Annotated in this window: 44 protein-coding genes and 1 tRNA gene (1 of these 45 only partly in view); 12 read left to right on the top strand and 33 right to left on the bottom strand. The window is 52.5% G+C overall.

What is annotated here, in order from left to right; all coding sequences use genetic code 11:
• Nucleotides 1-290, bottom strand: partial view of a TonB-dependent receptor gene (locus JI741_RS27275; protein ID WP_202015051.1) — the 5' portion only. Its footprint begins 1951 nt before the window's first position; 290 of the gene's 2241 nt are visible here — the first part of the coding sequence; its start codon is at nt 288-290; the stop codon falls past the left edge of the window.
• A 630-nt stretch (nt 291-920) separates the two neighbouring features.
• Here JI741_RS27275 and JI741_RS27270 point away from each other — a divergent pair.
• Nucleotides 921-1943, top strand: a complete 1023-nt coding sequence (locus tag JI741_RS27270) for a hypothetical protein (RefSeq protein ID WP_202015049.1) — start codon at nt 921-923, stop codon at nt 1941-1943.
• 155 nt (nt 1944-2098) lie between these two features.
• Here JI741_RS27270 and JI741_RS27265 read toward each other — a convergent pair whose 3' ends face one another.
• The 10 genes from JI741_RS27265 to JI741_RS27220 all read right to left on the bottom strand — a co-directional run bounded on the left by JI741_RS27265 (nt 2099) and on the right by JI741_RS27220 (nt 20630).
• A complete protein-coding gene (locus JI741_RS27265; RefSeq protein ID WP_202015047.1) occupies nt 2099-2797 on the bottom strand; it encodes an SOS response-associated peptidase in 699 nt (232 codons plus the stop codon).
• A gap of 42 nt (nt 2798-2839) precedes the next feature.
• Complete coding sequence (locus JI741_RS27260) at nt 2840-3775, bottom strand: YheT family hydrolase (RefSeq protein ID WP_369411874.1); 936 nt, start codon at nt 3773-3775, stop codon at nt 2840-2842.
• Between the two features lie 18 nt (nt 3776-3793).
• Nucleotides 3794-4321 (bottom strand): YfiT family bacillithiol transferase, encoded by a 528-nt coding sequence (locus JI741_RS27255; RefSeq protein WP_202015045.1) that lies wholly within the window; start codon nt 4319-4321, stop codon nt 3794-3796.
• Nucleotides 4314-5072 (bottom strand): TerC family protein, encoded by a 759-nt coding sequence (locus tag JI741_RS27250; protein ID WP_202015043.1) that lies wholly within the window; start codon nt 5070-5072, stop codon nt 4314-4316. The genes JI741_RS27255 and JI741_RS27250 overlap by 8 nt, the downstream gene beginning before the upstream one ends.
• Nucleotides 5073-5238: 166 nt before the next feature.
• Nucleotides 5239-10452, bottom strand: coding sequence for an Ig-like domain-containing protein (locus tag JI741_RS27245; RefSeq protein ID WP_202015041.1), 5214 nt, complete (start codon nt 10450-10452; stop codon nt 5239-5241).
• A 61-nt stretch (nt 10453-10513) separates the two neighbouring features.
• Nucleotides 10514-11818: a hypothetical protein gene (locus JI741_RS27240; RefSeq protein ID WP_202015040.1), complete on the bottom strand. Its 1305-nt coding sequence runs from the start codon at nt 11816-11818 to the stop codon at nt 10514-10516.
• A gap of 9 nt (nt 11819-11827) precedes the next feature.
• Entirely contained in the window at nt 11828-12871 is a 1044-nt protein-coding gene (locus tag JI741_RS27235; RefSeq protein WP_202015038.1) for a porin family protein, read from the bottom strand.
• A 5-nt stretch (nt 12872-12876) separates the two neighbouring features.
• Nucleotides 12877-16032, bottom strand: coding sequence for an nSTAND1 domain-containing NTPase (locus tag JI741_RS27230; protein ID WP_202015036.1), 3156 nt, complete (start codon nt 16030-16032; stop codon nt 12877-12879).
• Between the two features lie 2 nt (nt 16033-16034).
• Nucleotides 16035-17471 (bottom strand): hypothetical protein, encoded by a 1437-nt coding sequence (locus tag JI741_RS27225; protein ID WP_202015034.1) that lies wholly within the window; start codon nt 17469-17471, stop codon nt 16035-16037.
• A gap of 9 nt (nt 17472-17480) precedes the next feature.
• Nucleotides 17481-20630, bottom strand: coding sequence for an MFS transporter (locus tag JI741_RS27220; protein WP_202015032.1), 3150 nt, complete (start codon nt 20628-20630; stop codon nt 17481-17483).
• Nucleotides 20631-20871: 241 nt separating this feature from the next.
• Here JI741_RS27220 and JI741_RS27215 point away from each other — a divergent pair, with 241 nt between their 5' ends.
• Nucleotides 20872-23205, top strand: coding sequence for an OmpA family protein (locus JI741_RS27215; RefSeq protein ID WP_202015030.1), 2334 nt, complete (start codon nt 20872-20874; stop codon nt 23203-23205).
• Between the two features lie 76 nt (nt 23206-23281).
• Here the strand turns inward: JI741_RS27215 and JI741_RS27210 are convergent, their stop codons facing one another.
• On the bottom strand, nt 23282-24466 hold the full coding sequence (locus JI741_RS27210; RefSeq protein ID WP_202015028.1) for an S-adenosylmethionine:tRNA ribosyltransferase-isomerase: 1185 nt from the start codon (nt 24464-24466) through the stop codon (nt 23282-23284).
• A 60-nt stretch (nt 24467-24526) separates the two neighbouring features.
• On the opposite strand from JI741_RS27210, the gene JI741_RS27205 reads away from it, so the two are divergent.
• Nucleotides 24527-25612 (top strand): o-succinylbenzoate synthase, encoded by a 1086-nt coding sequence (locus JI741_RS27205; protein WP_202015026.1) that lies wholly within the window; start codon nt 24527-24529, stop codon nt 25610-25612.
• Between the two features lie 85 nt (nt 25613-25697).
• On the opposite strand, the gene JI741_RS27200 is transcribed toward JI741_RS27205, so the two are convergent.
• On the bottom strand, nt 25698-27140 hold the full coding sequence (locus tag JI741_RS27200) for an APC family permease (protein WP_202015024.1): 1443 nt from the start codon (nt 27138-27140) through the stop codon (nt 25698-25700).
• A 7-nt stretch (nt 27141-27147) separates the two neighbouring features.
• Complete coding sequence (locus JI741_RS27195) at nt 27148-28230, bottom strand: aromatic ring-hydroxylating oxygenase subunit alpha (RefSeq protein ID WP_202015022.1); 1083 nt, start codon at nt 28228-28230, stop codon at nt 27148-27150.
• A 104-nt stretch (nt 28231-28334) separates the two neighbouring features.
• Here JI741_RS27195 and JI741_RS27190 point away from each other — a divergent pair, with 104 nt between their 5' ends.
• Entirely contained in the window at nt 28335-28733 is a 399-nt protein-coding gene (locus JI741_RS27190; RefSeq protein ID WP_202015020.1) for a DoxX family protein, read from the top strand.
• On the opposite strand, the gene JI741_RS27185 is transcribed toward JI741_RS27190, so the two are convergent.
• From JI741_RS27185 to JI741_RS27175, 3 genes are read right to left on the bottom strand one after another with little or no spacing between them, the layout of a single operon-like run.
• Nucleotides 28730-29506 carry a hypothetical protein gene (locus JI741_RS27185; RefSeq protein ID WP_202015018.1) on the bottom strand — a complete coding sequence of 259 codons (777 nt, stop codon included), beginning with the start codon at nt 29504-29506 and terminating at the stop codon, nt 28730-28732. The two genes, JI741_RS27190 and JI741_RS27185, sit on opposite strands and share 4 nt — an antisense overlap.
• 57 nt (nt 29507-29563) lie before the next feature.
• Entirely contained in the window at nt 29564-29731 is a 168-nt protein-coding gene (locus JI741_RS27180; RefSeq protein WP_202015016.1) for a type II toxin-antitoxin system antitoxin, read from the bottom strand.
• Nucleotides 29732-29765: 34 nt separating this feature from the next.
• Nucleotides 29766-30614 carry an SPFH domain-containing protein gene (locus JI741_RS27175; RefSeq protein WP_202015014.1) on the bottom strand — a complete coding sequence of 283 codons (849 nt, stop codon included), beginning with the start codon at nt 30612-30614 and terminating at the stop codon, nt 29766-29768.
• 191 nt (nt 30615-30805) lie between these two features.
• On the opposite strand from JI741_RS27175, the gene JI741_RS27170 reads away from it, so the two are divergent.
• Nucleotides 30806-31684 carry a bestrophin family protein gene (locus JI741_RS27170; RefSeq protein ID WP_202015012.1) on the top strand — a complete coding sequence of 293 codons (879 nt, stop codon included), beginning with the start codon at nt 30806-30808 and terminating at the stop codon, nt 31682-31684.
• A gap of 15 nt (nt 31685-31699) precedes the next feature.
• On the opposite strand, the gene JI741_RS27165 is transcribed toward JI741_RS27170, so the two are convergent.
• Genes JI741_RS27165 through JI741_RS27150 form a run of 4 tightly spaced genes read right to left on the bottom strand, consistent with a single transcriptional unit; the run spans nt 31700 to nt 34966 of the window.
• The gene (locus JI741_RS27165) at nt 31700-32767 is read right to left on the bottom strand and encodes an NAD(P)H-dependent glycerol-3-phosphate dehydrogenase (RefSeq protein WP_202015010.1); all 1068 of its coding nucleotides are present in this window, start codon (nt 32765-32767) and stop codon (nt 31700-31702) included.
• Nucleotides 32745-34439: a 1-acyl-sn-glycerol-3-phosphate acyltransferase gene (locus tag JI741_RS27160; RefSeq protein ID WP_202015008.1), complete on the bottom strand. Its 1695-nt coding sequence runs from the start codon at nt 34437-34439 to the stop codon at nt 32745-32747. Before JI741_RS27160 ends, JI741_RS27165 begins: the two co-directional genes overlap by 23 nt.
• A 52-nt stretch (nt 34440-34491) precedes the next feature.
• On the bottom strand, nt 34492-34731 hold the full coding sequence (locus JI741_RS27155) for a hypothetical protein (protein WP_202014998.1): 240 nt from the start codon (nt 34729-34731) through the stop codon (nt 34492-34494).
• 52 nt (nt 34732-34783) lie between these two features.
• Nucleotides 34784-34966, bottom strand: a complete 183-nt coding sequence (locus JI741_RS27150; RefSeq protein WP_202014996.1) for a hypothetical protein — start codon at nt 34964-34966, stop codon at nt 34784-34786.
• A gap of 1131 nt (nt 34967-36097) precedes the next feature.
• On the opposite strand from JI741_RS27150, the gene JI741_RS27145 reads away from it, so the two are divergent.
• The gene (locus JI741_RS27145; protein WP_202014994.1) at nt 36098-38977 is read left to right on the top strand and encodes a T9SS type B sorting domain-containing protein; all 2880 of its coding nucleotides are present in this window, start codon (nt 36098-36100) and stop codon (nt 38975-38977) included.
• A gap of 128 nt (nt 38978-39105) precedes the next feature.
• The gene (fabD, locus tag JI741_RS27140) at nt 39106-39978 is read left to right on the top strand and encodes an ACP S-malonyltransferase (RefSeq protein ID WP_202014992.1); all 873 of its coding nucleotides are present in this window, start codon (nt 39106-39108) and stop codon (nt 39976-39978) included.
• A 38-nt stretch (nt 39979-40016) separates the two neighbouring features.
• On the opposite strand, the gene folK is transcribed toward fabD, so the two are convergent.
• Complete coding sequence (gene folK, locus JI741_RS27135; protein WP_202014990.1) at nt 40017-40505, bottom strand: 2-amino-4-hydroxy-6-hydroxymethyldihydropteridine diphosphokinase; 489 nt, start codon at nt 40503-40505, stop codon at nt 40017-40019.
• 76 nt (nt 40506-40581) lie between these two features.
• Between folK and sppA the strand changes: the two genes are divergently transcribed.
• Nucleotides 40582-42351 (top strand): signal peptide peptidase SppA, encoded by a 1770-nt coding sequence (sppA, locus tag JI741_RS27130; RefSeq protein ID WP_202014988.1) that lies wholly within the window; start codon nt 40582-40584, stop codon nt 42349-42351.
• 34 nt (nt 42352-42385) lie between these two features.
• A complete protein-coding gene (bioB, locus tag JI741_RS27125) occupies nt 42386-43372 on the top strand; it encodes a biotin synthase BioB (RefSeq protein WP_202014986.1) in 987 nt (328 codons plus the stop codon).
• Nucleotides 43373-43810: 438 nt separating this feature from the next.
• Here bioB and JI741_RS27120 read toward each other — a convergent pair whose 3' ends face one another.
• The 4 genes from JI741_RS27120 to JI741_RS32900 all read right to left on the bottom strand — a co-directional run bounded on the left by JI741_RS27120 (nt 43811) and on the right by JI741_RS32900 (nt 44560).
• Nucleotides 43811-43972: a hypothetical protein gene (locus JI741_RS27120; protein ID WP_202014984.1), complete on the bottom strand. Its 162-nt coding sequence runs from the start codon at nt 43970-43972 to the stop codon at nt 43811-43813.
• 53 nt (nt 43973-44025) lie between these two features.
• Nucleotides 44026-44163: a hypothetical protein gene (locus tag JI741_RS27115; protein ID WP_202014981.1), complete on the bottom strand. Its 138-nt coding sequence runs from the start codon at nt 44161-44163 to the stop codon at nt 44026-44028.
• A 54-nt stretch (nt 44164-44217) separates the two neighbouring features.
• The gene (locus JI741_RS32905; RefSeq protein ID WP_255534596.1) at nt 44218-44352 is read right to left on the bottom strand and encodes a hypothetical protein; all 135 of its coding nucleotides are present in this window, start codon (nt 44350-44352) and stop codon (nt 44218-44220) included.
• Between the two features lie 76 nt (nt 44353-44428).
• Nucleotides 44429-44560 carry a hypothetical protein gene (locus JI741_RS32900; protein WP_255534595.1) on the bottom strand — a complete coding sequence of 44 codons (132 nt, stop codon included), beginning with the start codon at nt 44558-44560 and terminating at the stop codon, nt 44429-44431.
• A 205-nt stretch (nt 44561-44765) separates the two neighbouring features.
• Here JI741_RS32900 and JI741_RS27110 point away from each other — a divergent pair, with 205 nt between their 5' ends.
• Nucleotides 44766-46805, top strand: a complete 2040-nt coding sequence (locus tag JI741_RS27110; protein WP_202014979.1) for an ATP-binding protein — start codon at nt 44766-44768, stop codon at nt 46803-46805.
• Nucleotides 46806-46876: 71 nt separating this feature from the next.
• A complete protein-coding gene (gene metG / locus JI741_RS27105; RefSeq protein WP_202014978.1) occupies nt 46877-48979 on the top strand; it encodes a methionine--tRNA ligase in 2103 nt (700 codons plus the stop codon).
• Nucleotides 48980-49021: 42 nt separating this feature from the next.
• Here the strand turns inward: metG and JI741_RS27100 are convergent, their stop codons facing one another.
• The 7 genes from JI741_RS27100 to purL form a co-directional block, all read right to left on the bottom strand.
• The gene (locus JI741_RS27100; protein WP_202014969.1) at nt 49022-49318 is read right to left on the bottom strand and encodes a thiamine-binding protein; all 297 of its coding nucleotides are present in this window, start codon (nt 49316-49318) and stop codon (nt 49022-49024) included.
• A 24-nt stretch (nt 49319-49342) separates the two neighbouring features.
• Nucleotides 49343-49903: an aminoacyl-tRNA hydrolase gene (gene pth, locus JI741_RS27095; RefSeq protein WP_202014967.1), complete on the bottom strand. Its 561-nt coding sequence runs from the start codon at nt 49901-49903 to the stop codon at nt 49343-49345.
• A 121-nt stretch (nt 49904-50024) separates the two neighbouring features.
• Nucleotides 50025-50672 (bottom strand): 50S ribosomal protein L25/general stress protein Ctc, encoded by a 648-nt coding sequence (locus JI741_RS27090; protein WP_202014965.1) that lies wholly within the window; start codon nt 50670-50672, stop codon nt 50025-50027.
• A gap of 41 nt (nt 50673-50713) precedes the next feature.
• On the bottom strand, nt 50714-51643 hold the full coding sequence (locus JI741_RS27085) for a ribose-phosphate pyrophosphokinase (RefSeq protein WP_202014964.1): 930 nt from the start codon (nt 51641-51643) through the stop codon (nt 50714-50716).
• Nucleotides 51644-51752: 109 nt separating this feature from the next.
• Nucleotides 51753-51825 (bottom strand) — tRNA-Gln (locus tag JI741_RS27080).
• Between the two features lie 86 nt (nt 51826-51911).
• Entirely contained in the window at nt 51912-52493 is a 582-nt protein-coding gene (locus JI741_RS27075; protein ID WP_202014962.1) for a DUF4136 domain-containing protein, read from the bottom strand.
• 83 nt (nt 52494-52576) lie between these two features.
• On the bottom strand, nt 52577-56263 hold the full coding sequence (gene purL, locus JI741_RS27070; RefSeq protein ID WP_202014960.1) for a phosphoribosylformylglycinamidine synthase: 3687 nt from the start codon (nt 56261-56263) through the stop codon (nt 52577-52579).
• Nucleotides 56264-56453: 190 nt separating this feature from the next.
• Here purL and JI741_RS27065 point away from each other — a divergent pair, with 190 nt between their 5' ends.
• Nucleotides 56454-57659, top strand: coding sequence for a THUMP domain-containing class I SAM-dependent RNA methyltransferase (locus JI741_RS27065; RefSeq protein WP_202014958.1), 1206 nt, complete (start codon nt 56454-56456; stop codon nt 57657-57659).
• Nucleotides 57660-57671: the final 12 nt, after the last annotated feature.

Below are 57671 nucleotides of genomic sequence, written 5' to 3'. Positions count from 1 at the left end.
AAGTCCACGTTCAGGGTGGTCGGGGCGTTTGCGGCCACCGTCACTTCCTTCTTTTGTGTGATGTAGCCCACGCCTGAGAATTGCAGGGTGTAGGTGCCGGGGCTGAGTTGTTGAAAATGAAAGCGGCCCAGGGAATCGGTCCGGGTGCCGAGGTGAGTATGCAGCACGGCCACGCTCACAAAGGGAACTTCTCCGCCATTGGCCGTTACCGTGCCGTGCAAAGCGGGTTGTCCCTGCCCATAGAGGTGGTTGCCTATCAAAATCAATAATCCGAAGAGAGCGAAACGCATGCGAAGGGTTTTTAGATGAGCAAACTTAATAAATTAGATTGTAATAAATAATAATTTAGGGTAATCTAAATTTAAGACAACTAAGCCACCCGTAAAGGATGAGATAATCCAGAGATAACCCACAGCATGCCCACAGATAACCCAGAGATAATCCAGTGCTTTAAAGGTGTGGATTATCTCTGGGTTATGTCTGGGGAGTATCTTCCATATGGCCAGGGAGAAAGGCTATAGAATATGGACTCCAAGGTTGATTTTCTTGAGAAGGGATGAAGCCTTCAATGCAAATGAAGCCTTTCTAACTCCTGAGCAGGGATCTGATTTTTTTAGGCTAAACTAAATTATGGGGCAGAACAACGCCTTTCGACGTTAAAAATAATGGGTAAAATGCCTTTTCGGTTGGTGTCGCGTTTCATTGCCCCGGGGGGCTGTGGAGCTTTATTTTATTAGGATGGATAGTCCTGCCCGGAGTTGTTGGGGCCTCATGTTTCAACTTCTGGCGCGTGGAGAAATAAGAAAAGTGGTTCTCCAACGTTTAAATGGGTATATTTTGAGGATCAAGGGGTTACAAATCCGTTATTTTTAAGATGAGTTCTCCTTAAAATCCCTATTTTTGTTTGATTTACCTACTTCATGGCGAGGCCATTTTTTGTTTTACTTAGTCTTAGCCTGGTTCTGGGCGCGTGCACACAACGCCTGATATGCCCTGCCTATCAAAGTGCATTCATCTACGACAAAGAGGAACTGCGCAAGAAGTTCAGCTATTTCCAGGAAGACTCCACGCCCAAGATCCTCACCGCCAGCAAAACAAAGTATTTAATTGCCGAACCGGTTTCCTACCGCAAGAAGCTCCGTAGCCTCCAGACGGTGGCCATGAAACCCGTGAACGTGCATGTGCCCGATTCGCTCCAGGCCGGTTTCGAAGAAGGCCTGTTGGGCGAAGGGGGTGAAGATGGCGTGGTGGAAGGCGCAGAACTCGACCTCGCCGCGCGGTCGGTCATCGACAGCATCTACATTGTGGACGTTCCCAAAGACACCACCGAAGCCGCCGAAGACAGCGTGTACATGATCACCAAGGACAAGGAGGTCCGGATGCTTCGGTTCGATACGCAAGACAGTCTTCGCTTCGACGAAGCCACCGGCAAGTACGTGGCCAAGACCCCGAAATACTACATCACCGACGTTCGCTACAATGTAGAACAGGACAACTACATGTGGTACCTCCGTCACAACCTCATCCTGCCCGATGTGCGCCTGGCGCAGCAACAACAGCAGGGTGCGAAAGAAGAAGCGAAGTCGGGCGGCAAGAAAAAAGAAAAGGAGAAGGGCGGATTCTTCAAGAACCTGTTTAAGAAGAAAAAGAAAGAAGAAGCCGACACCACCGAAGTGGCCCCTGTGAAAAAAGAAGACGACTTCGACTATGTAGACGAAGACGAACAGGCACAACCCCAGCCCCAGACGCAAACCCAGGACGAAGCTCCCAAGAAGAAAAAGGGTCTTTTCCGCAAGAAAGATAAGGCCGCCGGCGACGAAGCCGACCAACCCGCCGAAGAAAAACCGAAGCGGAAAAAGAAAGAAAAGAAAGCCAAGAAAAAGGCCGACGAAACAGCACCCGAAGAGAAAGAGGAAGAAGAGGAGAAGGACGACGGGTTCTAGCGGTCAGCACTTCTGTTGACGTTCGTCTTTACACTGTAGATTTTTAGGAGAAGCATGGTCCATGATGACCTAAGCTAAGTTATAGCACAACGCATAGCGCTGCGCAATTCACAAGCGTAAGCGACTCAAGGATCAATCTATTTCAAACAAAAATTCTAATCGAACAGCGTCAGGTTTCCGAACTGATCGGAGGGCGGCGTGGGAATGATGAGCGACGGCACGTTGGCGTTAATGTCGTTGATGCGTGGTGAAACAGGGTAGTAGTTTGTCTTCTCGGCGGGATAAGAGACCAGCACGGCCATCAGCTCTTCTTCCGTGCTGTCGTTGTTCAGCCATATTTTTTCCGACGCGGGGGTGAGCATGGCGGGCATGCGGTCCTGCACCGTGGCCACCATTTCGTTGGCAGGCGTGGTGATCATGCTGAAGGTGTGAAACTGATTGCCGTCGGTGTCTTCAAACTCTTCCCACACACCGGCAAAGGAAAACAGCTCCTGATCCAGGGCCATGAAGCGGTAGGGGATGGAGGTTTTTTTTCCCACTTTTTTCCACGCATAAAAACTGTCGGCGGGAATGAGGCACCGGCTTTTCATCATGGCTTTTTTCAGCGCGGGTTTTTCGAGGATGGTTTCGGCGCGCAGGTTTATGATTTTTTCGCCCGGCGTTTTGTTCTTGGCCCATCCGGGCGATGTTCCCCAATAGAACGTAGAAACACCCTGTGGTGCCGACTGCGTGATGACGGGCAGCAGGTGCGTAGGGGCCGCATTATATCGCGCGTCCATTGCCTCCAGCGCCTCGGCAAGAAACCGTTCTTTTATTTTTTCGGCCGAAGCCGTGACGCTGTAACGCTCGATCATGCAGGATGGGTCGGGGATAGTTTGGTGCGAAGTACCGTGATTTTATTCCGAAAACAAAAAAGATAGCGCACGCTCTTCCGACCAATATAATCCATTTTTATGAAATTGTGTGAACCCCACGTGCCCACCATATACTGGTTGTTCGAAGGTGACGTAGCGATGGTCTTTCAACAGGGCCGTGGGATAGCACGCTTCGCTGAGAAAAGGATCGTTCTGCGCGTTCACCACCAGCGTGGGCAGGTTGATGGCTTCCAGAAAATATAACGAACTGCAGCGCGTGTAATAGTCAAGCGCCCCGGCAAAACCGTGGAGTGGCGCGGTGTAGCGATCGTCGAAAGCCATGAGTGTTTTGATGCTGTCGATGCCCTGCACATCGAGCCCCGGCATGGCGGCGGCCTTGCGCATCACTTTTGCTTTCAGGTTGGTGAGGAAGCGATGATTGTAGATCCAGTTGGAGCGCTGGGAGATGCGCAGGCAGCTGGAGTGAAGGTGCAGCGGCACAGAGAGCGCCACAGCCTTTCGCAGCTCGGCGTGCGCATGGCGTTCGCCCATATACTTCAGCGTGAGGTTTCCGCCGAGGCTGAACCCGATGAGCGAAATGTTTTGATAACCCTTCGTCAACGCGTGTTGCACCACGCACTCGAGGTCTTCGGTGGCGCCGCTGTGATAGAAGCGCAGCAGGCGGTTCATTTCTTCGCTGCACCCGCGGAAGTTCCAGGCCACCACATCAACACCTTGTGCAAACACAGCGCGTGCCATGCCTTTCACATAGGCGCGGTGCGAATTGCCTTCCAGGCCGTGGGAGATAATAACCAGGTCGCGGCGGTCTTGTTTCAACCAGTCCAGGTCAATGAAGTCGTTGTCGGGCGTGGCGATGCGTTCGCGTGTGTAGGCGATGTCGTCCACTTTCCGCAGCATGGCCGGGTAGATGGTTTCCAGGTGATTGTTGAAGAGGAAAGCGGGTCGCTGGTAGTTCACAGCCGGCGTTCTGTTTTTTTAAGATAGGTTGGCCACGATCTTCAGATGTCCCAGGTGATGCGCACCGTGCCAGGCATACAAAGCGATGAGCCTGTCGAGGCGAACATACTTCTGTGTGTCGGGATGCAGAAACGATTTGGTGAGATCTTCCGGTGTCAGCAAGCTCAGCAGTGCGGTCCACTTTGTGTGCAGAGCTTTCAGCAACGTTATAGAGATCACCGGATCAAGCGAGGTTTCGGGGGTTGTGGCCCATGCCTTTTCGTTGTAGGCCTTGATGGTGGGGGTGTCTTCGGTGAGTGTCCACTTGAAACGGATGAAGGCGTTCATGTGGCTGTCGGCCATGTGGTGCACCACTTGGCGGGCCGTCCATCCGCCTTCGCGGTAGGGCGTGTCGAGTTGTTTGTCGTTGTAGTTGTTCACTACCTTCTCCACTTCGGCCGGAAGGTTTTCGATCTGACGGATAAGGTCGTGCAGCTCGGCAGCGGTATACGATTCCTTTGCCGCAAATTTCCCTACCGGGTAACGAAGTTGGTCGTCGCTATTCATGATGGAATTCTTCTTTTGCTTTCTTTCGTCGGTTTCGCACCCTGATGTTCACCATTTCGATGATCATGGAAAACACGATGGCAAAATAGATGTAGCCTTTAGGAACCTCTTTGTGGAGGCCTTCCAGGAATAGCATGAAGCCGATGAGTATGAGAAAGCCCAGGGCCAGCACTTCCATGGAAGGATGCCGGTGAATGAAATCGCTGATGGCCCCCGAGAAAATGATCATGATGCCGATGGAAAGCACCACAGCAATGATCATGATGATGACCTGGTCGGTCAAGCCCACGGCCGTCAGAATCGAGTCAAACGAGAAGATGATATCCAATAAGATAATCTGGATGATAATGCCCGTCACGTTGGCTTTGCCGCCACCGGATTCCATGGTTTCTTCTTCCCCCTCCATTTCGTGGTTGATCTCTCGCGTGCTCTTGGCGATGAGGAAGAGCCCACCCAGGATCAGGATGAGGTCGCGACCGCTGATGGCCAGCGCTTCATTGTGGATGAAATTGCCGGGCACGGTAAACAACGGCTCTTTGAACTTCATCACCCAGGTGATGGTGAGCAACAACAGGATGCGCACAAACATGGCCAGCAACAAGCCCAGGTTCCGTGTTTTGGCGCGGATTTCTACAGGAAGACGATTGGAGACGATGGAAATGAATATGATGTTATCAATGCCCAGCACGACTTCAAAAAATGTAAGCGTCAATAAAGCGAGCCAGGTCTCCGCTTTCAGGAAAATTTCCATGTAAAGGGGGTATGAGTTTAAGCGTTAAAAATAGAACAACTAATAGTATACTCCAAAGCGGGAACTAATTATAAAAAACAACCCTTTCAGACCTTTTTCCTCGTCGCTACAACGACGATCAGGTCCCCTCCAACGAAGGTCTGAAAGGGTTATTGTTCCGCTGCGCTTATGGATGGACCACCATCACTTTTTTGCGGACAACCACACCGGGCAAGGCCTCGAACTGCACCAGATACACCCCTTCTGTAAGGTTCTGCGTATCTACCGTCATCTGCTGCTGACCTTTGCCAAGGGTGCGTTGCTGCACTTCACGGCCAAAGGTGTCGAACACCGACATCGGTATATCTTTCTTGGCCACCTCCGGCAACCTGATTACGAAGCGATGGTCTGCAGGGTTTGGATAGAGCGCCGTTTGCTGGCTAAAGCTTGATTCGGTGCCGGTGATGATCTCGGTCGGCAAATTGGCCGGATTCTTAAGCACGGCAGCTTGCAACACTTCCTGTGTGTCTTCGTCTTGCACGAAAACCACCACCGCGAGGTTGGCCGGATTCACGGCCTGGTTGTCGGCTTTCCAGGTAAGCACGGGCAGATCGACCGGCACGCCAACGGCCAGGGGCAAGGTTAACAGCAAGCCCGAAGGGCTGGGCAGCATCTTGCGCAGCACATATTGATTGTTGCCCACCGGGGTTTCAACAATGGCCACGTGGGCGGCCAGCTTTCCTTGGGTGATGGGTTGTGTTGGTGTGAGCGTTGCTTTTACAGAAAGCTCATTCGATTTTGCGGGCACGGTATTGACCGTGATCGCCATCGCTGAAGTGACTAGTGAGCGCAGGCTTTGTGCCGACTCCAGCCAATCGTCGGGCGCGGTGAGTTTGCCCTGGCTGTTTCCATCGAGATAGACACGGGGCACAATCTGGTTCACGTTGGTGATGCCATAGTATGCACCGCGCGCGTTTGGATCGGTAGGGTTCTCGAGGTTGATCGGATCTTCGCCGGGGAAGCTCACGTTATACTGAATCTTTACAATTTCATTTTCCAGCAGATCATTAAAACGATCGTTGTTCACGGCTGCGCCGGCGGCTTGCACGTTAGTGAAGTTCTCCACCAGCATGATCCGGTTCCGGTCTTCAATGTGCACGTTGTTGAAGGCAAAGCCTTCCACACTGCGCTTGGGATCGCTGTTGCTGGCAAAGGCAACGCGGAACCGAACTTTGTTACGCTTGTTTGCCGGAAGCTTGGCCACATCAAGCGAGTGACGCGCCTGCAGCCACAGCGTGTCTGACTGCGCCAGGTTCACATCAAACAGGCCGCCCGACCAGGCAAAGAGAAACTGGCCGCCGGGGTTGGCTCCGTTCAGGGCAAGTGTGTTATACCAATTTAATCCCGAGTTTTTCGAACCGAGCACGTCCCAGTTCAAACCACCATCGGTCGACAGCTGCAACACCGCGCCATCGGTAGCGGCAGTAGAAGCGATATAGTCCATGGAAAGTACGGGACGCGAGAAGCCGGTGAGGTCGAAGCAAGGACTGTTCACCGCCGATTGCTCGCTGGATTTGTAGTTGCCCTCGTTCACAAATTTGTTGCCGTTGGTGACCCAGGCATTGGCCGTGTTGTGTATCACGGTGTCGTTAGGCGCCAGAAAGTTCCAGCTCGAGTTCACGCTGCTGCTGTCTACCGACCAGAAACCATCGCCTCCGTTCTCGTTCTCCATTTGATAGGGGCTCTGCGAATTGTAGGTGAGGTAGGGAAGAAGGCGCACGGTGCTTTTCACGGTGTCGCTGCAATTCAGGTTCGTGAACACGCGCAGCTCAACCGTGTAGTCAATCGGGCCGCCAACAAACTTGTGGGAGGGATCTTTGTAGACGCCACCGGTTCGTCCTGCATGCGCAACGGCCGAAGCGTTCTTGTCGTCTTTCACCAGCACATCGCCGTCGCCAAAATCCCAATACATCTTGTCGATGGTGAGGTTGGCGGTGCCATGGAATTGGGTGTTGTCGCCATCACACAATTGATTGAAAGTGAAGTTTGCTTTTGGAATGGCTCCCACCAGGATGGGCACGGTGGCCGACGTTTCACATTGTTGTGAATTGGTTTCTGACCGCACCAACAACCGCAGCGAGTAAGCACCGGCGTTGGGGAATGTATGGTCAACATCTTTTGTAGTATACACCTGGTTGTCGCCTTCAAATTTCCATTCATACGAAGGGTTGTTGCCGGGAGGTGTGGGCCCCACATAGGTGAAGGGAATGCCTTCGCATTGTGCGGGGATGGTTAGGTTAATGACGGGCGCAGGTGTCACGCTGATGACCGCCGTGGTTGGATTGCTCTCGCATCCCAATGCGGAGTGTGTTACGTAATATGATTTTGTGATCGGATTTTGCGTGCTGATCTGTGTGTCGAGCACCGAACCTGTAACCGGATTCAAGTCCGACAGATTTGAGTTTTCATACCAGGTGAAGCCACCCTTGGTTGCCGCACTGGCAACCAATACGCGTTGCCCTTCAAAGAACTGGCAGTACTGTTGATCGGGTGCCGTCGGTCCCCCGGCTTTTTTCACCACAGTGACGATGCGCTCCGCCTGGCCGACACAGCCGTTTATGTCTTTATAGTTGTAGAAAAGCGTGACATCTTTTGTGACGTCGCTGGGCGCGAAGTTCACAAGATCTGGATTGAAGCGATAGGGGCCTGAGCCTACCACCGAGTTGTCGTCGGGTTCTTCATAGCCGAGTGATGTGTAGCCGAATATGGGCGACTCCAGCGAGTTCGAAAGGGTGACCAGCGGATCTTTTTCGCAGATGAGTTGTCCTTCTGCAAGGGGCAGAATTTCAGGAACTGCTCCCGGCGCCACAAGACGTGTGGCCCCATAGGTATACCATGTAGGATCTTCAATGCCGGTGGCGGTTGTTCTCAGATAGATGAGGATGAACATGGTAGTAGGTCCCACCAGGTTGTAAGCTTTGGTGGGGTTGAGGCGATAGGTGCGTGGAAAACCGGGAAGCTGTGTCAGCGGATAGTTTGGATCGGCAGGATCGTAGGTTAGATAAACACCAAGAATGGGATCGTATCCCTGGTAAATCTTGAACGAGCTAAACGATTTTCCGGGAGGCAACGTGAAGATTGCACCGTTAAAGCTCAGGATGTTGCTTTGCCCTTCGGTAGAACAATACAACGACTTCAGGTTGTTGATGGCCGTGCCGGGTTGATAGACGTCAACAAAGAATGTAGCAGCATCCGAGCAACCGTCAAGTGTGGTGTGGGTATAGGTGATGGGCACGCCTGTGCTATAGGTGGTGAAGGCTTGCGGGTTGAAATAGTATTTGTTGTCGGAGTTGTAGCTCACGCCCTGACCGGTGAAAACACCTGATCCGTCGTTGGGTGTCACCACCACTTTGTTGCTGAGCTGATATTTGTTTTCGTCATAGCTGAACTGGCGGCGCAGCGTGTCCACAAAGGTGATGGAGGGTTTCACGGAGCCGTTGACTTCAACATCGTCGGTGTCAGTAGCGCCCGTGTTGTCTTTCACGGTCACGGTATAGATACCGGGTGTGGTCACGCTGGGGTTGGGAGCGTTGCTGGTGAATGAGCTGGGGCCCGACCAGGAAACGTTCAGAAATCCGGTGCCACCACTTGCGGTGGGGCTGCCGCCAATGGTCACCGCGTCGCCAATACAAAGCAGCTTGTCCGGACCGGCGTCGGCCGTCACGGCCGAAACGCTCACGGTAGCGGTGCCAGTCAGGAATTTATCAGTACATCCGGCAGACGTAGCTTTGAATTTGTAAGTATAGCTTGTGGGGCCGGGCGTGGGAAATGTAAATCCGTTTGGCGAAGCATCAGTGGCAAACGAGAGTTGTGAGCCGTTGCCCGTCTGCGTGTTGCCAATGTTTGTGCTGGCGCCCAGAATCATCTGGTAGGTCACCGTTGACTGCGAGTTGGCTACGTTTATGTTAGACATGCCGCCAACGGCCGCACTACTGGGATTGGCCGATACACCCAGCGCCAGGTTAATGGCAGGCTTGAAGGTGATGTTGGCCGACGAGCCCGAGAGGTTCGTAGTGTTGTTTTTCACCACAATCGGATATGTGCCCGATACTGTGCCGGGCACGGTGAATACAATTTGTGTATTGGTGTTGCCCGCCTGATAGGGGATAGTCACACCGTTGATCGTAACGGTCGGCGACGCGCCAAAGTCAGTTCCGTGAATGGTAACGTCCTCGCCAATACACGTTGCTGAAGTGGGGTCTGATGCACCTGATTCAATGGATGTGATGACGGGCGCTGCCAGCAGTGTGAACTGCCACTCAGGGTCGCCTGTTCCGGCAAAGGAACCACCATCCACATCGTCAAAAACAGAATTGCCGATGCGCACGGAATATTTCGTGCCTGCCACCAATGCCACGCTCAGTGTGATGGTCGCATCGTTGCCGGCAATCGTCACACGACCTGCGGCCGTAGGGTCGATGGTTTCGTGTGTGGCGCTGGCGGTCATGTTCCGGATGATGATCCGGTTGTTGTTGTTCGAGTTGTCGCCCACATTCACCACAGGTTCGGTGAAGGTAATTTTTACAGAATTGGTGGCTACAGGCACACCGGTGGCGCCGTTCGCCGGATCCAGTGTGACGATGTCGGGTGGAGGATTCACGGTGGTGAAATCCCAGTTGCCTTTTGTGGCGAGGCCGGCAAAGTCGTTTGTGGCATTGTCGTGAAAGGCTGTGGCCGGCACGATCACGTAGTACTTGGTGTTGGGAACAAGGTTGGCCGACGGATTGATGGTGGCGTCCATGCCGCTCACGGTCACTTCCGCAGCGCCGGGAAGCACATAGCTTTCCACAATCGAATCATCGGAGTCGCGGCGAAGTTCAATGGTGCCCGTGCCTTTGTTGATGTTGCTGCTGAAGTTGATGACGAGGTTGGTGTTCACAGCCACGCCGGTGGCATTGTCTGCAGGCGTCAGTGAACTTACGGTGGGGGGCGTAATGTCGTAGCGCACGGTGTTGTCGCTGCTGGTGCTGGCCGCCGTCGTTGTTGTTCCATTCGAAACCAGCGTCGCTGCGCCAGCGTTAAGTCTGGCCGTCACATTGCCCGTGCCGGTCATGCCACTCACGCTCACCTGATAGGTGGTTCCGTTGTTAGGTGCAATTTCGGTCACCACTGCCGCCAGCGTGCCGGAGGTTGTGGATGTAGACAGATCCACGTCGGTGTTGGTGAAGCCCGTCACGGCCTCGTTAAAGGTCACCACAAAAAGAATGGGCCCGGTGTTCACGGGGTCAGCCTGGCTTCCGGCTTTCTCCACAGTCACCGTGTTGTTGGCCCAGGCCTGTAGCGTGGACACGGCAAGCATCAAAATCAATAGCAGGCTTTTCCGGCGTAGAAAAATTTCCATAGACACAATCATTAATCGTTCACGAACGCTGTAAAATCTTATCTGTCAAAAAAATCAATTCTTAATTCTTTAATTCTCCCTGGCTGTCGGTGCGAATCAAAAAGATAGACGAAAGGCCGCCCGTTTCTTCGGCAGCATCGCGCAGGGTTCCACAGATCACCAGGCTGCCATCGGCATCCTCGCGGATGGACGACACAATTTCGTTGGTTGGCCCACCGATGATCTTGTCCCACACGGGGGCACCATAGGCATCAACCTTAATCAACCAAATGTCTTTACCTCCGTTGCCACGCAGCGGTGTGGTTTCCAGTGTGCCCGCCAGAATGAAGCCGCCATCGCGTGTAGGCGTAAGCGTTTCCCCTGTGTCTTCACTGCCCGATGATGTAGGGTCCGACACGGCCACGCTTTCGGTCACGCCGTCGTAGTAGTGTGCGGTTTCCTTTTGAAAGTTTCCTTGCTTGTCGGTGCGGATAAAAAAGATGTTGCCCTTCTTGCCATCGGTTCCGGCATAGGTGCCCACGCCGCCAAATCCAATGGGGGAGGGCTGCAGGTCTTTGAGCACCAGCGATTGTTCTGTGGTTTGCCCGAAGTAGTCGCTGTTCACAAACACCGAATTTTCTTCCACCACGGGAAGCGACAAATACGACGATGTGAAGTTGCCGGCCGATCCGGCCACGGTGGCTCCCCACATCACTTTGCCGTTGCTGTAGTATACCGAGCGGGTGTTGATATAGTCGCGTTGCAGGTAGTTGTAGACTTTCGACCAAACCGTGTCAAGCGACGTGGGGTTCAGTGCGGCGATGTAGGCAAATTCGCTGGCGCCGGGAAATTTGTAGGTGCCCAGCGAAATGAGATTGCCCTGGTCGTCCAGTGTCAGGCCGTCGCCGTGGAAGTCCACATGCGTCACCTCCTTGTTGGCCGTCACTTTTTTGGCGAACGACCGGTCTGAAAGAATGGCACCGCTTTTATCCATACGAATGAGGCGCGACCAATAGTTTTCCAGGTCTGGGATGTTGGTTGAATTCGGGTTCAGTTGAATACTGTCGCCCACCAGGATGTAACCGTTTGGCGTCACCACAATGCTGCTGGATGCGCCGCCGTCTATAATTTTTTCCCATTCCGGATGGCCCAGCAAATCGGTCTTGATCACCACGATTTTGGTGGTGGGTGCATTGCCGGGAATGTTGATGGTGCCGGCCACGATATAGCCGTCGCCGGTGATGGCTACGTCGGAGGCAACATAGCTGTTGGCGCCTTCATAGAAATGCATGAAGGTGTTGCGCTTGGTGACAGGGGCGTCGTCCAGGTTCTTGCAGGCCGTTAACAGCAACGAGGAAAGTATGGCGAGGGTAAAAAGCTTCTTCATGAATAAACTTTACTTGTTCAGTTTTTTGGGATGGAATCGGTTGTATACATATCCCAGGGTGACACTCAAGGAATTCATTTTAAAAATGCCGTCTACGTAACCTCCGGTGGGGAGTGTTTTTGCATAGAGCGTATAAATGTCTTCGGTGTCATTCAGGTTGGTGAGGCCATAGGAGGCGCGCACTTCCATAAAGGCGAAGCCGCCGGTCACTTTCAGTTTGGCGCCAAGACTCACCAGGGCGCTGGCGTTTAGTTTATTCCGGTATGGATCGAGCGATATCGACTGCTCGTCGAGAGAGGAAGCTTGTTCTTTGGTGCGCGCATATTTGTTGGTTGAACTCAGCATGTATTCGGCCGAAGCACCCAGGCCGATGTAGGGATTAAACTTACTTTCCAGGAAGCGGTATTGCACCATTACCGGAAGCGTGGCCCAGGCCTGATTTTCTTTACCAGTGATGGCGAAGTTGCGCGGGTCGCCGGTGGCAATCTCGGTGTAAGTCGACTTGTTTTCGTATTTGAAATTGCGGAGTATAAAATTCAACTCCGTGTCGAGTGTGAATTTTTTGGTGAGTGGAACTTCCACCATCACACCGCCTTGAAAGCCGATGCCTGCCGAATATTTGCTGGCGCCTTCGTTGGCCGGCACATAGCTCACCACGTTGGGTTGGCTGGCATTAGCACCCAGCTTTGCACCCAGGCGATAGATGGGCGTGGTGCGAAATGTGCGATAGAGCGCTACAAACTCCGCAGGGTCTGTCGACGGACTGATTTCAAAATAATGATCCGTGCGCAACAGGTTCAGCATGGCTTCGTCGGCCTTCTGTGGTTCTTCCAGGTAGATGTAGGAGAGACAGAGAAGCTTGTAGGCTTCTACTTGTTCCTGTTGTGAGAATCCTCCCTCGAGGCATCGCGACAACAGTGCCGGAATTTCGTGGAGGCGACCTTGTTCATAGGTCGACCGCGCCAGCCGCAGCGTTTGCGTGCAGGAGGTCAGCTGGGCATAGGTAGTGAAAGCAGGAAAGGCAAAAAGTAAGGCGTATAAAACTCTTTTCATGCAGGTCATTTATTATTTTCCGGTAAGTCGGCACACGTCTGCTCATAGGGAAGATCGTCGCCAACGAAGATCTCCCACTCGTCTTTGTTGATGTTGCGTTTCACATCGTCACAAAGAATGTTTGCCATGGTTGGAATTTTTGTAGGCCAGGCGTGGATGGTATGTTCCACACCTTTCACGGTTTCGGTAGCACTGTGCACGCTGGCCAGCAATTGTTCGTCGTCAGGCGTGAAGGCAGCGCCCCACACCCAGTCGCGGTGGTCGCTGAACACGATGGGTTGTTCTTTCAAACGGTTCACATTCCACAGGCGCACCGTCTTGTCTTTGCTGGCGGTGGCCATGAACGTGCCGGCGTGGTTAAATTGGATTTGCTCGATCACCGAGGTGTGCCCCGACAATACGCGCAGCACCATGTCGCTCTGGTTGTCATACAGTGTCACCAGCCCCACATTGTCGCCCACCACGATGCGGCGGCCTTCCGGGGCAAAGGTCACGGCGGTGAGGTGTTGTCCCAGGTTTTTTGCTTCGGTCACGGCATAGTTGTTCTGGATGTCCCACACATAGAGACTTCCGTTTTCGCCGGCGCCGGCCAGGAATTTTCCATCAGGACTCAGGTCAATGGCGTTGATCTTCACGGGCGCTGCAATCACTTCGCGGGCTGTGCTCAGGTCCGAATACTTGATGCTCTTTCCGGAGTTGTCGCGCGCATAGAATCCTTTTCCATCGGGTGTGAAGTTGAGGTTCTCTACGGCATAGGTAAAGCCGGTGATCTTCTTCGGTGCCTCCGACATGTTGGCGAGGTTATAGAGCTCCACGAAATTTTTTGTTTCGCTGTTGGAGTTGAGGCCTGCCGCAATCAGCTGCTTGCCGTCTTTGCTCACGTCGATGGTGTAGTATTGATAGTCGGTGCGGTTCACCAGGATCTCCGATTTCCAGGTGTTGTTCTGTTCGGTCCAGCGGAACACTTTTCCATCGCTACCACCCGAGTAGATTTCGTTTGCCGTGGGGCGCGTCACCAGGGCACGGGCGGCACCGCGTTCGTGTGCCTGCAGGCTTTGGGTGAGCGGATGGTCAAAACGTTTCAGTGCTGAATACAATCCGTTATAAATGTCGTTGTCGTATTCATAGCCACGGTGATCGGTGTTGAACTTATAGGCGTGTTGCGCGATCAACGCTTCCTGTTCGGGGTCGTTGAGCTCTTTCGATTTCACGGCCATGGCTTTTGCCTGGGCAATGTAGCGTTGGCGCAAAGCTTCGGCGGCGTTTGCTTTGGCAATGCCTTCCTGTTCCTTGGCAAAGGCTTCGTTCTTTTGTGCGCGGTCGGCGTTGCGTCTGGCTTCTTCTGCGTTCTTCTGCGCTTGAATCGCGTTGCGTTTTGCCAGCTCGGCGTTTTGGATGGCGCGCTTTTCAGCTTCCTGTGCTAAGAGCTTTTGAGCAGCTTCTGCTTTTTCGGCAGCTTCTGCTTCTTCTTTTGCTTTCACCGCCGCGATCCGGTCGTTCTCGGCAACGATGCGAAGACTGTCGGCGCGATGCGCGTTGGCAAGGGCTTCGCCTCGCGCTACATCGGCGGCGGCACGTTGTTTGTCGGCTTCAGCCCGTTGGATGAGAGCGAAGATCAGGAACGAAAGACAGATCACCGTGGCCACACCCATGATAATACCAAACAGACGCGCGTTTTTGAGTTTGCGTTTTTGTTCAAGCTCTTTGATGCGTTGTTCCGTTTCCCATTCTTTCTTGGAATATTCCAGGAAGATGAGCGTGCGTTCGAAAGCAGGATTATAACGTTGTCCCCACACCAGCGTGGGTTTGTGTTTGGCTTGCCAGTTGAGGGCGAGTTGTAAATCGGGTGGTCTCCACAAACCGGCTTTGCCCACCTGATACATGGTGGCGGCGTCGGCGAGGCGCGTATACATCTGCACCGCTTCGGCTTCATCGTCGACCCAGTTTTTCAGACGCACCCAGATGCGCATGAGACTTTCGTGCGAGATGTCGACCATCGACTTGGTGGTGATGGTGGTGCCGTGCGCGGGGGTCAGCAACGATCGGCCCGGTTCGCGGAATTTGTCGATCACACTGGCCACGGCGTCTTCCGAAACGGCTGCGATGGCGGCGATTTCTGCAAGGCGTGTGGGGCGACGTATGCCAAAGTTCTCGCCGCGTTTTTCGGTGATGGCTTTGAACAGGACTTCACAAATGGTTTTCTGGTCTTCCGACAATTCATCGTAGGCCTCGTTGGCGTGCATCGACAAGGCTTCCGACATGGTGCCGATGGCCTCGTAGTGTTTCAGGTCCACGAGCTCTTCTTCGAAGTCGCGATACAACGCCCAATAGCTCCACGTGCGCATCAACGCGTGTTGAAGAATGGGAAGCTGATCGGGATTGTCGCCAAGGTCGTTCAACAACTGTTGCACCAGACGCGGTGTGATGCGGGCACCGCCCACGGCCACGGGACCTTCTATGGCCTTGCGTTTCTGATCGCGTGTGAGTTGCGGAATGAGGTAGTGACTGTCGTTGATCTTGCGGGTCAGTTCGGGAAACTGCGCGCAGTCGCCGATAAAATCCGAGCGCATGGTGATGGCCACATAGATGGGCGCATCAGGATAGTTGGCGGCTTCGATGAGCAGGTTCACAAACGCCAGCGTCTCGTTCACCGAGTTAGCATCGTGACTGTCTTTGAAGCGGAAAAGTTCTTCAAACTGATCGACCAGGATGAGGTAGTTCACATCTTCATCCTTGCGGGTTTGCTGGATGGCTTCCACCATGCCCAGCGAGCTGCTGCGCAGGAGGGTGGAGAAGATGGTGCGCTTTATGCGTTTCTCTTCGGCATCGGAGCCAATGTATTCGGCATTGTTTTTCAGCAACGCTTCTGCCAGGTTGTCGATGGGACCTGCGCCGGGGCGTGTCACCACCACTTCCCAGTTGGGGCTGGCGTCGGTGAGAAAGCCGCCATACAGAATGGGCATGACCCCACAATAGATGAACGACGACTTACCACTACCGGATGGACCGATGACGCCCACAAACCGGTTCTTCGAAAGTTTGAGCAGCACTTCGTCGCTCTGGCCCTCGCGACCAAAGAAGAGGTGACTCTCTTCGATCTTGAATGGCCGAAGTCCAGGAAACGGGTTGGCGGTTTCTAATTTTTCGTCAATGACTTGCATGACTAAGCTTTAAATTCTTGCAAAAATGATTTCAGCGATTCGAGCGAATGTTGAGCGTCGCCTTCAATGACGCGCAGGTTCTGTGCCTTGAACGACTCGGCGTTGATGGGCGATCCTTTGGCCGTGAAGATGGCTTTTCCGATGATGGGTTTCTTGCGTCCAAACCCGGGGGCTTTCAGCAGGTCGAGCGCTTTCATGCGCACCCATTGTTCATTCACTTTTCCTTTATAGATGATGGCGGCGTCGAGGTTCCGCAGGTTTTCGATGTGCTTCTGGCGAAGCTCCAGCAATTCACCTTCAAACGAGGGCATCAGCACGCTGAAGCCTGAACGTTCAAGCAGTTCCACGAAAGGTTTTATGTCGAGGTGGTCCACTTTGTCGTGCATGAGATACACCGCGCGGCCGCCGGTTTCATCCAGCGCTTTTTTGTCGCCGGCGTCGGCCAGTTCTTCGCGCATAATGTTCTTGAAATCTTCCAGCGGCGTTTGAAGAATTTCGGCGCCCTCCTGCGCTTCCACATCGCGTTTCAGGTTTTCGATAAATCCTTTCTGCCGTTCGGTCACGTGGTTCAGGTTCGACGAGATCCAGATGAGGCGCGAGAATTCTTCCTGGTTATCTTTGGCGCGGTTGCTGCGTTCGGCGGCCATCCGGTTTTGGATGTCTACCACCGAGCGGTCTGTGCCTTCAGGAATTTCGCCATAGGCGCTGCCGATCAGGTGAATGGACATGCTGCACTCGGTCAGGTCGCGACGCACCAGGCGTTCGAGGTCGTTCACATTGCCGGGCAGGGTTTGGTTGGGCAACACCTGGTACCCATGGCGTTGCAGCTCGCGGGTAATGATGTTGCGTTGCACGGAAAGATCGTGGCCTGTTTCGGCGAGGTATATGGTTTTGCGTTTGAAAATGTTCTTTACTTCTTTCGACGTGGTGCGGTCTTTCAAAGACGAGAGCGCGTCGAAGATGTCGTAGCTAAGGTCCACCATCTCCATCCAGTATTGGCGCTCGGCTTCGGTGCTGAAGTAGTCGGTGTATTCGCGTATCTCGCCCGAGTCGGGGTCGAGCTGATACATTTCATAACCCAGCAGTTCGCGCAGCGCTTCGGGCTGGTCTTGCACGGCCAGGGGCGATTTAAAAACTTTGAACAAACGGTTTTTGCCTCCGGCGCTGGCCTCTTTGAATTTCTGCAGATAGTCAAGGCACTGCGTGGACTGTACAAAGTCTTTGGAGAGAATGCTCACCATCACGGCCGCGTTGTCTAGCCTGGGCGAAGTCATGCTGTCGAATTCCGATTTCAGCAGGATGTTTGGTTTCTCACCCTGGATTTGGGTGAGCATCGATTCCAGGAATTTTTTAAATTGAGTGACCCATCCCGGTTCGTTCCCTGCCGTATCGTTGTCGCGGTCTGAAAAAATAATCAATACATCAATTTCAAAGGCCATGGTGTTCGGTTAAGGTTGTGAATAGTGGGGTTCGTTCTCTTCTGCTATATTTTTGATGAGGCTCTGCACCAGTTCGTGGTGGTTTGACATCACATAATAAAAATCCATCAGGTTGATCTTGAAAATCACGGTGCGTTCTGTCGCTTCAATGGAGGTGACTTTGGGCACGGTGCCATTCTGAAACAGATCGCCATACACACCACCGCGTTTCAGCGTGGTGATGATGGTGTCGTTGCTTTTAAGGTGTGCTTCGCCATGGGCCAGCACAAAGATGGGTGCGTTAAAATCGTCGAGTGTGAATTTCACACGCGAGCCAAAGGCCATGTCGATCGGTGTGATCTTGTCGGCCAGGTCGCAGAGCAAGGCGCCGTGTATGTTGTTGAATGTGGGCAGTTGCTTGAGGAACATCACTTTCTCCACCCACAAAAAGAAACCGTCGTTGAGGCCGTCCAGCAATTGATTGTTCTCGATGGAGGAGTCGAGGAATTTTTTGTCTTTCAAGGGCAAACGCTCCGAGATCACTTCAAAATCGTTTTTGTTTTTGTTGTAGATCACCCACGCGGCCGTTTCCTGCAACAGCTTGTCGGTGTTAAACATTTGGGCCACCAACCCGCGACTGATGCGGAAGTCGTTGATGAAGGCCGAGGCATAAATAGCACACGCCTTCGTCCACCGGTTGTTGAGGTTGAAATCGCGGTTCAGGATGTAGTTGATAACCTGTATCGGGTTGTAGGTTTCGCGGGGGTAATACACCTGCAGTTGTTTCAGCTTTTCGGGCACAGCAATGTCGTCCAGCAAGGGCACGAGCTTTGGCTTCAGTTCCGGATCGATGAACAGGTCGAGCAATTCCATGGCGAAGGCAATGTTGTCGGGTTCGCCCGATTCCACGTTTTCGCGCACCAGCTGCACCGAGCGGGGATCGTAGAGGATAGAAAGCAGGATGGTGATCTGATCGTAGTTGTCGCGCACTTCTTCCTGGAGTGCTTCGCGGAGGAAACTGAATTCTGATACTTCGGGCAACTCGTGGAGGGCGGCCAGGTTCCAGATGGTTTTACTCATTTCGCTTTCCAGCAAGTTGATGACCTCGCGTGCCTCGCGGCCTTCGGCGTGGTAGTTGATGTAGCGAAGCGAATACAGAATCTGTTTCACAATGCGCTTATCCGGATAGTCGGCCTTCTTCCACAACAGTTGCAAGGCATATTTGCCACCGATGCTGCCCATGATTTGCACGATGCGCAACATCACCAGGTCGCTTTGTCCGGATTTGTGAAAAGCAGCTTCCAGCGTGGGCAAGGCAGACTCGCCGGCTTCTTTCAAAGCGGCCGCCGCGTGGTGGCTATACGCCGCGGAGTTCAGCAGTTCAATGAGCACGGGCCAGGTTTCGCTGAGCTTCACTTTGCGGGCCGTGGCCAGGGCTTCGAAGCGGACTTTCGGGTCCACATCGCGTAGCAATTCCAGCAGCACAAAGATGGTGCGCGGTCCCGTGAGTTTGCGCAGCAGCTTGGCGGCCAGAATGCGGTCCGACTGTCGCACCGATTTGCTAAGCTTCAACAGTTTCTCGGGTGAAATGGAGAGGAGGTCGCTGTCTTCGGCATCGCCCACAGCCTTTTCGGCCAGCGATTGCAATTCTGTTTTTGCTGTGCCCGACTTGAGGCCAAGCGCCTGCATTTTTTCTTCCGCAAAGGTTCTGATCCTGCGCGACGTGCTGTCGACAAGACTGATCAGGGAATTTTCGAAGAGGGTAGGCTCCAGCTTCTCCATGAGCTTCAGGCCATAGATAACTTTCTGTTCTACGCGGCTGTTCACTTCTTTTTCAAGCACGGTGTCGAGCGTGTATTCGCGCTCCAGCGCGTTAGACGTGGTGGACTTGTTCCGCTGCAACGTGTCCTGCAAGGTGTGGCGATAACTCACGTTCATGCGGTTGGCCACAAAGTACCAGACGAGCAGCAACGGCACCGTGAACAGCGTGATATAGATCAGTGTAAAGAACTCTGCGTTTGTGATAAGGATGATGAGCCCACCGGCCAGCAGACTGGCGAAGGCTGTCACAAGCCCTTCAATTTTGGTTTGCACGTCGATGCGTATGCTGCTTTCGATAGGAAGCAGGTAAAGTTTGAAGGCCGGGTTGTCTAGCGAATCGCGGAGCGAGCGCACAAACAGTTTGCTGATGGCAATCACCATGAAGAAGCCCAGCGTGTAGCCAAACGTGAGCCCCAGAATGAGGGCCACCACCGTGAAGAGACACATGAGAAACGGGTTGATGAGCAATGGCACCCGCATGCCATACTCTTTAATAATTCGATCGGTGGCCAGCGTTTGAAACAGAAACCCGAAAATGACAATGGTCATTTCGAAGTAGCTGATGAACCGCGGCAGGTTTTCCTGCTCCAGGTAGATGGTGGTGGCGTTAAAGAACGAGTAGTCCACGAAGTTCACGGCCATCATCGACACCACCACAAACAGCGACATGTAGAGGATGTAGCGATTTTGGATGAAGTCTTTGAACACCAGCTTCTTGTACATCTTTTTCTCCTGGGCAAACGTGCGCGTTTTATACTTCACCGACAGGAACACAAACAGCGACAGGAAGCAGACCAGGCTCACAAGCGACACAGTATATAATTGTTCCGTCTTCACATTTTTCAACCCGAGAAACTGGGGAATGGAAAAGAAGGCGATGAATGACGCGATCATGGCGCCCATGTCTACCGTTCCGATGAGGCGCTTGGACTGGCGCAGGTTGAACAAACGACCAAACGTGCCCCAGAACACCAGGTAGATAATGAAGGAGAAGGGGATGATCTGTGCAAAGCCGAGGAAGTAGATGGTCTCCGGGTTGCTGAAGTAGCCTTCACCAAACTCAATGAAGGCCGTCAGGCCCGTAATTACCAGCAGACTCAGCACGGCCAATACCTGGAAGGGGATGCGGTTTTGAAGGAAGTTATAGATGATGGTGGCAAACAGGCCAAAGGCTCCCGATACCAGCAGGGCGATGGGCAATTGTGTTTTTTCATCGAAATGAGCCAGAAACAGCGATTGCGACGCCACGGTGATCGTGGCCAGAAACACGCCCATGAAGAAACTCATGATCAACAACAGGCCCACACGACCGGTTTCACCCGGCTCTGTATCAAGAAAACGGATTATTTGTGCTTTCATAGATTTCCCCCATTACCCCTAAAATTGCTTATATTCCAACAAAAATCCTATAAGGGAGCGTTTTTTTGGGTGCCGCAACGTACATGCCGGGGGTTTGCATAACGGGGCTGGCTGCTATACGCCAGTTCAAAATGTGAGGACAAATTTTCAGCAAGCCCGTTGGGGCTTGTAAGGTTCCGGTCAAAAATCCATATCGCAAAGCGTTTATTCTTTGTAGTATTGAGGTCAAATATTAATACGTATGACAAGAAAGGCTTATCTACTGTTCTGGTTAGTATTCTTTTCCATCGTCTCGCTGCAGGCGCAAGACAGCAAGTCGCTGGCCGACGCCGAGCACTACTTCAGCGTGAGAAGTTATGACGCTGCCCTTCCGAAATTTCTGGCCGCCATCCAGGCAGGCGAGAAAAGTCCGTTGGTCTACTACAAAGCCGGCATTTGCTATCAGAAGTCGCCCGAGACCGACGAGCAGATCAAAGGCATTCCCTATTTTGAATATGCCCTGAAAAACGGTGGCAAAGACATGCCCATCACCCTGCACTACGATCTGGGCACGATGTATCTGAAAGACGAAAACCTGCAAAGCGCTATCCAGAGCTTCACCAAGTTTCGCGACCTGAGCAGCAAGGCCGACAAGAAAACCATGGCCCTGGCCGATGAAGCCATCCAAACCTGTCACAACGCCATCGCCCTCATGTCGGTGCCGCGCAATTTCAAAGTCACGCACTTCAACTCCATCATCAACACCAAGTATACCGAATACAACCCCGTTGTGTCGGCCGACGAAAGTGTGATGGCCTACACGGCCCTTCGCCCCAACACAGGCAAGACGCGTACCGGCGATAAATTTATTGAAGAAGTCTACATTACCTACAACAACAACGGTGCATGGACAGAACCCAAAGTGGTTCCTATTGCCCACGACTACAACGTAGGCACTGCAGGCATTTCGGCCGACGGACAAAAGATGCTCATCTTCATGGGCGGTGCCACCGATCCGGGCGGCTTGTTCCAGATCACCAAAGCCGGCGACTCCTGGTCGAAGGCCAGTCTCATCACGCCGTCGCTGAACACCCCGAAATACCTGGAGTCTACCGCTAGCATCACACCCGACGGAAAAACGATCTACTTTGCCAGCGACCGTCTTGGCGGTCAGGGTGGGTTGGACATTTATAAAACCACCATGCTGGCTAATGGATCGTGGAGCGCCCCGGCCAACCTTGGCCCCGATGTGAACACCAAGGCCAACGAAGATGCGCCCTACATTCATCCCGATCAAAAAACCTTGTTCTTCACATCCGACGGACACAACTCCATGGGTGGACGCGACATTTTTGTGACCCGCATGGTAGGCACCAAATGGACCTCGCCCGAAAACATGGGCTATCCCGTGAACACCACCGTGAACGACAACTACTTCACCCTGATAGCCGACGGCACACGCGCCTATTTCTCTTCCGATCGCAAGGGCGGCATGGGTGGACAAGACATCTACTACATCGATCTTCCCGCGGAGTCGGCCAACATTCCGCTCACCATGATAAAGGGTAAAATCATCAACGCCGAAACCGGCAAGCCAATCCCCACCAAAATCTATCTCATCGACAACGAAACGGACAAGAAGCTTGACTTTGTTTACAACCCTGATCCCGCAACCGGCAACTACCTTGTGATTTTGCCGCCGTCGAAAAACTATGATATGGTGATCGAGTCGGAAGGTTTTCTTCCGTACACGTTGAACATCAACATCCCGAATCAAACCTACTTCTATGAGCTCTATCAAATGGTGAGTCTCAAAACCATCAAACAGTTTGATGTGGTGGTGGGCCAGGAAGTGCAGGTAAAAAATGCGTTCTACGACACCGATTCTGATGTGAAAGCCGACCTGCGCAAAACGCACGAAGCCAAACTGGTGCAGGGTGGTTCGCTGGATGTGTATGACATGATGCTGGACCTGATGGCCGCACAAGACAAGGACGGCATTAACTACCTCACGGACCTCATCCAGATGAAAGATCCTATCGAAGAAGTGAACTTCAACGAAAAAGAAAACTCCCGCATCGAAGTGGCCACACGCACGTACTACTATGACGAAAGCGACGAAAGCAAATTCGAACAAAAGGCTGTCGACGGCAAAACCATCTTCTCGCTGCCCACCTTCATGGTGAACGAAGAGATCATGAAACAGAAGGAACAGACCCAGAAGAAATCGGCTGCCTACGACAAATCGGTGCTCACCAAAAACGCAAAAATTTATTTCGATGCGGGCAAGAGCGACTTGAAAGCAACCTACAACGCACAACTTGATGTGATCCTGGCCGAGCTGAAAAAGAACCCCGACCTGGGCGTGGAGATCCTCGGATTTGCATCGGCCGAAGGCACCGAAGAGCTGAACCGCGAACTCTCCAACAAGCGTGCTACAACCGTGCTGGACTACATCAACCACAAAGGTGTTGTACGTCGCCGCATTATTGCCCGCGGCTACGGTGCCACCAAAGACCAGACCGCTACTAAGGAAGAAGGTCGTCGGGTGGAAGTGCACGTTGTGGATTTGAACGCGCTCACAGAAAAGAAATAGAAGCGATTATCTTCAAAAAAAGAAAGGCAACTGCGAACCAGTTGCCTTTCTTTTTTTAGCGAACGTCTTTGTCAGACTAGCGCGGGATAAGGAACGAGCTGTCGCCATAGCTAAGAAACCGATAGTCGCCGCGGAGGGCTTCGTCATAGACCGTTCGCCAGTCTTCTCCAAGGAAAGCGGCTACCAACAAAATCAGTGTGGAGCCTGGTTGATGAAAATTGGTGATCAGTGCATCGCAGACGCGGAAGGTATAGCCGGGCATGATGTAGATAGAGGTTTCGCCGGTCAGTACATCCAGGTCGCGATCGTCCATGTGGCGGGCAACGGCCTGCAAGGCTTCGTGGCGTGCAGGCAAGTTGCCCGCGTGCGTGTAGGGATCGTGTTGGGTGATGCTGAACGGTGCCTCGCGATTGGCCAGGAGCTTCACCCCAAACCAATATAAACTCTCCAGCGTGCGCATCGACGTTGTTCCTACCGGCACAATGTATTTTCCGGCGAGCAGGTTGGCGATGTTTTCGCGATGGATCACCACTTGTTCGTTGTGCATGAGATGTTCGGCGGCGTTCTCCACTTTCACGGGTTGAAAGGTGCCCGCGCTCACGTGAAGCGTCACAAAGTCGTGGGGAATGTTTCGTTGCTTCAGCGCGTCAAACACTTCGGGTGTGAAATGCAGGCCCGCCGTTGGTGCAGCCACGGCGCCGTCGTGTTGGGAGTAGATGGTCTGATAGCGTTCGCGGTCGTTTTGTTCGGGCTTGCGATGCAGATAGGGGGGAAGAGGTGTTTCGCCCGCCAGGCTCACTACTTCGGCAAAGGAATGGTCGGTTGTCCAATGGAATTCCACGAGGCCTTCTTCGCGATTCCGCAGGGTGGCTTCGAGTGCAACGCCCTGAAAGGTGTTGGAGAGCGGTTGATCGTCGCGCCAGCGCTTCACGTTGCCAATGGTGCACTTCCACGTGCACGTGCCATGAGCCTGCATGGCTTCCATCACCAGCGAAGATGGCAACACCGGATGGAGCAAAAACACTTCGATGATGGCACCCGTGTCTTTGTGAAAGTGAAGCCTTGCCGGAATCACTTTGGTGTTGTTGAAAAACAACATAGCGTTGTCGGGAAGCAGCGCGGCAATGGAGGGAAACGTTTCGTGACGGATCGTGCCCCGGTCGTAGACCAGCAGCTTGGACTGGTCGCGTTTCTCCAGCGGATAGGTGGCGATGCGTTCGGGCGGTAGCGCGTAGGTGTAGTCGTTTATGTTCAGTGTCATGCAGAATCGGCGTGTCAAAGTTAATTCTAAAAGAGTATTTTCGTGCTTCCCTGTTTGCCTATGGCGTTGATCATTTCCTACACCACCGAAACTTTCCGGTTCGGCTTCAAGGCCCGCACCTCGCGCGGCCTCATGAAAGACAAGCTCTCATGGTTCATCACCGTTCTCGACGATGCCCATCCCGACGTGACGGGCGTTGGCGAATGCGGCCCGTTGCCCGGCCTCAGCACAGACGACACACCCGATTTTGAGGCCACACTGAAGGACGTGTTGGCCAAACTTCCCGGCGTGGTCACTCTGGCCGACCTGCAGGCGAATCCTCATCCAACCCTAGACAACGCAGTGTGGCAACGAATCTTTGCCATCGTGCCGCCGACGTTTCCATCCATACGGTTTGGGTTGGAAACAGCGTTGCTGGACCTGGCACACGGGGGCAAAAAAATAATCTTCCAAAACGAATTCCTTCAGGGAAAGCCACTGCCCATCAACGGCCTCATCTGGATGGGCGACCTGGACTTTATGATGCATCAGGTGAACGAGAAAGTGGCCCAGGGATTCCGTTGCATAAAACTGAAAGTGGGCGGTCTTGATTTTGATCGCGAATGCGAAATATTGCAATACCTGCGGAAGCGTTATTTCCGCGAAAACATCACCCTGCGCCTCGATGCCAACGGGGCGTTCAAGACCGGCGAAGTTTTGTTCAAGCTCACGGAGCTGGCCAGGATGAACATTCATTCCATCGAGCAACCCATCAAACCCGGACTTGTGGAAATGGAAGAGCTCTGCCGCAAGTCGCCCATTTCCGTCGCCTTCGATGAGGAACTGATCGGTGTGGAAGATAGCAGTGAAAAGAAGGCGTTGCTTTCGCGGCTTGGCCCGGCCTTCATCATTCTCAAGCCTACGTTGCACGGGGGGCTGGCGGGTTGTGCCGAATGGATCTCTATAGCCGAAAGCCTTGGCATGGGATGGTGGATCACATCGGCGCTGGAGTCGAATGTGGGACTCAATGCCATTTGTCAGTTCACGGCAAATTATCCTGTGACCATTCCGCAGGGATTAGGCACCGGCGCGATCTACGAAAACAATGTGCCGTCGCGGCTAAAGGTGAAGGGTGGAGAAATTTTTCTGGAGCAATCACCAGTATAATTGATGCCCGTTCTTAATGCATATGCGAGATGGGGCTTGATTATGCAAATAACCTTATGAAATAGAAATACTTTTATTTTGCAGGTCACAGTGTGTTCGGGTCAGACGCATAGCGTCGCTTAAAAAACCAATATAGAGGAATGCCGAGCGCCGTGAGAAACAATCCCAGAAGCGAATTAATGAGGTGTGTTTTACCGGTGGCATAATAATAAATATCCGTCCACAATGTGGAGACCAGGAAGAATGCCGTGAACACCACAAAAATGGCGGGCACAAAAGGATAGCCCCATACTTTATAGGGCCGATGGGCGTCGGCCATTTTTTTCCGGAGTATGAAGATGCCAAAGGCACTAAGGCCATAGAAGACCCAGCTCATAAACACCAGCATGTCGGTGAGCATGTCGAACGATCCGCTCAGTACCAGCACCGATGTCCATATGCCCTGAAGCCAAAGGGCGTTGCCGGGTGTGCCGAAGGTGGGGTGCACCTTGCCGGCAAAGCCGAAAAATTGTTTTTGCTGGCCCATGGCAAACGTGACGCGCGCCGTGGCGAGGATGTTTCCGTTGGTGGTGCCGAAGGTGGAGATGATCACCATCAGCGCAATGATGCCGCCCCCCACCGTGCCCATCACCACCTGCGCTGCATCCGAAGCCACCATGCCCGAAGCTGCAACGGTGTCGATGGGGAGCACATAGAGATAGGCCAGCGTGATGAGCGTGTAGGTGCCAATGCATATAAGAAGCCCCAGCAAAAGACTGCGTGGTATGTTGCGCTGTGGGTCGCGGATCTCGCCGGCAACAAACGTGATGTTATTCCATCCATCATATCCCCAAAACGCGCCGGAGGTAGCCGCCACTAACGCACCCACCAACGCCCAACCTTCCGGGTGAATCGTGGTTGACGACGTGATGAAGTGTGACGCGTCGCCCTCCGATGAAAAGAACAATCCAAACACTACCAATCCCATGGCCAGCACTTTCAACGCCGTGAACACGACCTGAATGTTCCCACCCGAGCGCGTGCTGCGATAGTTCACATAGGTAAGCCCAATGACCACCAATATCGTGAGCGATTTGACGCCAATGTTTTCGAGTGGAAAGATGGAGCCGATGAACGGGATGTATAACTCCACGCGATGTTCAACGTCTGCCGGGAAGCGGGGCAGGTTGATGAAATATTCCGTATACGTTCCAAACACATAGGCAATGGAGGCAATGCCCGCCGTGTTGAACACAATGAAGGCCGACCATCCATACAGAAAGGCGATGAAGTGGCCGTACATTTTTTCGAAGAAGATATACTGTCCACCCGTTTCCGGAATCATCGCCGAAATTTCCGCGTTGCTCAATGCACCAAACAACGTGATGACGCCGGCCACAATCCATACACCCACCAGCAACACCGGCGACCCCAGCTGCGAGGCCATGAGCGCGGGCTTCATGAAGATGCCCGATCCAATGATGCCACCAACCACGATGGAGATGCTGGTCCACAGGCCCAGCGATGCATGGAGTTTTCCCTTCGGCATGCGGTTGTTAGTTTATGAATTCGGCGATGAGGCGATGGAAGTGATGGGTTCCTTTTTCCATCTTCACAGAATAGCGTCCGTGTTTATAGAAGCGCGAGCGAATTCCTTTTTGCACATGCCGCACCACGTCTTCGTCTTCCATCTCCACCTGGTGCAGGTTGGCACCCGCGCCCTGTCGAAGTTTGTTCTCGTCCCACACATAAGACAGGAATGAAATTTTGCTTTTGGCCAGCCCCACTGGTCGCACCACGTTTATGGACAAGCCCCAGGGATAGAAATTGAACATCATGTTTGGAAACACCCAGAAGTAGTAGCCCGCAATCTTTTTCCCGAAGTCGGGCGATGCGGGGGGCAATTCAAAAATGGCGTCGTCATCTTTTGCATAGCCTACCTGCAGGTTGGAGTAGGGGAAGAGTTCTGTGGTGTAGTTGCCATAGTCGATCACGGCGTTGAGGCCTGCGTGCACAAAGGGAATGTGAAACCCTTCGAGGTAGTTTTCGCAATACAATGCCCAGTGCGCGTCCACCACATAGTCGCGCGAGAGCTCGGGGCGAAACTGGAATTCCTGAAACGGCATCCATCCCACGCGCTTCATCATATCGCCCAGAAACTTGTCGGCGTCAAACGTGGGATGCAGTGAGGTGAACAACCATTTGCCAAACGTGTGGAGCGGAAGTTTTGTGAGGTTGTCGTCTTCCGTAGGGAAGTTGGCCACTTCTTTGAACTCGGGCATGGAAAGAAATTTCCCGTCCAGTTGAAAGCGTCGGCCATGATATTTGCAGCGCATGTCGTTGAGTTTGCAGGGGCGCTCCACCAGCAGGTTGCCGCGATGGGTGCACACATTGCTGAGGCAATGCAGGTCGCCTTGTTTGTCGCGCGAAAGCAACAAGGGCTCGTCGATATATTTCTCCAGCAACGACACGGGCGTTACCCATCCCGGTTCTTTCACCTGGTCGGTGTCGCCCACAAGTTGCCAGGTGGCGGCAAAGATTTTTTCTTTCGACAATTCGTAGTAGGAGGGATTCAGATAAAAATCTGTGGCAATGGTTTTGGCAAAGGCGATGTCGGGATTGACGTCGAACAGCGGCATAGGCAGGGGATTGGTCTGTAAGCAAAATAGCAAATACCTGTCGCTTATCTGACACTGCTTCGCTAATTATTCGTCTACCTTTCGCCCATCAAAACAAAACAGATATGAAAATCGTCAACATTTTCTATTGGGGAGCCCGGGTTGTAGCGGCCCTCATCATGCTGCAAACGCTGTTCTTCAAGTTCTCGGCGTCGGCAGAGTCGGTATACATTTTCACCACTGTGGGCATGGAGCCGTGGGGAAGAATTGCTGTGGGGGTGTTCGAACTGATCGCGGCGGTGCTGCTGCTGGTGCCCGCCACCGCCTGGTTGGGCGCGGGCCTGGGGTTGGGATTAATGATCGGTGCCTTGGGCATGCACTTTACCCTGCTGGGCATTGAGGTGCAGGGCGACCATGGCTACCTGTTCACCTTGTCATTGATCGTTGCCGTGTGCAGCGCGTTTGTGTTGCAGCACGACAAAACCAAAGTGTTTGCGTTATTAAAATCGTTTCAGAAAAGTTAGTTCACTTCTTTCAGCGCGTTCGCAAGATCAGTCTTCAGCGCGTCTTGTGTCAGCGAACTTTTGAGGCCTTCCAACAGGAAGTTGGGGATTTTTTCGCCGCGTGAAATTTTGCCTTTGATGTCCTGGATCATTTCCAGGGCATTGCTCTTGCCGGAGAAGTCGGCTTCGGCTTTCACTTTTTCTTCGAGCACATCCCACGCCGATATTTTCTTTTCAGCTTCGGCTTTGGAGGCCACGATACGGCTGTGGTCTACGGTCTTCACCTGTATGCAGGCATTATATTCGTCTACGATGGTGAGCAATTCTTTTTTGCCCAGGTCGCCCGTCTCAATCCGGTCCACCACGGAGGGGCAGTCTTCCAGAAAGTTCTTCATAATTTTTTTGAACGTCAGGTTGGGCACTTCGGTGCCGCGACCGTCTTTCTTCATCAGGTACTGACCGTCGTAGGCCACCTGGTTGGGCAGTTGAAACGCAAACAGTGTGAGGTATCCGCCCTTCACCACTTTCATGAATGCATAGCCATCCGGCCCTTTCACGGGTTGATAGGTGGCATCTTTCAGGCGATAGTTCCGGATCTGAAACATCGGGTAAATAGTCTTTTTCTTGTCGCTGCCCACCACCTGCACCTTCTTGTCGGCGCCAAACGTCTGGGGTTTTATTTCGCCTCGGATGGTATCGCCCTTTGTGGTCACCAGATAATCCTGGGCAATGGCCGGGCATGCAAAAGAAAGCAGGAGGATAGCAACAAGCGTATAAAGACCGGGACGTTTCATAGTGGGCTTCTGTTTTTAGCTGCGGCAAGATAAGCGATAAAACAAATTCCCATCAAGCTATTCCGGTTTTCCTTTTGATTTTAGACGCCCGTTTTCTTTCAGGGCCTTGCTGATGATCCACTCCAGCTGGCCATTGGTGCTCCTGAATTCGTCGGCCGCCCATTTCTCTACGGCCTTCATCATTTCGGCGTCCAGCCGCAAGGCAAAAGGTTTTTTTACCGCCATGTGTATTCTTCCACTGTTCTGATAATTCTTTTTCCTACGGCGTCAGTGTGCCGGTGTTCACCACGGGGCTCACATCCTTGTCGGCGCACAGCACCACCATGAGGTTGCTCACCATTGCGGCTTTGCGTTCTTCGTCCAGCTCGATGATCTGTTTCTGGGCCAGTTGCTCCAGTGCCATGTGCACCATAGAGACCGCGCCTTCCACAATCTTGAATCGTGCCGACACCACCGCGGCGGCCTGCTGGCGACGCAACATGGCGCTGGCAATTTCCGGAGCGTAGGCGAGGTAGCCGATGCGCGCTTCAATCACATGAATGCCCGCCATGTCTAAACGATTCTTCAGGTTTTCTTCCAGGGCTTGGTTCACTTCGTCGTGTCCCGAGCGCAGGGTCATTTCAGAATCTTCTTCAAAGTTATCATAGGCATACATACCCGCCAGACGACGCACGGCCGAGTCGCTTTGGATGCGCACAAAGTTTTCATAGTTGTCAACGTCGAAGGCGGCTTTGAACGTGTCGCGCACCTGCCACACCAGAATCACACCGATCTGAATAGGGTTGCCCACCTTGTCGTTCACCTTGATTTTTTCGCTGTCGAAGTTTCGTGCACGCAACGAGATTTGCTTTTTGCTATAGAATGGATTCACCCAATAGAAACCGTTGGTTTTCACCGTGCCCTGATAGCTTCCAAAAAGCACCAGCACCACCGAGGTGTTGGGATTCACAAAGAAAAATCCCGGGGCCAGCATGCAGGGGAGGAAGATCAGGAGACCAAAAATTTTTGCTCCCACCGCAGCGCCCAGGGTTCCCAGGAGCAGCAGGAGAAGACAGACGGCAACCATGGTGTAGCCTGACACGGGTGTTGTACTTTTTTCGTTTTGCATAGGAGTGATATTAAAATGATATCATATCAATATTATACATCAGAACGATGCCGAGCAAGTTTGGTTGCCTGTAAATTTTTACTGACCATCATTTTTATCTCCAATCCCGTTTTTTAAGCAGCCGGGATGGATAATCGTGTTGGAAATATTTCCGTGAATCAGGTTATTGCAGGAAAGTTTGCCGCCCCCTTATGGTAATGTACAATCCCAAAAACTGGTTTGCCCTCGTCTTTCACGCCTATAGCCGTCGCGTCATGACCACGTTGTGGCCTGCCATCGCCTTCATGCTGGCCTACTCCACGGTGTTGTGCTACATCATGCTGGACTATTTCAAACTTCACCTCGCCGATTTTCAGCCCACTATTGCCATGCATTCGCTGTTGGGTATTGTACTGGGCTTGTTTCTCGTGTTCCGCACCAACACCGCCTACGATCGCTGGTGGGAGGGACGACGTATGTGGGGTGGCATGGTGAACAGCACCCGTAATTTTGCCATGAAGGTGGCCGCCTGCCTGCCCACCGAAAATCACGAAGAACGCGACTGGTTCGCCAAGATGATCCCCAACTTTGTGTTTGCCGTGAAAGAAAACCTGCGCAACGGCGTGCAGTTTGCCGAACTGGAAGCCCCCGACGACAAGTTTATCAACGATCTGAAAAGATTCAAGCACAAGCCCAATCGCATCGCTTCGCTCATGTATAAGCGCATCAACGAGCTCTACCGTGCAAACAAAGTGAGCGGCGACCAGCTGATCAACCTCGACAAAGAGCTGAAAGATTTTATCGACCTCATGGGCGCGTGCGAGCGCATCAAGAACACACCCATTCCCTATTCTTATATGATGTATGTGAAGAAATTTATCTTCATCTACATCATCACGCTGCCGTTTGGTTTCGTCACACAATCCGGCTACATGACCGTGCCCATTGTGGGGCTGGTGTCGTTCGTGCTGTTGAGCGTGGAGCTTATTGCCGAAGAAATTGAAGACCCGTTCGGTCGAGACATCAACGACTTGCCGCTCGACGATCTGGCGGGGAAGATCAAGGAAAATGTAAAGGAAATTTTGTTGTAGTCAGGAGCGATGACATCACTCCGTCAGGAAGTCGATGTCCACGTTCAGCGGATAGCGCATCAGGTATTCCAGTGCCCGCTTCACGGTCATGTCTTCGAACAACACCTGATACAATGTGCTGGTGATGGGCGCGCGCACTTTATAGTAGTCGGCACATTTCTTTGCCACTTTCACCGTGTTTATGCCTTCGGCGATTTCGTCGGTGCTGTTGAGAATTTCCGCTAATGTTTCGCCCTTTGCCAGGCGATAGCCCACGGTGAAATTTCGGCTGAGCGAGCTGTTGCACGTGGTCACCAGGTCGCCAACACCGGCCACGCCGAGAAATGCTTTTGTGTTGCCGCCCAGGGCCCTTCCCAGGTAAACCATCTCTACCATGCCGCGGCTAACGAGAAGACCCTTTGCATTTTCGCCATACCCCAAACCACTGAGTGCACCAGCGGCAATGGCGATCACGTTTTTTAAAACACCAGCCAGTTCAACCCCCACCATGTCGTTGTTGCCATAGACCTGGAAATGGTTGGTGCGCAGCAAGCGCTTGCCCAGTTGAATCACTTCGTTGAAATGGCTGGCCACCACGGTTGCCGCAGGGTGACCTTCTGCAAGTTCTTTGCTGAGGTTAGGTCCGGCCAAACAGCCCACGCGCACCACCACGCTCTCTTCGGTAATCACCTCGCTGATGGTTTTCACCATGCTGCGGTCGAGTGTGGCCATGGTGTCGAGTGTCTTGCCTTCGGGCAACGAAACGTCAAAGCCTTTGGTGCCGTGAATGAGAATGTGATAGGGGTGAAGGTGAGGCGACAGGTTCTTCATCATCGCCCTGAAATGCAGCGAGGGCACGATGGGAAAAATAACATCGCACTGTTCGGCCAGGTAGCCCAGGTCGTTGGTGGGCGTGATGGCTGGATGCATCGGGTGGCCGCGGTTCTCGCGCGTTTTGAGAATGCGTTCGATGGTGCTCTCGTCACGCACGTGCAGCAGCACATTGCGACGCTGCGCCAGCAGATTGGCTACTACGCTGCCGAAATTTCCTGCACCGATCACGCCGATCGGTTTATCGTTTTCAGATAAACTTTTCGAGGTCATAGCCTGCCAACCGGTTGTGATAATAATACAGTGTGCTGAAATCCTTGGTGATGATGTTGCCTTCCTTGTTCATGAGCAGCGGCCGCTTCAGGTGGAAAATGCCCACGTTGTCGAGACCATGACGGATCACCAGGTTGATGTTGCCTTTCAGGTGTGTGGCGTGATAGACCTTGTTCTCTTCTTTCAGCGTATAGATTTGTTTGCGCACCCGCTTGCAGGCTGCGCGGAATTCTTCGTATTGAAGCACTTGTTCTTCTTCGGGCAATTTCAGCAACCCGAACAGATCGAGCTTCGGATGTTTTTTCTGCCACATCTCAAACGCCACAAAGGCCACCAGATGACTGGCAAACACGCGGTTGATGCGATGATACTCGGTCACAATTTTGTGGCTGAGCATGCGCGTGTATTCGTCTTCGCGTTGTTTGTCGACCGTGATGTCGCCGTGCGAGATAAAATACTCACGAGTGTCGATCACGCGGCCTTGCGCATCGAGGCTGTTGCCGTTGTCGTCCACATAATTTCCCATCACATCAAGCCCACGGCCAATGGAAACCGAGATGTTCGATCCTTTGGTGAAGAACTTGAACAGGAATTGCAGCAGTTGCCAGCTTCCGTATTTGTCTTGCTCGGGCAGGTAGCGGTCCTGTCCCTTAGAGCTCAGGTATTCGTCTACGAGGTCGGGCGCTTCCAGCACAAAGTGATAGTTGAGCGTGACGGGCACGATAAAGATTTTGCGCACCGGCTCATCTGGCGGAGCCTCCAGGTAGAGGTTGCGTTGGGCTTCGATGGTGGAACTGAGCAATCCCAGCTTCAGTTGCTTTTCGATCATACCCGAGCGCGACCGTGTGCCGCCGGGGAAGAATATACTGTGGGCGCCTTTTTGAATGGCACTCATCGAATAGAACTTCAGGGTTTCGAGATAGGGCACGTTCTTCTTTCGACGGTCTACCTTATAGGCCCCGAGGCTGTTCATGAAGTAGGCAAAAATCTTGATGTTGAAAAGATTCAGGCCCGCGCCATAGATGAAAGCAGGAAGTCCCAGGGAGTGGATGATCCACCCGATCAATATAGAATCGAGGTTGCTGAAGTGTGTGGGCACCATCACCACCGTGCCTTCCTTGGCCAGGGTGCGAAGCTGCTTCACTTTGCCGACGATGTGAATTTTGTCGCGCAGGGTGTAGCGGCTGCGGAAGAAGGCACCGAATTTTTTTACGCGTGCGCCGTTCAACAGGCGCGAGAACCAGAATTTAACAATCTCGCGGGTGAGGCGATAGGAGTTGGGTTTGAAGTTGCCGGCAATCTCGTTGGCATAGCGCAACACGATGCGATGGAGCAATTCTTCGGCAATGGGTTGGGCTTCTTCCGGTGTTTTGTTGGTGAGGGCCACAAGCTCTTCTTTTACGCCGGCCCAGAAACGAGGTTCATCGGCCGGGTCCACGCGCCAGCGGTTGCGTTTCATGCGCTGCTGTTCGCGATAAACGGTGGCTTCCAGTTCGTCGATGAGTTGTTTGGTGGTGGGGCGGTTCTTTTTGATCTGGGCATAGGCCTTCTGCGCCACCTCTTCAATAAACTCCTTTCGGTTCTTGCTTAGCTGGTATACCGGCCAATCAGGTATGCCTTCCAGGATTGGTTTATATCGCTTATTCTTATTTTTCTTTTCTACAACTTCCATGAGCGCTGCAAAATAAAACAATTTCCTCTACTGCTGTACAAATGCTTTGATTTTAAGCACGTTGCATCGCCTGGCGAAGACTTTCGCTCATTTCATCGAAGCGCTTCAGGGCCGCTTCCACAAAAGGCTCGTCCACGATCCGGTAAAGCTCGGCTTCGTCGATAACATCGTATTGATTCACCTTGAAGGTCTGCTCCAGCAACCCCTGTTCCAGCTTAATGAGGTACCGGTTGTTCCAGGCAAAGACGGTGATCTTGCATTGTGAATGTGGAATTTCTCCTACAACACGCATTCTTGTTGGGTTTGCCAGCAAATGTAGTGAAGAGAAGAAGAATAAAACGGTTTTACTTTTTGGATGATAATTCGTGCTGAACGCTCAGCTCCTGTTGAATGGTGACCAGTTCTTTCGAGAGATTTTTGTAGACGGGACTGTTGTGGAGGCGATCAAATTCCATTTGACGGACAAGGCGTTTGATTTCAAGCTCGCGTCTAACAAGCGAAGCCTTGTTGGTTACATCAGATTTCATTCTAGCTAAAAAAGTAGGTTGTAGGTTTGGTAAACGCTAAGATATCAGATAAAATCCAACGCTGAAAACCCGCCTTGCAGAATTTTTTTTGGTTCCACTTCAAGCCATCAATCAAGTATTGTTACGTAAACTGTCCGAAAATCAAGCTGATGGATAGGGTTACCGTGATCGGGCTTTAAAAGATTTGGATGCAAATATTTTTAAAACCTTTTCTTGTAAGGCCATCAAAAATGAGAAGACATTGTTCGCGTTGACGTGATCGGTGTTATCACTTGTGTGGCCACACGCTGTTTGAACTCAGGGATCCGTTAAGATAATTCCGTTATACGTTGATCGTGTGTTCTCCAGATCATTAACGAAAACACCCACGGCGTCGGCAGAGCCGCTATAACAAATTACCCGATTTCATCGTCTGGGCTATGCGCCGCATTCGCCAGAGTCAGCATTGTTGATGGGTTTGATAAAACGGATGGCCGGCTCTTTTGAAACTGCGGCGAACAGATCACAGGCGAACCTGGCGTGTAGAGAAGCGCTGGGAAGAAAGGTAATCTCGCGGGCAACAGAAAAGTGGGATGATGTCGGACAAGGTGACCTTTCTTGCGGAGCATCAGCGGAGCCGGGATGTGGCACTACGCCCAGAGTGATTCGGATGTTTCAGGCAAACGAGCTCGTTGCGGGTTTGGCTGCCTTACCTTTCGGGGGAAATTCTGCCGGGCTCCCGACGATGGCGGCGTCACGTTTGCCGGGTGATACGCTGTCCGGGGTGTTGCTTGCCGGAAGTATTTTTTGATCTAGGTTGGAGGCTGAATGGGGGGTATCGGTCGTTGCAGGCCAGGAACATAATGCGGTGCGGTGCATCCTGGTCTGGATTTCGGGATCGGTTAGGCGTTCGTTTGGAAGGGTGGAGGGTAGCGCTTTAACCCGTTGGAAAAGAATTTGCCCGTTCAAGGACTAATTTCAACGGTTATGCGTTACCTTAATTGATAATTTTAAAGATCAGCAACAAGGTCCTATATTGTAACCCTTATGTGGGCGTGGATGTTGAATACAAAAAAGATTTTCGATACAGGCATGAACTTTACCGCTTCAGCAAGCAAATTGGGCAAGGTCGCAATCATCGCTGGGATGCTGATGATGGCTATTGTTTTCAGGAGCCAGGCCACCCACCTTCGGGCGGGTGAAATCACCGCCACCCGCGTGAACTGCAATAGTTTAACGTTTATCATCACCATCACCGTCTACACCAACACAAAAAATACAACCGTCCTTTTTGGCGGCGATCAGGATGTGCTGAACTTTGGCGACGGCAGCAAATCTGTGTTTGTGCCCGAAACGCCCAACACACTTCGCCCTGACCTGGATCCCGACGGCAGTGTAGCCACCGCGTCGTTCACCATCTCGCATACCTATTCGGGCTTTGGCACCTATGTCATCAGCTACCGCGAACCCAATCGCAACGAAGGCGTGCTCAACATGGATGCCTCGGTCAACACCACGTTCTATCTGGAAACTGTGGTAACGGTCGATCCCTTCCTGGGCTGTAATAACACCCCCAAACTACTGGTTCCGCCCATCGACCATGCCTGTCCCGGTGTAGCGTGGACACACAACCCCGGTGCGTTCGATCCCGATGGCGATAGCCTTTCCTATTCGATGGAAGTGCCTTTCAGCGATCGCAAAACACAGGTTATCAACTACAAAAATCCCAACGATCCTAAATTCTATAACAATTTTGGAAACGCCAACGAAAATGGCAACGGCCCGCCCACCTTTTCTATCAATCCCATCAGCGGCACCATCACGTGGGATTCGCCGGGCGCGGTAGGCGAGTATAACATCGCCTTCCACATCATTGAGTGGCGAAAGAAGGGGACAGAGTGGTTCCCCATGGGCTATGTGCGCCGCGACATGCAAATACTGGTAGACGATTGCAAAAATCAACGACCTGATCTTATTGTACCAAAGGATACGTGCGTAGTAGCCGGAACCGTGCTGAAGGCAACCATCTATGGCACAGACCCCGACAAGGACCCCGTGAAGATTGAAGCCTTCTCCGAAATCTTCAACTTTCCCCCGGCCCTGTCGCCGGCGAAGTATACACCCGTGCCGGGCGTCAACGACTTTGTGCCTTCCGTTCCTCCCGCCGAAACAAAATTCGAATGGCAAACGGAATGCATACACGTGAAAGACCAACCCTACCAGGTGGTATTCAAGGTCACCGACAAACCGAAAGAAGGGCCACGCCTTGTGACCTTCAAGACCTGGCTCGTCAAAGTGGTTGGCCCTGCACCCGACTGGACCAATGCAACCCTGAATCTTTCAAACCGAACAACCGACCTGGAGTGGGCGCCTTACTTCTGTCAGAACGCCGAGAAAATGCAGGTATGGCGTAAAGTAGATGGCAATCCATTTGTGCCCGACAATTGCCAGACCGGCATGCCCGACTACCTGGGTTACGAACTCATTGACGTTGTTGACATCAAAGATGCCAACAACGTACCCATCACCAAATACAGAGACACAAACAATGGCAAAGGATTGGCACCCGGCGCGAAATATTGTTATCGCCTGGTGGCCGTGTTCCCCTTGCCAAAAGGTGGCGAAAGCTATGTGTCGTTGGACACGTGCGTGGGACCAATCAAAGCCAATGTGCCCATCATCACCCACGTGACGGTGGAGAAAACAGACATGACCACCGGTCAGAACCGGATCAGTTGGAGATCACCCTTTGAAGTAGACAAAACACAATTCCCACCGCCCTATCGCTACGATGTTTATCGCACCGTGGGTTTTGCCAGCGGACGTGGCACCGATTCAGTGAAGATAAGCCCCGTGGGATTCTCCGACACTACGATTGTAGACACGCCAATAAACACCGAGGAGAATGTCTACAACTATGGCGTTACGTGTTATGCATCCAACGGTGGCCTCGTGGGCAGCTCGGCACACGCATCGTCGGTGCGGCTGGATGCTAAGTCGCAAGTGAAGAAAATAGAATTGAACTGGAGCGCCTTCGTTCCGTGGTCCAATCAAATTCAAACGGTTCCCAATAAACACTTGATCTATCGTGGCCCGGAAGGTGCAACGGAAGCCGACCTCGTGCTGATTGACAGCGTGGACGTGCTGAACTCCGGCTTCATCTACCTCGACCAGGGCCAGTGGGACGGTAAGGGGTTGAACGACAACGACGTCTATTGCTACCGGGTGATGACACGCGGAGGATACGGCAATCCAAAAATAGCGCAACCGCTGTTGAACTTTTCGCAAATCATGTGTGCCCAACCGGGCGACACCATTCCACCCTGCAAACTGGAGCCACCCATCCGTAGCACAGTTGAATACAAAGACTGCGACGACTACTTTCAGCAGTTCTGTGACCGGAACACCTTCAGCAACACGTTGATCTGGAACCGGCCGGAGGACTCCGATTGTCGAAACGACGTGCGGTCCTACAATATCTATTATACCAACAAACGTGGCGGAGAATATACCCTGCTGGCAAACACAAAAGACACGACCTACACCGACACGAAAAATCTTCGATCGTTTGCCCGATGTTATAAGATCGCAGCGGTAGACCGGTCGGGCAACGAAGGTGAACTTAGCGAGGAGATGTGCATAGACAACTGCCCCTACTATGAGCTCCCCAACGTGTTCACACCCAATGGCGACAAATACAATGAAACGTTTAGCGCTTTCAGCACGCGCAACATACCCTGTGGTGAAGAGGGCGGCTGCCCCATACCCGACGAACTGAAACTGAAGTGCGCCCGCTTTGTGGAGCAGGTAGAGTTCAAAGTATTTAACCGCTGGGGTCAGGAAGTATATACCTACGACAGCAGCATTGGCGATAATACCGCATCGATCTACATCGACTGGAACGGTAAAGATGCCGGCGGCAAAGAACTAGCCACAGGCGTATATTATTATGTGGCGAAGGTGAAATTCCTAACGGTCGATCCTCAGGATCAGATCCAAAACTTCAAAGGATGGGTGCACCTTATACGGTAGGCACCCGTCCTTAATTTCCTTAAACACTTAGCAATTCCAGCATTCCCTCAATCCTCGTCTATCCCGGCGGGATTGTACATTTCAACTTTTTACTACTTTTGCCCGGGTAAATGACAACCGACTAGCAAATGAAAGCATACGTTTTTCCGGGACAAGGAGCCCAATTTACCGGCATGGGCAAAGACCTCTACGAGGCAAGTGCCAAGGCCAAAGCCCTCTTTGACGAAGCCGACGCACTGCTCGGATTCAAACTCACCGACGTGATGTTCAGCGGCACCGCCGACGAACAGAAGCAAACCAAAGTGACGCAACCTGCCATCTTTTTGCACTCTGTAGCGGTGGCCCTTGTCAACGACTCGTTTGCTCCCGACATGGTGGCCGGACATTCGCTTGGCGAGTTCTCGGCGTTGGTAGCCAACAAAACGTTGTCGTTTGCCGACGGCGTGAAGCTGGTGTCGAAACGCGCCCTGGCCATGCAACGGGCCTGCGAAATAAATCCCTCTACCATGGCAGCCATCATCGGCCTCGACGACAAGGTGGTGGAAGACATCTGCGCATCCATCGACGACGTGGTGGTGGCAGCAAACTATAACTGTCCCGGGCAACTGGTGATTTCCGGAACCATCAATGGCGTGAACATAGCCTGCGAGAAATTGAAAGCGGCGGGTGCTAAACGTGCCTTGCTGCTGCAAGTGGGCGGCGCATTTCACTCACCCCTCATGGAACCTGCACGCGAAGAACTGGCAGCGGCCATTGAAAACACCTCCTTTGGAAAACCCATTTGCCCGGTATATCAAAACGTGAACGGCCTGCCCTCCACCGATGTAACGGAAATCAAAAAGAACCTGATTGCACAGCTCACCAGCCCCGTGCGCTGGACACAGTCGGTGCAGCACATGGTGAAAGACGGCGCGAAAACGTTTATCGAATGCGGTCCCGGAAAAGTGTTGCAAGGATTAGTGAAAAAGATTGCTCCCGAAGCAGAAGGCATGAGCCTTTAATGCCGACCCGCAGCGACAGTCCGCTGTGATGGTTTGAATCAGGATTGAACAATATTCACCGCGAGTTGGTCTGGACATTTGTCCAGCAGCTCGCGGTTTGTTTTTTGAAACACGGGATGCACAAACTCCGGAGCAATTTCACAAAGGGGCACCAACGTGAAGCGACGGTTTTGCAGTTGGGGGTGGGGCAACGTGAGCCGTTGGGTGGAAACGATTTCTTGCCCGTAGTACAACATGTCAACATCAATGATACGCTCGCCCCACCGTTCGTGACGCTCGCGGCCCAGCTGAGTTTCCACCGCCAGCAACGCTGTCATCAATGCTGTTGACAGCAGTGCGGTTTCGATTTCCAATACCTGATTGTAGAACGACGGTTGATCGGTTTTTCCCCACGCCGCTGTTTCATATACCGACGAAGCGCGCACAATTTTTCCAATTTCGTTTTCAATGGCGCGCACGGCGGCGTTCAGGTTGTCGCGACGACTTCCAAGGTTGGTTCCCAGCAAAAGAAAAACGGCGTTGTTCATAGGGCTAGCAGCTGCAAACATACTTTTTTATTCGGAGCAGTATTATGTACTTTTGAAAACTTAAAAAATGTCATGTATGAGTTTCTTTAAAAGTTTTATGTCATCGTGTCTCGGCGCCCTGGTGGCCATGATTCTTTTCGTGGTGTGCCTTGTGGTGTTCTTTTCCATACTGTCGGCAGGGGGAAGCGAACCGGTGGAGCTAACGGAAAATTCTGTTCTGAAGCTCGATATGGATGTGCCCATCATCGAGACCGAAAAAGAAGAACCGTTCTCAGGCATTCCCTTCATCGGTGGTCGCGGCAATCGCCCCATCGGGCTGGCGCAACTTCGCCAGGCCATTGCACACGCGAAAGACGATTCAAAAATAAAAGGCATCTACCTCACCGTCACACAACCCATGATGGGCTACACCGTGATCGAAGAAGTGCGGCAAGCCCTGCTCGATTTCAGAGCAGACGGCAAATGGGTAGTGGTCTATAGCGAAGGCATGTCGGAGTCGGCCTACTACCTGGCCACAGCAGCCGACAAAGTATACCTCAATCCGCAGGGCGAAGTGGAGTTCAACGGTCTGGCCGTCGACATCACCTTTTTCAAGCGGCTCTTCGATAAACTGGAAATCAAACCGGAAGTGTTTCGTGTAGGCGAATTTAAAAGCGCAGTCGAGCCCTTCATCCTCGAAAAAATGAGCGACGCCAATCGCCTGCAGCTAACGGAGATGATCAACTCGATCTACGACCAGGTGCTCACCCGTGTGTCGGAAGCGCGCAACATTCCCAAAGCCAACCTCCGGGAAATCTCAGACAAAATGCTGGTGCGCAACGCCGAACAGGCACAGCAATACAAACTGGTAGACTCCCTGCTCTATGACGACCAGGTGCAGGACGAAATCCGTCACCGCCTCGATCTGGCAAGCGAAAAGAAAATCGGCTACGTGAAGTTCAGCCGCTACGAAAAAACATTCTCAACCTATTCAGAATCCAAAAATGAAGTGGCCGTGATTGTGGCCGAGGGTGCGATCTATTCCGGCAAGGCAAGTCCCGGGCAGGAAGTGATCGGATCGGAGTCGTTCAACGAAGAGCTGCGCAAGGCCCGCGAGAACGACAAAGTGAAAGCCATTGTGCTGCGCATCAACTCGCCCGGAGGAAGTGCCCTGGCCTCCGATGCCATGTGGCGCGAAATCTCCCTGACCACAAAAGTGAAGCCGGTCATCGCATCGATGTCCGACTATGCGGCGTCAGGCGGATACTATATGGCCATGGGATGCGACACCATCGTGGCCCAGCCCCACACCATCACGGGATCGATAGGCGTCTTCAGCGTCTTGTATGACGCCAGCGGATTCCTGAACAACAAAATCGGCATCACGTCCGAAGAAGTGAAGACCGGCGAAGTCGGTCAACTTATCACCGTGAACCGCCCCCTTTCGGAGTTGGAGAAAAACATCTGGCAGAAGCGCACCGAAGAGGTTTACGACACCTTCACCGCCAAGGCTGCCGAAGGCCGGAAGATGTCGGTTGAAAACATCAAAAAAGTAGCGTCGGGTCGCGTATGGACCGGCACCCAGGCCAAAGAACGCGGCCTGGTTGACGTGATCGGGAATTTTGAAGACGCCGTCAACATCGCTGCTGCAGCTGCCGGTGTGAAAGACGACTTCAAAGTGAAGATCTATCCACAATATAAACCTTCCGTGTTCGAACAGATCGTGAACCAGATCGAAGAGGATGGCGAAACCGAGGCCCTCAAAGAACAATTGGGCGCACAATACTATATCTATCAGCAATGGCAGCATGTGCGCTCCTATCAGGGCACACAGGCCCGCATGCCGTTCGAAATGAAAATTCAATAACAAGAAGCAACGTAAACAGAACCGCGATAAACACATGACAACGATTCGTAATAACTGGACCCGCGAGGAAATTGGCGCCATCTACAACAAGCCCGTAATGAGCCTTATCTACGAGGCCGCCACCGTGCACCGCGAATTTCACGATCCCAACGAAGTGCAGGTGTGCACCTTGCTCTCGGTGAAAACGGGAGGATGTCCGGAAGACTGCTCTTATTGCCCGCAGGCTGCCCGCTACCACACCCAGGTGAAAGTGGAGAAGCTCATGGAAGTAGGCGAAGTATTGCAAAAAGCCGTGGAAGCAAAAGAATCAGGCAGCACCCGGTTTTGTATGGGCGCCGCCTGGCGCGAAGTGCGCGACAACCGCGACTTCGACAAAGTGATTGAGATGGTGAAAGGTGTGAGCACCCTGGGCATGGAAGTATGCTGCACCCTGGGCATGCTCAGCCCCGAACAGGCGCAGAAACTGAAAGACGCCGGCCTCTACGCCTACAACCACAACCTCGACACGAGCGAAGAATATTATGGCGACATCATCACTACACGCACCTACGGCGACCGCCTGGATACGCTGGAGAGCGTGCGGAAGGCCAAAATTTCGGTTTGCTCCGGCGGCATCATCGGGATGGGCGAACACGAAGACGACCGCATCGGCATGCTGCTGGTGCTGTCCACACTGCCCGAGCACCCCGAATCGGTGCCGGTGAACGCATTGGTGCCCGTGGAAGGCACCCCGTTAGAAGATCAACCAAAAGTGTCGGTATGGGAAATGGTGCGCATGATTGCCACGGCCCGCATAATCATGCCCAAAGCCATGGTGCGCCTTTCGGCCGGGCGTGTGCGCATGACGTTGGAGGAGCAGGCATTGTGTTTTATGGCGGGCGCAAACAGCATTTTTGCGGGCGACAAGCTGCTCACAACGCCGAACCCGGGCTACATAAAAGACCAGGAAATGTTCCAGCAATTGCAGCTGAAACCACGGGTGGCCTACAAGGAAAAATCCCAAAAAGAGGTCGTTTTTTGATGTAAGGTTTTAGACGAATTTCACATAAAAGCACCTTAAAGTGTTACTTTATGTGAATGGCATTACACCCCTAAGACATTGAAAGATTACGAAAGGCTTACCACTGATGTCAATCCGGCGCCCTTAATAACTGTTTAACCACCGAATCCAGGCGCTTTAAAGGGTGATTTTTGAAAGGTAACCAGGGGTTTCAAGCGAAATGAGAGCATTGATACCCGGCTATGGAAAAGCTGAAACTTCAACAAATCTGAAAACGTGAGGCCTACCTGTAATCAGGGATGGCATCCCGGGCTGCCGGGATGGCAAGCTTTTGAAAGGAAACAGTGGCACTTTGTTGCGCGTTTCACACGCGCCAACGGGGAGGAACGAATTGAGAGAAGCAAACAACAGACACCGTTGCCCAGGTTGGCAGCGGTGTCTGTTTGTTTTTTTAGAAGACTAGAATTTGTCTTCTGAAAGCAGTCCGCCAACGGGCTCGTTGTGCGAAACCTGAGGTGTGTTTTTAGTGATCGCTTTCGGTGCGCGGCTAGCCGTTGCAAAGGTGAATGACAGAGTTACAACTGCAGCGCCGGCGAGGAAGAATATTACTTTTGATTTCATAATGCTGGTGATTAAGGGTTCTTATCGATTTGTGAGAATTGTCTGTGAGTTAATTAAGCGTTTGTCTTAGGATCGGAAGGAAGACCACCGGGACCAAATTCTGTGCTGGGCTTAACTTCTTCTTCAGTGCACGATACAAATGTCATAGCAGAAGAGATGGCAACAAGGGCGATATAGATTAACTTTTTCATAGTCGTAATTTTTTTAGATGAGTAAAATATTTTTTCGATAGGGAGTAGTTTTTGTTAAGGTTTTTTGGGATCAGAAGGAAGGCCACCGGGACCGAATTCAGTGCTGGGCTTTACTTCTTCTTCAGTGCATGCGGAAATTGTCATGGCAGTGGCGATCATTACCAGTGCGGCGTAGATAAATTTTTTCATGGTTTTAATCTTTGATGGTTTAAGTAGGTTTATGGGGTCGAGTGGAAAAGCTGTCTCTCAACGAATCCAGAGAAATTCACATCGGATCTGATGGAAGACCTCCCGGTGCTTTGATCTCTATGGGTGTCGTTGCTTGTTCTTCTGAACAGGCGACGAAAGAGGCGGCCGAAACGAGGGCAAACAGAAGGATGTAAATAATCTTTTTCATGTTTTTAGACAGTTAAAAGGTTTTTCTAATAAGTTTTTAGCGCTAAATTGATGACTCAAAGTTGGCATGCTGAATTCAACTAATTCTCGAAATAAAATTTTGGACATCACTCGTGTATTATAATTTTTTCAATGCCGCAAAACTGAGTCTCTTCTTAATCTTTGGTTCCGCCTTCTTTTCAACAGTTCAGGGACAGGATAAACGAGTGGTAGATTCTCTGTTGAGTGTGCTTCAGTCGTCACGTGATGAACATCAACTGATGGAGGCCAACATCAAGTTGTCGTATGAATACTTTGACACCAACTATCAACAATCTTTGCAGTATGCCAATGAAGCCTATCACTTGGCAGAAAAGCTGGGAGACAGTACACGCATCGTGCGTGCGGCAAGGCTTCAAGGTCAAATGCTGAGAAGACTCGACCGCCTTCAGGAATCTATCGACATACTGACCAAAGTGTTGGGCATTGCCCGCCGGAATGGATTGACGGAAGAGCGCAAAAAAATTCTGAATGGCCTCGCCGTCACCCACACGCTGAGGGCCGAATATGACAAAGCCTTGGAGTACAACTTTGAGAGCCTTGTGATAAGGCAACAGGAAGGCAACAAGGCGGAGATCAGCATCACGCTGAACAACATCGGATTTGTATATTTTAAGTTCAGTAACAACGAAGAGGCTCTACGCTACTTCAACGAGGCCCTGGAGCTTAAAAACGAAATCAACGACACCTACGACCTCGATATCCTGTACATTAACATGGGGCTTTGCTATGCGGAGTTGAATCGTTTCGAAGAAGCCAAGGAGAGCTTCAACAAAGGACTCGCAATATGCGGCGACCATTGCAACGACGATATTAAGACATCGGGAGAGTATGGCCTTGGTCTTTCCAATTTCCGGCTCAGAAATCTGGAATTGGCCGAAGAACATATCCACAAGTCTTTGAAAAGTGCACGCGCTCTGGACAATAAGCGCTTTCAGGGCGAGAACCTGCTGTTGTTGGGGGAAATGGCCATCTATAAGCGCGACAGCCTGGAAGGTCGGATTTTTCTGGAAGAGGCAGAGCTTGCCGTGAAGGGATTGGGGTTTAATGAACTGACCATTCGGATATACGGCCAATTCTCAAAGCTCTACAATCAGATCGAGGATTTTAAAAAAGCATCGTTCTACCAGGACAAGTACATTCAACTGAAGGACAGCATCATCAGCGAAACGTTCATCAAGAACATGGCCAAGATCCAGTCCGATTTCGAAGAACGTAAAAACATCGCCACCATCGCCTCCAAAGAAGTGGCCATCAAACAGCAGCGCGACCTCAACGCGGCCGTTGTGGTCATTGCTGTGCTGGCCGGGCTGCTCATTCTGGTGCTTCAGTTTGGTAACCGAAACATTAAGCGTGTAAACGCCAAGTTGTCGGAAGCAAAGGAAGTGATCCAGAAACAAAACGTGGAGCTTGGAATCAAAAACCGGCAGCTCGACAATGAAGTGGACAAGAAAACTCTCGACCTTGCCCGCGTCAACCAGTCGCTGAAGCAAGTGAACGACGAACTGGACAACTTCATCTACAAAACCTCCCACGACATACGCGGCCCGCTGGCAAGCCTCAAGGGCATGTGCAACGTGGCCCTCATGGACGTGAAAGACCCGGTGGCCCTCGACTACCTGCGCAAGCTCGACGCTACGGCCGAACGTCTCAACTCCATCCTCACACGCCTGGTCATCATCAACCAGATCAACAACTCCAAGATCACCATCGAGAAGATCGATTTCGGCACCATCGTCAACGACGTACTCATGCTGGAAAAGAAGAAGGGCCTGCCACACGATCTCCAGATCAATACCTTCATCGACAGCGATGTGGAGATCGAGTCCGACAAGGAACTGGTGCGCATCGTGCTGGAAAACCTGATCGACAACGCCATCAAGTTCTACAACGACTCTGAACGCATCCAGTCGTTCATCAACATCCACATCAACCGGTTGGAAGAAGGGGCGGTGCGGGCCAGGGTCATCGACAACGGCATTGGCATCAGCGAATCCAGTCCGGGCAAACTGTTCCAGATGTTTTCGCGCGCGTCGGAGCGATCGGAAACGGGCGGTATCGGCCTCTACATCACCAAAACCGCCACAGAGAAAATCGGCGGCAAGGTGGGATTGCTCACCACGCCCGAGGGCTACACGGAATTCTATGTCATCTTTCCGCCGGTGCCGCAGCTGGAGTTGGGCCGCGTCACGGTGATTCCCGTCTGACCACGGAATTTTTTTAGCTCCATTTCTCTTATCATCTTTGCAGGCTGCCAGGAGCAGTCTTTAGTTATTCTATGAAAGCATTCAAACGTCACACCGTCACGGCCGCCTTGCCCTATGCCAACGGTCCCAAGCACATCGGACACCTCGCGGGTGCCTACATCCCCGCCGACGTCTATGTGCGTTATCTCCGGTCGCTCGAAAAGGACGTGATTTTCGTCTGCGGCAGCGACGAGCACGGAACGGCCATCCCAAACCAGGCTGTAAAGGAAAATACGACCCCCAGAGCCATCATCGACAAATACCACGTGCAGATGCGCGATTGTTTCAAAGCCCTTGGAATAGCCTTCGACGTGTATCACAGAACCAGCGAGCCCATCCACCACAAAACCTCGCAGGAGATCTTCCTCACGCTCTTCAATAAGGGGCTGCTTACCGAGGAAGTATCGGAGCAATACTACGATGCCGACGCCAAGGCCTTTCTGGCCGACCGCTACATTGTGGGCACCTGCCCCAAGTGTGGACATCCCAATGCCTATGGCGACCAGTGCGAGAAATGCGGCTCTTCGCTGAGCCCCCGCGACCTCATCAACCCCCGGTCTACCCTCACCGGCAACGTGCCCGTGCTGCGCGAAACAAAGCACTGGTATCTGCCGCTGGAGAACTACGAAGGCTGGCTGCGGGAGTGGATCCTGAAAGGCCACGCCACAGACTGGAAGACCAATGTGTTTGGCCAGTGCAAGTCGTGGATCGACGCCGGCCTGCAACCCCGCGCCATGACACGCGACCTCGATTGGGGCATTAAAGTGCCGCTGCCAAACGCCGAAGGAAAGGTGTTGTATGTGTGGTTCGATGCACCCATCGGCTACGTCTCTGCCACGCGCGCGTTCTTTGAAGAAGTGAGTTCCGGCAAGCTGGAGTTTGCCCAACCTCAACGCGACTTTGGAACCGTGAAGGCCGACGATTGGAAAAAATACTGGCAGGATGAAGAAACCAAACTGGTGCACTTCATTGGCAAAGACAACATCGTGTTCCATTGCATCATCTTCCCCATCATGCTGCATGCCCACGGCGAATTTATTGTGCCAGACAACGTTCCGGCCAACGAGTTCATGAACCTCGAAGGCGACAAGATGTCGACCAGCCGTGGATGGTCTATCGAAATGCATGAATACCTCGAAGATTTCCCCGGCAAACCCGATGTGCTTCGCTATTGCCTGCTGGCCAACCTGCCCGAGACAAAAGACAGCGAGTTTACCTGGAAAGATTTTCAATCGCGTAACAACAACGAGCTGGTGGCCATCCTCGGCAACTTCGTGAACCGTGCATTGGTGTTGACACAGAAATATTTTGACAACAAAGTTCCCGCGAAGGGCACACTTCAACCGGCCGACATCGCAGCACTGGAATCGCTGAAGGGGCAACCCGCGCGCATTGCCCAGGCGTTGGAGCTATACAAATTCCGAGAAGCCACTGCTGCGTTGATGGACCTTGCCCGCCTGGGAAACAAATACCTCGCCGATACGGAACCATGGAAACTGCACAAGACCGATCCCGATCGGGTGGCAACCATACTCCACGTGGCGTTGCAAATCGTAGCCAACCTGGCCATTGCGGCCGAGCCTTTCCTGCCGTTCAGCGCAGCCCGTATCAACGAGATGCTGAACCTGCAGTCGCGCCTGTGGAAAGACGCGGGCTCCGACAGCCTGCTCGCCGAAGGCCACGCGCTGGGAGTTTCCGGACTGCTGTTCGAAAAAATTGAAGACAGCGTGATCGAGAAACAACTGGAGAAACTTCACGCGAAGAAAAAGCTCATGAACCCCGTGGTCGCCGAATTAACGCCCCTGAAAAGTGAAATCACATTCGACGACTTTGCCAAGCTCGACATTCGTGTGGGCAAGGTGCTGTCGGCCGAGAAGATGGAGAAGTCAAACAAGCTGTTGAAGCTTTTGGTAGACACCGGTGTGGATAAGCGCACGGTGCTGAGCGGCATTGCCCTGCACTATACGGCCGAAGAAATGGTAGGCAAACAAGTAACGCTCATCGCCAACCTGGCGCCGCGAAAAATGATGGGCATCGAGTCGCAAGGCATGATCCTCATGGCCGAAGACGCCGATGGCAAACTCAGGTTGCTCCAGCCCAACGAGGTAGTGATGCCGGGCGCCGTGGTGAGCTGATCAAAACATAGAAGCAATACAAAATGATACGGAGTGGCTAGTCTACTCCGTTTCGTATTTATGGAGTTTCTCTTCCCAGGTCACGTCGCCATTTTTGCGCGCGTGCACTTTCAGGGTAACCACCAGCTCGTCGGCACCGGCTGCGAAGCAGGCTTCCTGCGCTTTCTTTACCACAGTCATCAACGCATCGTAGTCGCCCTGCATCACCGTTTCCATCGCGCCCACGCGATAGACCACACCGGCCTCGTCGATTGCCTCAATGGCCTTGTCGATGATGGGGTAGGGGTGTTCTTTTGAGATGGGAACAATTTGAATGGCGACGTGTACCTGGTGGTTCATGTTCTCTCTGTGTTTAAAATCACTTCAATCATTATACTGACTCATCGTCCGCTCCACACCTTGTGTGCAGAACGACAAAATCATTTCGTTGGCTTTTATGATGTAGCTGGGGAGGTGTTTAAATTCCTCGGGCGAGAAATTGCTGAGCACGTAGTCGGCTTGCTGGCCTTTGCCAAAATCGCTTCCCACACCAAAGCGCAGGCGCGAATAGTCTTGTCCGTTGAGGAGGAGTTCGATGTTTTTCAAACCGTTGTGCCCGGCTGAGCTTCCTTTCGACCGCAGGCGCAAGCTGCCAAACGGAAGAGCAATGTCGTCCATCACCACCAACAAATTCTCTTTGGGAATCTTCAGCTCCTGCAACCAGTAGGCTACTGCTTTTCCACTAAGGTTCATGAACGTGGTGGGCTTGATGAGGTGAATGGTTTTTCCCTTGTGACGGAATTCTGCCGTTTCGGCGTGGCGCTCTATGGCGAAGGTTGCCTTGTTCACATCGGCCAGTTGGTCCAACACCAGGAAGCCAATGTTGTGGCGGGTCAGTTCATATTTCGGACCAACGTTTCCCAGCCCGGCAATGAGGTATTTCATAAGTTCTTATAAAGTGAAGGATGAGCCGTTGCCGGTCATTGCCTTTGTGTTCGTCCGACAAGAAACAAAAAATCCCCCGACGTTGGCCGGGGGACTTCCTGTTTTTGTGATGACAAGCGAATTACTTCTTGCCTTCTTCTTTCTTGGGAGCCTCTTTCTTGGCATCGGCAGCCGGAGCGGCACCTTCGGCAGGCGCAGCGGCAGCTTCTTCAGCGGCCATCTTCGCAGCGCGGGGCACTTCTACTACAGCAACAGAAGCTTGCTTGGGATCCATGAACTCAAGTCCTTCCACGTTAATGTCGCCTACTTTAATGGCGTGGTGGAAATCCAATGCAGCAACGTCCACGTCGATGTGGTCGGGCATGTCTTTGGGGAATGCGTATACTTTCAGTGAAGATCTTTTTTGAACCAGTGTACCGCCTTTCGATACGCCAGGAGCCTGGCCTACCAAACGGGCAGGGATGTTCATTTTGATCTTTCTGTCTTCGCTGATGCGGAGGAAATCGGCGTGCAGAATGATTTCACTCACGGGGTGAAACTGAACTTCCTGCAAGATGCCCTGGCTTTCTTCGCCTTCGATGTTCAGGTGAACAAAGTGCGCTTCGTTGGTGTAAACCAATTCACGGAAAAGGACCATGGGCGTGTAGAAGTGAACTTGTTCGTTTCCTCCGTACAACACACAGGGAACAAGACCTTCGTCTCTTAATTTCTGTGAGCCAGCCTTACCGAGATTTGCTCGTTTATACCCTATAATCTCAATGGTTTTCATAAAATATAATTGTTTAGTTGAAAATTCGAATGTTACTAAAATCAGAGTTTGATAAAGAGTGAACTGATCGACTCGTTATCGTGAATCTTCCGGATCGCCTTTGCATACAGCGTGGATACCGAAAGCACTTTTATTTTGCTCGACGTCTGCTTCAGGGGGATCGTGTCGCTTACCACCAGTTCTTCCAGCATCGACGTCTCAATATTTTCGTAGGCTTTGCCCGACAGGATCGGGTGTGTGCACACGGCGCGAACCGATTTGGCTCCCTTTTCTTTCAAAAGCATGGCGGCCTTGCAGATGGTGCCCGCGGTGTCCACGAGGTCATCGACCAACACCACATCTTTGCCTTCCACTTCGCCGATCAGGCGCATGGATTCGATTTTGTTGGCTTCCTTGCGATACTTGTCGCACACGGCCAGCTCGGCATCAAAGAACTTGGCAAAGCTGCGTGCGCGTTTGATGCCGCCCACATCGGGCGACGCAAACATGATGTCGCCCAGCCCGATCGATTTCAGGTAGGGCACAAAAATATAAGAACCATCCAGGTGATCTACCGGGATGTCGAAGAAGCCTTGGATTTGGTCGGCGTGCAGATCGCAGGCCATGATGCGGGTTGCCCCGGCGGCCGAAATGAGGTTGGCGATTAGCTTGGCGGCGATGGCTACACGCGGCTTGTCTTTCCGGTCCTGACGGGCGTATCCAAAATAGGGGATCACCACGTTGATGCTGGAGGCGCTGGCGCGTTTTGCGGCGTCTACCATCAGCAGCAGTTCCATAAGGTTGTCGGAAGGGGGGAAGGTGGATTGAATGACGAAGACCTCGTGGCCACGCACCGATTCGGTAATGAAAGGCGACATCTCGCCGTCACTGAACTGTTGGTAGTTCACTTCACCCAATGGCTCGCCATACGCATTGGCAATTTTTTCTGCCAGGTAGATTGTAGCCCGTCCGCTGAAAATCTTTACCGCCATGAGATTTGTTTGTTCAAGTCAAACTTGTTTGTCGCCGTCTGGTTGCTCCAACCTTTGGCGACCATCAAACAAATAAAATCCCAACCATATCGATTGGGATTTTATTTCGTTGTCCGACCAGGGCTCGAACCTGGACTTTCCTGAATCAAAATCAGGCGTGTTGCCAGTTACACCATCGGACAAAACTCCCGTACTGGTCCGGGACCCTTCATTTTGGGATTGCAAATGTAGAATTATTTTCCAGAAATCGGAACGTCTGGCAAAAAAATTAGAGGTCTTTTTCCTCGGCCGTGGCCGTGGCGCCTTCCATGAATCCTTCGGCCCAGAAACGGTATTTATCCAGGATGGAAATGACGGCGTTTCGCAGGTGCCGGCTGTTATTGAAATCGATTGAACCGTACTGAGTTGTGGCATAGCCCTGCCAGATGGACCGGTTCTGCCGGCGGTCGTAAAACTGGATCAGGAGGGTGCCGGTGTTGAGGGCAAATTTCTGAGGATCGTAATCCACATTGTCGTTTTGCGTTTTCACCCACTCTTCAATTTCGGGCTGGTTATAGCCATTGAATCGGAGGCTGTCGTCAAACATTTTGAATCCGATAATCAGGTGAGGCTTGTTGGAGTTTTGGCGGTAGCCCAGAAATTTCATCCGCGCCACAATCGATTTCTCAATCACATCGTTGGTCATGCTCGAGTCTGCCGGGCCGGCAGGCTTCATGATGTCGAACGTTTTATATTTTTTGAAATTGCCTTTGTAGCTGTAGTCATACTCCACCGGTAGTTCTTTGTAGCCGAGGCATGAGGCTAGTAAAACCAGTGAAAAGAAATAGAGGGAGGGATAAAGCTTCTTCATAGGTCCACCTGTTGTTGTGAAGTTGAATATAAGGGTATTCAAACATCAGAACAACAGGCGGACAGAACCTTTGTTGAGAAAATCTAAGAATGTTTTTTAACCCACTCCAGAGCGTTGACAAACGGCTCAATCCAGGGAGACACCTTGTCGCTCTTCCGGTCGGAAGGATAAAATCCCCAGTTCCAGGGGAACAACGAGCGTTCGATGTGCGGCATGATGGCCAGGTGACGGCCGTCTTTTGAATACAATGCCGCGACCGCGAAATCAGAATCGTTGGGATTGGCTGGATATTCAGTGCCGGTATAGGTGGCCGCTACGCTGAATTTGGTGTGATCGTTTGGCAATCGGAACTGCCCTTCGCCGTGTGCGAGCCACACACCCAGCGTGGCACCGCGCAGACTGCTCAACATCACCGAGTCGTTTGCCGGGATCGTGACCGAAATAAAGGCCGACTCGAATTTGCCCGAACCGTTGTGATGCATTTTGGGATGATCTTTCCATTCCGGATACAGCAGTCCCAACTCCATCATCAGCTGGCAGCCGTTGCAAACGCCAAGGCTGAGTGTGTCGGGGCGTGCATAGAATTTGTCGAGCGCTTGTTTGGCTTTGGGGTTGTAGAGGAATGCACCCGCCCAGCCTTTGGCCGAACCCAGCACATCCGAGTTGGAAAATCCGCCCACAAACACAATCATGTTCACATCCGAAAGATCTTCGCGACCCGACACCAGGTCGGTCATGTGAACATCTTTCACGTCGAAGCCGGCGAGGTATAGCGCATAGGCCATCTCGCGATCGCCGTTCACACCTTTCTCGCGGATAATCGCCGCCTTGTGGCCCGACGCTGTTCTTCGCGAAGGGTCGATGCCATAGGTGGCAAACTGCCCGTCAAATTTGGGCTGCAGTGTATAGGAAAGAACGTTGTTCTTATAATTCTTGAAACGCTTTTCGGCATGTGCCGCAGGACGCTGACGACGGTCGAGCAGGTAAGACGTTTTGAACCACGTGTCGCGCAGCTCGTCTACAGCGAGGGTTAACGTTTCGTTTTGGTGGAGGATGGACACTGTGCGCTGGGACGTTACGTCACCCAGCACCTGATAGGCTACACCTGCCGATTTCAGACTGGCCACCGCGGCCTCATCTGTCACTTGCAACACTACACCGGGATTTTCGGAGAAGAGAACTTTCACAAGGTCGCTGCCCAATGCATCCACATTCAAACTCAAACCGATACCGGGCACGGCAAAACACATTTCAAGCAAGGCGGTGATTAAACCACCTTCGGAAATGTCGTGGCCTGCCAACACCTGGCCTTGGCGGATCAGTTGTTGCAGGGCCTCAAACGCTTTTGCAAAATAGGCTGCATCCGTCACCGTAGGCGTTTCGTTGCCCAACACGCTCAACACCTGTGCCAGGCTGCTGCCACCAAGTTTCAGGCTGTCGTTCGAAAGATTGATGTAGAGAAGTTTTGATCCGATGCGAGGCTCCAGCGCAGGCGACACCGTCTTCGTGATATTTTCGGCTTCGCCGACCGCCGAGATAATGACTGTGCCGGGAGCATAGACCACTTCGCCTTTCGGATATTTCTGTGTCATCGACAACGAGTCTTTGCCCGTGGGAATGTTGATACCCAACGCGATGCTGAAATCGCTCACGGCTTTCACCGCGGCATACAGACGCGCGTCTTCTCCTTTGTTTTTCGAAGGCCACATCCAGTTCGCGCTCAGCGACACACCTTTCAGGCCGTGCGTGAGCGGCGTCCACACCAGGTTGGTGAGCGACTCGGCAATGGCCAGCACACTGCCTGCCGCCGGGTCGATCAGCGCCGCGCCGGGCGCATGGCCGATGGCCGTGGCAATGCCTTTGTTGCCGAGGAAATCGAGGGCCATCACGGCCACATTGTTGAGGGGCAATTGCAAGGGACCACAGGTTTGTTGCGTAGCCACGCGACCTGTAACCGAACGGTCCACCTTGTTGGTGAGCCAGTCTTTGCACGCCACCGCTTCCAATTGAAGCACGTGGTTGATATAGTCTTTGATCTTCGCCTTGTCGTAGGCCACTGGCCGGTACGTGGTGGGCTGGGTTGTGTCGTGAAGGATGGTCTTGGGCGACGATCCGAAGAGGTGATTCACCTTCAGATCGAACGGGCTGTGGGTCTGTCCTTTTTTGTCGAACACCAGCTCGTGTTTGCCGGTGGCTTCACCCACTTCATAGAACGGCGCGCGCTCGCGGGCCGACACGGTTCTGAGTGTTTCCACATCGGCGGCTTTTATGGCCAGGCCCATGCGTTCCTGCGATTCGTTGCTGATCACTTCCTTGTCGGAAAGGGTAGGGTCGCCGACGGGCAACTTGTCGATGTGGATAGCACCACCGGTTTCTTCCAGCAATTCCGAAAGACAGTTCAGGTGCCCGCCAGCGCCGTGATCGTGAATGGAAACGATGGGGTTAATGTCCGACTCCACCATGGCGCGGATGGCATTCATCACACGCTTTTGCATTTCAGGATTGGAGCGCTGTATGGCATTCAGCTCAATGGCGTTTCCATATTCACCTGTAGCCACCGACGACACTGCGCCGCCGCCCATGCCGATACGATAGTTGTCGCCACCCAGCAACACAATCTTGTCGCCGGGTTTGAGGTGTTCTTTCTGGCTGTCTTTTTCTTTGCCATAGCCAATGCCACCGGCCATCATGATCACTTTGTCGAAGCCGAATTTTTTGTCGCCTTCAAAGTGTTCGAAAGTCAACACGCTTCCTCCAATGAGGGGCTGTCCGAATTTGTTTCCAAAGTCCGACGCGCCGTCGGAAGCCTTGATGAGAATTTCTTCGGGGGTTTGATAGAGCCACGGACGGGCTTCAAATGTTTTTTCCCAGGGACGATCGCCTTCGAGGCGTGGATAGGATGTGATGTAGACCGCAGTCCCTGCTAATGGCAAAGACCCTTTGCCACCGGCCAGTCGGTCGCGGATTTCGCCGCCCGATCCGGTAGCTGCCCCGTTGAAAGGCTCCACGGTGGTGGGGAAGTTATGCGTTTCCGCCTTCACGGAAATGACCGAATCAATGTCCTGTATCTTAAAATAATCAGCCACATCCTGACGGCCCGGCGCAAACTGTTCGATACGCGGACCTTTGATGAAGGCCACATTGTCTTTGTAGGCGGAGATGAGATAGTTCGGATTCTCCTTCGAAGTTTTTTTGATGAGTTGAAACAGCGTGGATTGTTTTTCTTCGCCGTCGATAATGAACGTGCCGTTGAATATTTTATGACGGCAGTGTTCGGAGTTCACTTGCGAAAAGCCAAACACTTCGCTGTCGGTGAGTTTGCGACCCAGCTCGCGGCTCACGTTTTCGAGGTATTCAATTTCTTCCTTGTTCAGGGCCAGGCCTTCGCGCGAGCTGTAGGCCGCGATGTCATCAACCTCCAGAATGGGCTCGGGGGTGTGGTGGATGGTGAAGATGTCTTGGTTTAGGGTGGTGTATAGCACCTGAAGCATGCGGTCATAGACGGCATCGGCACCCTTCACGGCAAAAAATTCTTCGATGCGCTGAATGCCCGCGATGCCCATGGTTTGGGTGATCTCCACGGCATTGGTGCTCCAGGGGGTGATCATCTCTTTGCGGGGTCCTACAAAAAAGCCCTCAAGCGCTGTGTCGGAGAGGGGTTGAGCTTCCCCGAATAACCAGGTAAGTTTCTCAACGTCAGTTTTTTGCAAAGGCTGTGCCACACCAACCGCGTAGAGAGTGTTGGCCTTCGAACGGAAGAATAAAATCATGGAGTGTAATCGGGAATTTGAGCCGCAAAAATACAAAGCATTTTGCTGGATTGGGAGGGATTATTTTAAATTCTTCATGTGTGAACGCGGCGCCCAGCGCAGCTTCCCCGAAAAGCACGCCCAATCGAAAAGAACCTGTGGCGGCTTCGAAACTCTTGGAAAAGTATGGCTATGTTTGCCGGCATTTACCATGAAGATCTTTACCACACCCAGCCGCATCATCCTCACGTGCAACAAACGCCTGTCGCCCTACCTCGAACGCGAGGTGGTGGACCTTGGCTTTAACCCTGTGCGCACGTTTCAGACGGGCGTGGAGCTGGAAGGCACCGTGCTGGATTGCATCCGCCTCAACCTCAACGTGCGGTGTGCCAGTCAGATACACTATTCGTTAAAGGAATTCAAAGTCAACCATCCCGACGTGCTCTACCGCGTGCTCACGGGAATGCCCTGGGAAAAGATCCTGGCTAAGGATGGCTACTTCTCCGTGACCAGCAACGTAGATCACCCCACCATCAACAACAGCATGTTTGTGAACGTGAAGGTGAAAGACGCCATCGTGGATCGCATGCGCCAGGAAACCGGCCAACGCCCCGACTCGGGTTCGGAACTGACCGGCGCCGTGATCCATTTATATTGGAAAGACGACCGCGCCGAAATATTCCTCGATACCTCGGGCGAAACCCTGGCCAAACACGGCTACCGCAAAATCCCCGGCAAGGCCCCGATGCTGGAGGCCCTGGCCGCGGCCACCATCATGGCCTCGAAGTGGGACCGGACCTCGACGTTTGTAAATCCCATGTGTGGTTCGGGCACCGTTGCCATCGAAGCCGCCCTGCTGGCCACGCGCCGTGCCCCGGGCTTGTACCGCTCCAACTATTCGTTCATGCACGTGTTGGGCTTCGAACAAGATTTCTATGACAAAGAACTGAAGACCATACAGGAACAAGTGCAGGAAGTGCCCGGCCTGAAAGTGATTGCTTCCGACATCAGCGACGATGCCGTGACGATATCGAAAGTGAACGCCGGCATCGCAGGCGTGGAAGACCTCATTCAATTCGAGGTATGCGACTTTGAACAAACCACATTGCCCGAAGGTCAACCCGGAGTGATCTATTTCAATCCCGAATATGGCGAACGCCTTGGCGAGATTGCCGAACTGGAAGACACCTATTCGCGCATCGGCGACTTCATGAAAAAGAAATGTCAGGGCTACCTCGGCTATATATTCACCGGCAATTTGGATCTCGCTAAAAAGATCGGACTGAAAGCATCGCGACGCATCGAATTCTATACCGCAAAAATTGACTGTCGTTTGCTGGAGTATGAACTGTATGGAGGCACACGCCGGCAAAACTTGCCCGCCGCAAGCGAACTTCCCAAAACCGAAGAAGCCTGATCCCTTCAGGTA

This window comes from Chryseolinea lacunae (assembly GCF_016735595.1).
Classification (GTDB): domain Bacteria; phylum Bacteroidota; class Bacteroidia; order Cytophagales; family Cyclobacteriaceae; genus Chryseolinea; species Chryseolinea lacunae.
Note: the sequence above shows the minus strand (reverse complement) of the source record. Positions and strands in the feature narration are given on the sequence as shown.

Excerpts from the sequence above, each read along its gene's own strand:
- JI741_RS27270 (WP_202015049.1), top strand. The coding sequence starts at position 921 with ATGGCGAGGCCATTTTTTGTTTTACTTAGTCTTAGCCTGGTTCTGGGC.
- JI741_RS27265 (WP_202015047.1), bottom strand. The coding sequence starts at position 2,797 with ATGATCGAGCGTTACAGCGTCACGGCTTCGGCCGAAAAAATAAAAGAA.
- JI741_RS27255 (WP_202015045.1), bottom strand. The coding sequence starts at position 4,321 with ATGAATAGCGACGACCAACTTCGTTACCCGGTAGGGAAATTTGCGGCA.
- JI741_RS27250 (WP_202015043.1), bottom strand. The coding sequence starts at position 5,072 with ATGGAAATTTTCCTGAAAGCGGAGACCTGGCTCGCTTTATTGACGCTT.
- JI741_RS27245 (WP_202015041.1), bottom strand. The coding sequence starts at position 10,452 with ATGGAAATTTTTCTACGCCGGAAAAGCCTGCTATTGATTTTGATGCTT.
- JI741_RS27240 (WP_202015040.1), bottom strand. The coding sequence starts at position 11,818 with ATGAAGAAGCTTTTTACCCTCGCCATACTTTCCTCGTTGCTGTTAACG.
- JI741_RS27235 (WP_202015038.1), bottom strand. The coding sequence starts at position 12,871 with ATGAAAAGAGTTTTATACGCCTTACTTTTTGCCTTTCCTGCTTTCACT.
- JI741_RS27230 (WP_202015036.1), bottom strand. The coding sequence starts at position 16,032 with ATGCAAGTCATTGACGAAAAATTAGAAACCGCCAACCCGTTTCCTGGA.
- JI741_RS27225 (WP_202015034.1), bottom strand. The coding sequence starts at position 17,471 with ATGGCCTTTGAAATTGATGTATTGATTATTTTTTCAGACCGCGACAAC.
- JI741_RS27220 (WP_202015032.1), bottom strand. The coding sequence starts at position 20,630 with ATGAAAGCACAAATAATCCGTTTTCTTGATACAGAGCCGGGTGAAACC.
- JI741_RS27215 (WP_202015030.1), top strand. The coding sequence starts at position 20,872 with ATGACAAGAAAGGCTTATCTACTGTTCTGGTTAGTATTCTTTTCCATC.
- JI741_RS27210 (WP_202015028.1), bottom strand. The coding sequence starts at position 24,466 with ATGACACTGAACATAAACGACTACACCTACGCGCTACCGCCCGAACGC.
- JI741_RS27205 (WP_202015026.1), top strand. The coding sequence starts at position 24,527 with ATGGCGTTGATCATTTCCTACACCACCGAAACTTTCCGGTTCGGCTTC.
- JI741_RS27200 (WP_202015024.1), bottom strand. The coding sequence starts at position 27,140 with ATGCCGAAGGGAAAACTCCATGCATCGCTGGGCCTGTGGACCAGCATC.
- JI741_RS27195 (WP_202015022.1), bottom strand. The coding sequence starts at position 28,230 with ATGCCGCTGTTCGACGTCAATCCCGACATCGCCTTTGCCAAAACCATT.
- JI741_RS27190 (WP_202015020.1), top strand. The coding sequence starts at position 28,335 with ATGAAAATCGTCAACATTTTCTATTGGGGAGCCCGGGTTGTAGCGGCC.
- JI741_RS27185 (WP_202015018.1), bottom strand. The coding sequence starts at position 29,506 with ATGAAACGTCCCGGTCTTTATACGCTTGTTGCTATCCTCCTGCTTTCT.
- JI741_RS27180 (WP_202015016.1), bottom strand. The coding sequence starts at position 29,731 with ATGGCGGTAAAAAAACCTTTTGCCTTGCGGCTGGACGCCGAAATGATG.
- JI741_RS27175 (WP_202015014.1), bottom strand. The coding sequence starts at position 30,614 with ATGCAAAACGAAAAAAGTACAACACCCGTGTCAGGCTACACCATGGTT.
- JI741_RS27170 (WP_202015012.1), top strand. The coding sequence starts at position 30,806 with ATGGTAATGTACAATCCCAAAAACTGGTTTGCCCTCGTCTTTCACGCC.
- JI741_RS27165 (WP_202015010.1), bottom strand. The coding sequence starts at position 32,767 with ATGACCTCGAAAAGTTTATCTGAAAACGATAAACCGATCGGCGTGATC.
- JI741_RS27160 (WP_202015008.1), bottom strand. The coding sequence starts at position 34,439 with ATGGAAGTTGTAGAAAAGAAAAATAAGAATAAGCGATATAAACCAATC.
- JI741_RS27155 (WP_202014998.1), bottom strand. The coding sequence starts at position 34,731 with ATGCGTGTTGTAGGAGAAATTCCACATTCACAATGCAAGATCACCGTC.
- JI741_RS27150 (WP_202014996.1), bottom strand. The coding sequence starts at position 34,966 with ATGAAATCTGATGTAACCAACAAGGCTTCGCTTGTTAGACGCGAGCTT.
- JI741_RS27145 (WP_202014994.1), top strand. The coding sequence starts at position 36,098 with ATGATGGCTATTGTTTTCAGGAGCCAGGCCACCCACCTTCGGGCGGGT.
- fabD (WP_202014992.1), top strand. The coding sequence starts at position 39,106 with ATGAAAGCATACGTTTTTCCGGGACAAGGAGCCCAATTTACCGGCATG.
- folK (WP_202014990.1), bottom strand. The coding sequence starts at position 40,505 with ATGAACAACGCCGTTTTTCTTTTGCTGGGAACCAACCTTGGAAGTCGT.
- sppA (WP_202014988.1), top strand. The coding sequence starts at position 40,582 with ATGAGTTTCTTTAAAAGTTTTATGTCATCGTGTCTCGGCGCCCTGGTG.
- bioB (WP_202014986.1), top strand. The coding sequence starts at position 42,386 with ATGACAACGATTCGTAATAACTGGACCCGCGAGGAAATTGGCGCCATC.
- JI741_RS27120 (WP_202014984.1), bottom strand. The coding sequence starts at position 43,972 with ATGAAATCAAAAGTAATATTCTTCCTCGCCGGCGCTGCAGTTGTAACT.
- JI741_RS27115 (WP_202014981.1), bottom strand. The coding sequence starts at position 44,163 with ATGAAAAAGTTAATCTATATCGCCCTTGTTGCCATCTCTTCTGCTATG.
- JI741_RS32905 (WP_255534596.1), bottom strand. The coding sequence starts at position 44,352 with ATGAAAAAATTTATCTACGCCGCACTGGTAATGATCGCCACTGCCATG.
- JI741_RS32900 (WP_255534595.1), bottom strand. The coding sequence starts at position 44,560 with ATGAAAAAGATTATTTACATCCTTCTGTTTGCCCTCGTTTCGGCCGCC.
- metG (WP_202014978.1), top strand. The coding sequence starts at position 46,877 with ATGAAAGCATTCAAACGTCACACCGTCACGGCCGCCTTGCCCTATGCC.
- JI741_RS27100 (WP_202014969.1), bottom strand. The coding sequence starts at position 49,318 with ATGAACCACCAGGTACACGTCGCCATTCAAATTGTTCCCATCTCAAAA.
- pth (WP_202014967.1), bottom strand. The coding sequence starts at position 49,903 with ATGAAATACCTCATTGCCGGGCTGGGAAACGTTGGTCCGAAATATGAA.
- JI741_RS27090 (WP_202014965.1), bottom strand. The coding sequence starts at position 50,672 with ATGAAAACCATTGAGATTATAGGGTATAAACGAGCAAATCTCGGTAAG.
- JI741_RS27085 (WP_202014964.1), bottom strand. The coding sequence starts at position 51,643 with ATGGCGGTAAAGATTTTCAGCGGACGGGCTACAATCTACCTGGCAGAA.
- JI741_RS27075 (WP_202014962.1), bottom strand. The coding sequence starts at position 52,493 with ATGAAGAAGCTTTATCCCTCCCTCTATTTCTTTTCACTGGTTTTACTA.
- purL (WP_202014960.1), bottom strand. The coding sequence starts at position 56,263 with ATGATTTTATTCTTCCGTTCGAAGGCCAACACTCTCTACGCGGTTGGT.
- JI741_RS27065 (WP_202014958.1), top strand. The coding sequence starts at position 56,454 with ATGAAGATCTTTACCACACCCAGCCGCATCATCCTCACGTGCAACAAA.